Source organism: Agrobacterium sp. CMT1 (assembly GCF_037203725.1).
Lineage (GTDB): Bacteria > Pseudomonadota > Alphaproteobacteria > Rhizobiales > Rhizobiaceae > Agrobacterium > Agrobacterium pusense.
This window is the reverse complement of the sequence record NZ_JBBCAR010000001.1, coordinates 1-51,248: the sequence shown is the minus strand read 5'-3', so window position 1 is coordinate 51,248 and position 51,248 is coordinate 1. Positions and strand designations below refer to the sequence as shown.

General features: G+C 58.0%; 75 protein-coding genes. 41 read left to right on the top strand and 34 right to left on the bottom strand.

All coding sequences use genetic code 11. From position 1 onward, the window contains the following. Window positions 1-65 precede the first annotated feature (65 nt). Window positions 66-1,310 (bottom strand): MFS transporter, encoded by a 1,245-nt coding sequence (locus WA845_RS00375; RefSeq protein ID WP_112553629.1) that lies wholly within the window; start codon window positions 1,308-1,310, stop codon window positions 66-68. A gap of 239 nt (window positions 1,311-1,549) precedes the next feature. Between WA845_RS00375 and WA845_RS00370 the strand changes: the two genes are divergently transcribed. The 3 genes from WA845_RS00370 to WA845_RS00360 all read left to right on the top strand — a co-directional run bounded on the left by WA845_RS00370 (window position 1,550) and on the right by WA845_RS00360 (window position 4,550). Then, entirely contained in the window at window positions 1,550-2,458 is a 909-nt protein-coding gene (locus WA845_RS00370) for a diacylglycerol kinase family protein (protein ID WP_112553549.1), read from the top strand. A gap of 186 nt (window positions 2,459-2,644) precedes the next feature. Continuing rightward, window positions 2,645-4,018 carry an aminotransferase gene (locus WA845_RS00365; RefSeq protein ID WP_162719118.1) on the top strand — a complete coding sequence of 458 codons (1,374 nt, stop codon included), beginning with the start codon at window positions 2,645-2,647 and terminating at the stop codon, window positions 4,016-4,018. 61 nt (window positions 4,019-4,079) lie between these two features. Next, window positions 4,080-4,550, top strand: a complete 471-nt coding sequence (locus WA845_RS00360) for an OsmC family protein (RefSeq protein ID WP_004440860.1) — start codon at window positions 4,080-4,082, stop codon at window positions 4,548-4,550. Window positions 4,551-4,553: 3 nt separating this feature from the next. On the opposite strand, the gene vapC is transcribed toward WA845_RS00360, so the two are convergent. From vapC to WA845_RS00325, 7 genes are all read right to left on the bottom strand, one after another. Beyond that, the gene (gene vapC, locus WA845_RS00355) at window positions 4,554-4,943 is read right to left on the bottom strand and encodes a type II toxin-antitoxin system VapC family toxin (protein WP_112553553.1); all 390 of its coding nucleotides are present in this window, start codon (window positions 4,941-4,943) and stop codon (window positions 4,554-4,556) included. Continuing rightward, a complete protein-coding gene (locus tag WA845_RS00350; RefSeq protein ID WP_006699381.1) occupies window positions 4,940-5,170 on the bottom strand; it encodes a type II toxin-antitoxin system VapB family antitoxin in 231 nt (76 codons plus the stop codon). The genes vapC and WA845_RS00350 overlap by 4 nt, the downstream gene beginning before the upstream one ends. A gap of 65 nt (window positions 5,171-5,235) precedes the next feature. Then, window positions 5,236-6,741 carry an AMP nucleosidase gene (amn, locus tag WA845_RS00345; RefSeq protein WP_004440865.1) on the bottom strand — a complete coding sequence of 502 codons (1,506 nt, stop codon included), beginning with the start codon at window positions 6,739-6,741 and terminating at the stop codon, window positions 5,236-5,238. 103 nt (window positions 6,742-6,844) lie between these two features. After that, window positions 6,845-7,018, bottom strand: coding sequence for a hypothetical protein (locus WA845_RS00340; RefSeq protein ID WP_004440867.1), 174 nt, complete (start codon window positions 7,016-7,018; stop codon window positions 6,845-6,847). Window positions 7,019-7,028: 10 nt separating this feature from the next. Further along, entirely contained in the window at window positions 7,029-7,211 is a 183-nt protein-coding gene (locus WA845_RS00335) for a hypothetical protein (protein WP_035210174.1), read from the bottom strand. 141 nt (window positions 7,212-7,352) lie between these two features. Then, on the bottom strand, window positions 7,353-7,949 hold the full coding sequence (locus WA845_RS00330) for a hypothetical protein (RefSeq protein ID WP_077986880.1): 597 nt from the start codon (window positions 7,947-7,949) through the stop codon (window positions 7,353-7,355). 159 nt (window positions 7,950-8,108) lie between these two features. Continuing rightward, entirely contained in the window at window positions 8,109-8,447 is a 339-nt protein-coding gene (locus tag WA845_RS00325; protein ID WP_004440872.1) for a DUF2147 domain-containing protein, read from the bottom strand. Window positions 8,448-9,048: 601 nt separating this feature from the next. Here WA845_RS00325 and WA845_RS00320 point away from each other — a divergent pair. Next, window positions 9,049-9,312, top strand: a complete 264-nt coding sequence (locus tag WA845_RS00320; protein WP_004440874.1) for a sel1 repeat family protein — start codon at window positions 9,049-9,051, stop codon at window positions 9,310-9,312. A 308-nt stretch (window positions 9,313-9,620) separates the two neighbouring features. On the opposite strand, the gene WA845_RS00315 is transcribed toward WA845_RS00320, so the two are convergent. Both WA845_RS00315 and WA845_RS00310 read right to left on the bottom strand, forming a co-directional pair. Then, on the bottom strand, window positions 9,621-10,733 hold the full coding sequence (locus WA845_RS00315) for a pyridoxal phosphate-dependent aminotransferase (protein ID WP_112553555.1): 1,113 nt from the start codon (window positions 10,731-10,733) through the stop codon (window positions 9,621-9,623). A gap of 160 nt (window positions 10,734-10,893) precedes the next feature. Further along, on the bottom strand, window positions 10,894-11,241 hold the full coding sequence (locus tag WA845_RS00310) for a hypothetical protein (RefSeq protein ID WP_004440878.1): 348 nt from the start codon (window positions 11,239-11,241) through the stop codon (window positions 10,894-10,896). Window positions 11,242-11,565: 324 nt separating this feature from the next. Between WA845_RS00310 and WA845_RS00305 the strand changes: the two genes are divergently transcribed. Further along, window positions 11,566-12,783, top strand: a complete 1,218-nt coding sequence (locus WA845_RS00305; RefSeq protein WP_112553557.1) for an FAD-dependent oxidoreductase — start codon at window positions 11,566-11,568, stop codon at window positions 12,781-12,783. A gap of 7 nt (window positions 12,784-12,790) precedes the next feature. Continuing rightward, window positions 12,791-13,591: an aldolase/citrate lyase family protein gene (locus WA845_RS00300; RefSeq protein WP_112553559.1), complete on the top strand. Its 801-nt coding sequence runs from the start codon at window positions 12,791-12,793 to the stop codon at window positions 13,589-13,591. Here the strand turns inward: WA845_RS00300 and WA845_RS00295 are convergent, their stop codons facing one another. From WA845_RS00295 to WA845_RS00195, 21 genes are all read right to left on the bottom strand, one after another. Continuing rightward, entirely contained in the window at window positions 13,592-13,768 is a 177-nt protein-coding gene (locus WA845_RS00295; protein WP_004440886.1) for a hypothetical protein, read from the bottom strand. 89 nt (window positions 13,769-13,857) lie between these two features. Continuing rightward, entirely contained in the window at window positions 13,858-14,199 is a 342-nt protein-coding gene (locus WA845_RS00290) for a hypothetical protein (protein WP_112553561.1), read from the bottom strand. Between the two features lie 303 nt (window positions 14,200-14,502). Continuing rightward, a complete protein-coding gene (locus tag WA845_RS00285) occupies window positions 14,503-15,471 on the bottom strand; it encodes a tyrosine-type recombinase/integrase (protein WP_052817678.1) in 969 nt (322 codons plus the stop codon). 196 nt (window positions 15,472-15,667) lie between these two features. Further along, window positions 15,668-15,931 (bottom strand): hypothetical protein, encoded by a 264-nt coding sequence (locus WA845_RS00280; RefSeq protein WP_337322141.1) that lies wholly within the window; start codon window positions 15,929-15,931, stop codon window positions 15,668-15,670. Beyond that, on the bottom strand, window positions 15,931-16,239 hold the full coding sequence (locus WA845_RS00275; RefSeq protein WP_337322140.1) for a hypothetical protein: 309 nt from the start codon (window positions 16,237-16,239) through the stop codon (window positions 15,931-15,933). Before WA845_RS00275 ends, WA845_RS00280 begins: the two co-directional genes overlap by 1 nt. A 3-nt stretch (window positions 16,240-16,242) precedes the next feature. Continuing rightward, window positions 16,243-16,866, bottom strand: coding sequence for a DUF551 domain-containing protein (locus WA845_RS00270; protein WP_337322139.1), 624 nt, complete (start codon window positions 16,864-16,866; stop codon window positions 16,243-16,245). Further along, entirely contained in the window at window positions 16,856-17,167 is a 312-nt protein-coding gene (locus WA845_RS00265) for a hypothetical protein (RefSeq protein ID WP_337322138.1), read from the bottom strand. Before WA845_RS00265 ends, WA845_RS00270 begins: the two co-directional genes overlap by 11 nt. Then, the gene (locus WA845_RS00260; protein WP_337322137.1) at window positions 17,164-17,550 is read right to left on the bottom strand and encodes an HNH endonuclease; all 387 of its coding nucleotides are present in this window, start codon (window positions 17,548-17,550) and stop codon (window positions 17,164-17,166) included. The genes WA845_RS00265 and WA845_RS00260 overlap by 4 nt, the downstream gene beginning before the upstream one ends. Next, on the bottom strand, window positions 17,550-17,714 hold the full coding sequence (locus WA845_RS00255; protein ID WP_337322136.1) for a hypothetical protein: 165 nt from the start codon (window positions 17,712-17,714) through the stop codon (window positions 17,550-17,552). The genes WA845_RS00260 and WA845_RS00255 overlap by 1 nt, the downstream gene beginning before the upstream one ends. Then, entirely contained in the window at window positions 17,711-17,953 is a 243-nt protein-coding gene (locus WA845_RS00250; RefSeq protein ID WP_112416352.1) for a hypothetical protein, read from the bottom strand. The genes WA845_RS00255 and WA845_RS00250 overlap by 4 nt, the downstream gene beginning before the upstream one ends. Next, window positions 17,950-18,147, bottom strand: a complete 198-nt coding sequence (locus WA845_RS00245; protein ID WP_337322135.1) for a hypothetical protein — start codon at window positions 18,145-18,147, stop codon at window positions 17,950-17,952. Before WA845_RS00245 ends, WA845_RS00250 begins: the two co-directional genes overlap by 4 nt. Then, entirely contained in the window at window positions 18,140-19,003 is an 864-nt protein-coding gene (locus WA845_RS00240) for a hypothetical protein (protein ID WP_337322134.1), read from the bottom strand. Before WA845_RS00240 ends, WA845_RS00245 begins: the two co-directional genes overlap by 8 nt. After that, a complete protein-coding gene (locus tag WA845_RS00235) occupies window positions 19,000-19,848 on the bottom strand; it encodes a recombinase RecT (protein WP_337322133.1) in 849 nt (282 codons plus the stop codon). The genes WA845_RS00240 and WA845_RS00235 overlap by 4 nt, the downstream gene beginning before the upstream one ends. After that, a complete protein-coding gene (locus WA845_RS00230) occupies window positions 19,845-20,816 on the bottom strand; it encodes a hypothetical protein (protein WP_337322132.1) in 972 nt (323 codons plus the stop codon). The genes WA845_RS00235 and WA845_RS00230 overlap by 4 nt, the downstream gene beginning before the upstream one ends. Continuing rightward, entirely contained in the window at window positions 20,807-21,037 is a 231-nt protein-coding gene (locus tag WA845_RS00225) for a hypothetical protein (protein WP_337322131.1), read from the bottom strand. Before WA845_RS00225 ends, WA845_RS00230 begins: the two co-directional genes overlap by 10 nt. Further along, a complete protein-coding gene (locus tag WA845_RS00220) occupies window positions 21,037-21,465 on the bottom strand; it encodes a hypothetical protein (protein ID WP_337322130.1) in 429 nt (142 codons plus the stop codon). The genes WA845_RS00225 and WA845_RS00220 overlap by 1 nt, the downstream gene beginning before the upstream one ends. A gap of 56 nt (window positions 21,466-21,521) precedes the next feature. Continuing rightward, window positions 21,522-21,860, bottom strand: a complete 339-nt coding sequence (locus WA845_RS00215) for a hypothetical protein (RefSeq protein WP_337322129.1) — start codon at window positions 21,858-21,860, stop codon at window positions 21,522-21,524. A 23-nt stretch (window positions 21,861-21,883) separates the two neighbouring features. Then, the gene (locus WA845_RS00210; RefSeq protein ID WP_337322128.1) at window positions 21,884-22,150 is read right to left on the bottom strand and encodes a hypothetical protein; all 267 of its coding nucleotides are present in this window, start codon (window positions 22,148-22,150) and stop codon (window positions 21,884-21,886) included. A gap of 36 nt (window positions 22,151-22,186) precedes the next feature. After that, window positions 22,187-23,044, bottom strand: coding sequence for a hypothetical protein (locus tag WA845_RS00205; protein ID WP_337322127.1), 858 nt, complete (start codon window positions 23,042-23,044; stop codon window positions 22,187-22,189). A gap of 5 nt (window positions 23,045-23,049) precedes the next feature. After that, window positions 23,050-23,304: a hypothetical protein gene (locus WA845_RS00200; RefSeq protein ID WP_337322126.1), complete on the bottom strand. Its 255-nt coding sequence runs from the start codon at window positions 23,302-23,304 to the stop codon at window positions 23,050-23,052. A gap of 711 nt (window positions 23,305-24,015) precedes the next feature. After that, on the bottom strand, window positions 24,016-24,351 hold the full coding sequence (locus WA845_RS00195; protein WP_337322125.1) for a helix-turn-helix domain-containing protein: 336 nt from the start codon (window positions 24,349-24,351) through the stop codon (window positions 24,016-24,018). 96 nt (window positions 24,352-24,447) lie between these two features. Between WA845_RS00195 and WA845_RS00190 the strand changes: the two genes are divergently transcribed. The 15 genes from WA845_RS00190 (at window position 24,448) to WA845_RS00120 (ending at window position 32,237) form a co-directional block, all read left to right on the top strand. Beyond that, window positions 24,448-24,663 (top strand): helix-turn-helix domain-containing protein, encoded by a 216-nt coding sequence (locus WA845_RS00190; RefSeq protein ID WP_337322124.1) that lies wholly within the window; start codon window positions 24,448-24,450, stop codon window positions 24,661-24,663. Beyond that, the gene (locus WA845_RS00185) at window positions 24,660-25,103 is read left to right on the top strand and encodes a helix-turn-helix domain-containing protein (RefSeq protein WP_337322123.1); all 444 of its coding nucleotides are present in this window, start codon (window positions 24,660-24,662) and stop codon (window positions 25,101-25,103) included. The genes WA845_RS00190 and WA845_RS00185 overlap by 4 nt, the downstream gene beginning before the upstream one ends. Before the next feature lie 307 nt (window positions 25,104-25,410). After that, window positions 25,411-25,653, top strand: coding sequence for a hypothetical protein (locus WA845_RS00180; RefSeq protein WP_337322122.1), 243 nt, complete (start codon window positions 25,411-25,413; stop codon window positions 25,651-25,653). A 58-nt stretch (window positions 25,654-25,711) separates the two neighbouring features. Then, window positions 25,712-26,095: a hypothetical protein gene (locus WA845_RS00175; protein WP_337322121.1), complete on the top strand. Its 384-nt coding sequence runs from the start codon at window positions 25,712-25,714 to the stop codon at window positions 26,093-26,095. Between the two features lie 82 nt (window positions 26,096-26,177). Further along, complete coding sequence (locus tag WA845_RS00170) at window positions 26,178-26,699, top strand: hypothetical protein (RefSeq protein WP_337322120.1); 522 nt, start codon at window positions 26,178-26,180, stop codon at window positions 26,697-26,699. Window positions 26,700-26,704: 5 nt separating this feature from the next. Beyond that, the gene (locus tag WA845_RS00165) at window positions 26,705-27,277 is read left to right on the top strand and encodes a hypothetical protein (protein WP_337322119.1); all 573 of its coding nucleotides are present in this window, start codon (window positions 26,705-26,707) and stop codon (window positions 27,275-27,277) included. Next, window positions 27,274-28,734 (top strand): DnaB-like helicase C-terminal domain-containing protein, encoded by a 1,461-nt coding sequence (locus tag WA845_RS00160; RefSeq protein WP_337322118.1) that lies wholly within the window; start codon window positions 27,274-27,276, stop codon window positions 28,732-28,734. The genes WA845_RS00165 and WA845_RS00160 overlap by 4 nt, the downstream gene beginning before the upstream one ends. Next, window positions 28,731-28,934 carry a helix-turn-helix transcriptional regulator gene (locus tag WA845_RS00155; protein ID WP_337322117.1) on the top strand — a complete coding sequence of 68 codons (204 nt, stop codon included), beginning with the start codon at window positions 28,731-28,733 and terminating at the stop codon, window positions 28,932-28,934. Before WA845_RS00160 ends, WA845_RS00155 begins: the two co-directional genes overlap by 4 nt. Before the next feature lie 79 nt (window positions 28,935-29,013). Further along, window positions 29,014-29,364: a hypothetical protein gene (locus tag WA845_RS00150; RefSeq protein WP_337322116.1), complete on the top strand. Its 351-nt coding sequence runs from the start codon at window positions 29,014-29,016 to the stop codon at window positions 29,362-29,364. Next, window positions 29,361-29,684, top strand: a complete 324-nt coding sequence (locus tag WA845_RS00145) for a hypothetical protein (protein WP_337322115.1) — start codon at window positions 29,361-29,363, stop codon at window positions 29,682-29,684. Before WA845_RS00150 ends, WA845_RS00145 begins: the two co-directional genes overlap by 4 nt. Next, window positions 29,681-30,013: a GcrA cell cycle regulator gene (locus tag WA845_RS00140; RefSeq protein WP_337322114.1), complete on the top strand. Its 333-nt coding sequence runs from the start codon at window positions 29,681-29,683 to the stop codon at window positions 30,011-30,013. Before WA845_RS00145 ends, WA845_RS00140 begins: the two co-directional genes overlap by 4 nt. Before the next feature lie 5 nt (window positions 30,014-30,018). Then, on the top strand, window positions 30,019-30,375 hold the full coding sequence (locus WA845_RS00135) for a hypothetical protein (RefSeq protein ID WP_337322113.1): 357 nt from the start codon (window positions 30,019-30,021) through the stop codon (window positions 30,373-30,375). Between the two features lie 95 nt (window positions 30,376-30,470). Then, window positions 30,471-30,926, top strand: coding sequence for a hypothetical protein (locus WA845_RS00130; protein WP_337322112.1), 456 nt, complete (start codon window positions 30,471-30,473; stop codon window positions 30,924-30,926). After that, window positions 30,919-31,590: a hypothetical protein gene (locus tag WA845_RS00125; protein ID WP_337322111.1), complete on the top strand. Its 672-nt coding sequence runs from the start codon at window positions 30,919-30,921 to the stop codon at window positions 31,588-31,590. Before WA845_RS00130 ends, WA845_RS00125 begins: the two co-directional genes overlap by 8 nt. Then, window positions 31,587-32,237 (top strand): DUF6362 family protein, encoded by a 651-nt coding sequence (locus WA845_RS00120; protein WP_337322110.1) that lies wholly within the window; start codon window positions 31,587-31,589, stop codon window positions 32,235-32,237. Before WA845_RS00125 ends, WA845_RS00120 begins: the two co-directional genes overlap by 4 nt. 784 nt (window positions 32,238-33,021) lie before the next feature. Here the strand turns inward: WA845_RS00120 and WA845_RS00115 are convergent. Further along, window positions 33,022-33,627 (bottom strand): hypothetical protein, encoded by a 606-nt coding sequence (locus WA845_RS00115; RefSeq protein WP_337322109.1) that lies wholly within the window; start codon window positions 33,625-33,627, stop codon window positions 33,022-33,024. Window positions 33,628-34,395: 768 nt separating this feature from the next. Here WA845_RS00115 and WA845_RS00110 point away from each other — a divergent pair. The 14 genes from WA845_RS00110 to WA845_RS00045 all read left to right on the top strand — a co-directional run bounded on the left by WA845_RS00110 (window position 34,396) and on the right by WA845_RS00045 (window position 42,900). After that, entirely contained in the window at window positions 34,396-34,713 is a 318-nt protein-coding gene (locus tag WA845_RS00110; protein ID WP_337322108.1) for a hypothetical protein, read from the top strand. Beyond that, window positions 34,713-36,395 carry a terminase large subunit gene (locus tag WA845_RS00105; RefSeq protein WP_337322107.1) on the top strand — a complete coding sequence of 561 codons (1,683 nt, stop codon included), beginning with the start codon at window positions 34,713-34,715 and terminating at the stop codon, window positions 36,393-36,395. The genes WA845_RS00110 and WA845_RS00105 overlap by 1 nt, the downstream gene beginning before the upstream one ends. Beyond that, the gene (locus WA845_RS00100; protein ID WP_337322106.1) at window positions 36,392-37,621 is read left to right on the top strand and encodes a phage portal protein; all 1,230 of its coding nucleotides are present in this window, start codon (window positions 36,392-36,394) and stop codon (window positions 37,619-37,621) included. Before WA845_RS00105 ends, WA845_RS00100 begins: the two co-directional genes overlap by 4 nt. Before the next feature lie 5 nt (window positions 37,622-37,626). Continuing rightward, complete coding sequence (locus WA845_RS00095) at window positions 37,627-38,292, top strand: HK97 family phage prohead protease (RefSeq protein WP_063950524.1); 666 nt, start codon at window positions 37,627-37,629, stop codon at window positions 38,290-38,292. 28 nt (window positions 38,293-38,320) lie between these two features. Then, window positions 38,321-39,529 carry a phage major capsid protein gene (locus WA845_RS00090; protein WP_045534037.1) on the top strand — a complete coding sequence of 403 codons (1,209 nt, stop codon included), beginning with the start codon at window positions 38,321-38,323 and terminating at the stop codon, window positions 39,527-39,529. Window positions 39,530-39,594: 65 nt separating this feature from the next. Beyond that, window positions 39,595-39,786, top strand: coding sequence for a hypothetical protein (locus WA845_RS00085; protein ID WP_077987313.1), 192 nt, complete (start codon window positions 39,595-39,597; stop codon window positions 39,784-39,786). Between the two features lie 3 nt (window positions 39,787-39,789). Further along, window positions 39,790-40,371: a head-tail connector protein gene (locus WA845_RS00080; protein ID WP_337322105.1), complete on the top strand. Its 582-nt coding sequence runs from the start codon at window positions 39,790-39,792 to the stop codon at window positions 40,369-40,371. 11 nt (window positions 40,372-40,382) lie between these two features. Next, on the top strand, window positions 40,383-40,574 hold the full coding sequence (locus WA845_RS00075) for a hypothetical protein (protein ID WP_337322104.1): 192 nt from the start codon (window positions 40,383-40,385) through the stop codon (window positions 40,572-40,574). Beyond that, window positions 40,549-40,899, top strand: coding sequence for a phage head closure protein (locus WA845_RS00070; RefSeq protein ID WP_337322103.1), 351 nt, complete (start codon window positions 40,549-40,551; stop codon window positions 40,897-40,899). Before WA845_RS00075 ends, WA845_RS00070 begins: the two co-directional genes overlap by 26 nt. Beyond that, window positions 40,896-41,360: an HK97-gp10 family putative phage morphogenesis protein gene (locus WA845_RS00065; protein ID WP_125271128.1), complete on the top strand. Its 465-nt coding sequence runs from the start codon at window positions 40,896-40,898 to the stop codon at window positions 41,358-41,360. Before WA845_RS00070 ends, WA845_RS00065 begins: the two co-directional genes overlap by 4 nt. Window positions 41,361-41,386: 26 nt before the next feature. Then, entirely contained in the window at window positions 41,387-41,779 is a 393-nt protein-coding gene (locus WA845_RS00060) for a DUF3168 domain-containing protein (protein WP_337322102.1), read from the top strand. A gap of 23 nt (window positions 41,780-41,802) precedes the next feature. Beyond that, window positions 41,803-42,252 carry a phage tail tube protein gene (locus WA845_RS00055; protein WP_063950414.1) on the top strand — a complete coding sequence of 150 codons (450 nt, stop codon included), beginning with the start codon at window positions 41,803-41,805 and terminating at the stop codon, window positions 42,250-42,252. A gap of 29 nt (window positions 42,253-42,281) precedes the next feature. Next, the gene (locus WA845_RS00050) at window positions 42,282-42,527 is read left to right on the top strand and encodes a hypothetical protein (RefSeq protein ID WP_337322101.1); all 246 of its coding nucleotides are present in this window, start codon (window positions 42,282-42,284) and stop codon (window positions 42,525-42,527) included. Further along, window positions 42,520-42,900, top strand: coding sequence for a gene transfer agent family protein (locus tag WA845_RS00045; protein WP_337322100.1), 381 nt, complete (start codon window positions 42,520-42,522; stop codon window positions 42,898-42,900). The genes WA845_RS00050 and WA845_RS00045 overlap by 8 nt, the downstream gene beginning before the upstream one ends. Window positions 42,901-43,082: 182 nt before the next feature. Here WA845_RS00045 and WA845_RS00040 read toward each other — a convergent pair whose 3' ends face one another. After that, complete coding sequence (locus WA845_RS00040; RefSeq protein ID WP_337322099.1) at window positions 43,083-43,361, bottom strand: hypothetical protein; 279 nt, start codon at window positions 43,359-43,361, stop codon at window positions 43,083-43,085. 45 nt (window positions 43,362-43,406) lie between these two features. Between WA845_RS00040 and WA845_RS00035 the strand changes: the two genes are divergently transcribed. Further along, window positions 43,407-45,869 carry a tape measure protein gene (locus WA845_RS00035; RefSeq protein WP_337322098.1) on the top strand — a complete coding sequence of 821 codons (2,463 nt, stop codon included), beginning with the start codon at window positions 43,407-43,409 and terminating at the stop codon, window positions 45,867-45,869. Window positions 45,870-46,003: 134 nt separating this feature from the next. Here the strand turns inward: WA845_RS00035 and WA845_RS00030 are convergent, their stop codons facing one another. Continuing rightward, complete coding sequence (locus tag WA845_RS00030; RefSeq protein WP_337322097.1) at window positions 46,004-46,330, bottom strand: GrlR family regulatory protein; 327 nt, start codon at window positions 46,328-46,330, stop codon at window positions 46,004-46,006. Window positions 46,331-46,407: 77 nt separating this feature from the next. Here WA845_RS00030 and WA845_RS00025 point away from each other — a divergent pair, with 77 nt between their 5' ends. The 5 genes from WA845_RS00025 to WA845_RS00005 form a co-directional block, all read left to right on the top strand. Further along, window positions 46,408-46,968 carry a hypothetical protein gene (locus WA845_RS00025; protein WP_337322096.1) on the top strand — a complete coding sequence of 187 codons (561 nt, stop codon included), beginning with the start codon at window positions 46,408-46,410 and terminating at the stop codon, window positions 46,966-46,968. After that, the gene (locus WA845_RS00020) at window positions 46,965-47,609 is read left to right on the top strand and encodes a hypothetical protein (protein WP_337322095.1); all 645 of its coding nucleotides are present in this window, start codon (window positions 46,965-46,967) and stop codon (window positions 47,607-47,609) included. Before WA845_RS00025 ends, WA845_RS00020 begins: the two co-directional genes overlap by 4 nt. An 8-nt stretch (window positions 47,610-47,617) precedes the next feature. Then, the gene (locus tag WA845_RS00015; protein WP_337322094.1) at window positions 47,618-48,286 is read left to right on the top strand and encodes a hypothetical protein; all 669 of its coding nucleotides are present in this window, start codon (window positions 47,618-47,620) and stop codon (window positions 48,284-48,286) included. Further along, a complete protein-coding gene (locus tag WA845_RS00010) occupies window positions 48,286-48,714 on the top strand; it encodes a GNAT family N-acetyltransferase (protein ID WP_337322093.1) in 429 nt (142 codons plus the stop codon). Before WA845_RS00015 ends, WA845_RS00010 begins: the two co-directional genes overlap by 1 nt. Window positions 48,715-48,747: 33 nt before the next feature. After that, a partial coding sequence (locus WA845_RS00005) for a phage tail protein (protein WP_337322092.1) occupies window positions 48,748-51,248 on the top strand: 2,501 nt, incomplete at its 3' end.

The window sequence follows — 51,248 nt, the reverse complement described above, 5'->3', positions numbered from 1 at the left end:
CGCCTGAAACCGGAAAGAGTCAAGCGCCCGATTGTGAATTTTCCGTAAGCTTCGAAAGGGCCGGGTCAAGCCGCCTTTTGACGCCGCTCTACGGTGACGGAAACAAGAAAAACGCCAAGCCCGAGTAGGGAAAGAACGGCGCCCACATAACCCGTCGAGGCGTAACCGAAGCCCATGGCTATGACGAGGCCGCCGAGCCAGGCGCCAAGCGCATTGGCGATGTTGAATGCGGAATGGTTCGAGGCGGCAGCCAGCGTCTGCGCATCCTGCGCCACATCCATCAGCCGCGTCTGTACGGCCGGGCAGGCGGCAAAACCGCAGCCGATCAGGAAGACGCAAAGGCAGAGCATGAAGGGATCCTGCGCCGTCATGCCGAAAACAGCCATGACCACCACGTTGAAGGCGAGCATGCCGCCAATCGTGCCGTTGAGCGAGATATCGGCCAGCCGTGAGCCGACGACATTGCCGACATTCATGCCGATGCCGAACAGCGCCAGCACCATGGAGACCGTGGAAACCGGCATCATCGCCACGTCAGTCGTGGTCTTCGCGATATAGCTGAAGACCGAGAACATGCCGCCAAAGCCGACGGCGGCAATGGCGAGCGTCAGCCATACCTGTACGCGGCGGAAGGCGCCGAGTTCGCGCCATACGCTGGCGCCTTCTTCCACCCTGTCACGCGGCTGGAACAGCCAAAGCAGGGCCACCGTCAGAAGTGCGATGCCGCCGACAAGCATGAAAGCCGCGCGCCAGGACAGTAGCTGGCCGAAGAAGGTGGCGAGCGGAGTGCCGAGCAGGGTGGCGATGGTGAGGCCGAGCATGACACGGCCAACGGCGCGGGCGCGCTTGTGGATTGGCGCCATCGAGGCCGCCACGAGCGCCGCAACGCCAAAATAGGCCCCATGTGGCAGGCCGGTGATGAAGCGCAGAATGGTGAAGCTCACAAAATCCGGCGCGACGGCGCTCAGGATGTTTCCAGCCGCAAAAAGTCCCATCAGACTGAGAAGCAATGTCCGGCGCGTGATGCGCGCGGCGAGAACCGCGATGATCGGCGCGCCAATGACGACGCCCAGCGCATAGGCGGTGATGACATAACCCGCTTCCGGCACCGTGACGCCATAGGTCGAGGCGACGTCGGGCAAAAGTCCCATGATGGCGAATTCGCCGGTACCGATGCCAAAACCGCCGGCAGCCAGCGCCAGTTCTATAAGCGCAATGGCAAGTGGGGAGAGGACCACGACAGGCGCAGCCGTGTAAACGGTTTCATTCTCCCCGCCAGGGCGGGCTTCGGAGATGTTCGAATGGCTCATCGTGACCTGAAAAGCGGGAAGGGCCCACAGAAAAAAGGGCAAGACCGTATGGGAGCGGTCTGCCCTGACTGGAGATGCGCGGTCATGAAAATGACCTTAAGTGACCTCTAACATGAAATGATGCGTTGCGGTAGAGCGATTCTCGGCAAAAGACGATCTTCACGCGATGGTGTTCGGAACTCTATATAAGGCCAGGCATTTACGCGCGGCTGCGAATGTTACGGGACCGGGTTGGAAACATGAAGCTCATTGCAATTTTCAATCGTGACGGCGGCACATTTCGCACCACCGACATGGAAGCCTATTGTGATCATGCCCGCGAGGTCTTCACCCGCGCCGGACACGTGATCGATTGCCGTCTTGTCTCCGGAAAGGACATCGTCGAGGAAATGGCACGCGCCGCCGAGGAGCCGGGCATTGAAGGCATCATTGCCGGCGGCGGAGATGGCACCATTTCGGCGGCTGCCGGCATTGCCTGGAAACAGGGCATCGCGCTCGGCATCGTGCCGGCCGGCACCATGAACCTCTTCGCCCGCTCGCTGAAGCTGCCGCTCGACATTCGTCAGGCGCTGGAAACGCTGGCGAATGGCGAGATTGCCAGTGTCGACATCGCCAGCGCCAATGGCCGCCTCTTTGTCCACCAGTTTTCCGCGGGCCTGCATTCGCGCATGGTGCGCTATCGAAACAATCTCGCCTTTGCCTCCCGTCTCGGCAAGATCAAGGCGAGCATCCGCGCCGCCATCAGCGTCATCCTCAACCCGCCTGTCTTCGAGGTGGAATACACCGTTGATGGCCGGACGCAGCATCGAAAGGTATCCGCCATTTCCGTCTCCAACAATGAATTCGGTCAGAATTCGCTGCTGGTGGCGGATAACGTCTCCGGCGGCCATCTGGGTTTTTATCTCACCGATCCGTTACGTCCGTCCGGTGTCGCCAGACTCGCCCTGGATATTCTGCGCGGCAAGTTCAAGCAGAATGCCGCCGTGACAGCCATGACCGTGACGGATGTGGAGCTGCATTTTCCCAAGAAACGCCATGATGTCCGCTGCGTCATCGATGGCGAGCTGCTGCCGATGGAACGCGACGTGGCGCTGGAAGTGCACGCCGGCGAGTTGAAGGTGCTGGTGGGGCGGGCGTTCTTCGCTTAGCGCAAACCGACTGTGAATTAGGCCATCGCCGCCTTTTCTTCTGCCGGCGGGGAGAAAAACAAGCGGCGATGCCGTATCCTCCCTAGCCCCTGAAAACCTCCAGTCTTGCCAAATCGAAGCCGCCCGGCCATGGTCGGCGGGTGCGATGGCGTGCGCGCTGTCGCTTCTATGGGAGTGCGATCTGTCATGAATGAAATCTCCAACCCCCTCTCCAACCTTGCTGCCATCGATGCCGCCCATCATCTCCATCCCTTTTCAGACATGGGCAAGCTCAACGCCGCCGGCACCCGCATCATCGAGCGCGCGGAAGGGGTGTTCATCTACGACAGCACCGGCAGGAAATATCTCGACGCTTTCGCCGGCCTCTGGTGTGTGAATATCGGTTACGGACGCCGCGAGATCGCCGATGTGGTACGGCGTCAGATGAACGAGCTCCCCTACTACAACGCGTTTTTCGGCACCACCACGCCGCCCGCGACGCTGCTGGCGCAGAAGATCGCTTCGCACGCCGGGCCTGGCATGAACCACGTGTTCTTCACCAATTCTGGCTCGGAAGCCACCGATACCTGGTTCCGCATGGCGCGAGTCTACTGGAAGGCCCTCGGCCATCCCGCGAAGACGAAGGTTATCGCCCGCCGCAACGGCTACCACGGCTCGACGGTGGCCGGAGCCTCGCTGGGTGGCATGACGTGGATGCACGAGCAGGGCGGCCTGCCCATCGATGGCGTCGCCCATATTGGCCAGCCCTATTGGTATGCCGAGGGTGGCGATCTTTCTCCGGCCGAATTCGGCCTGAAGGTGGCTCGCGAACTCAATGAGAAAATCGACGAGTTGGGCGAGGAAAACGTTGCTGCTTTCGTGGCCGAACCGATTCAGGGAGCCGGTGGCGTCATTGTACCGCCGGAGACGTACTGGCCGGAAATCGTCCGTATCTGCAAGGCGCGCAATATTCTGCTCGTCTCCGATGAGGTGATCTGCGGTTTCGGTCGCCTGGGCTCCTGGTTCGGCTACCAGTATTTCGGCGTGGAGCCGGACTTTGCCCCCATCGCCAAGGGCTTGTCCTCGGGTTATCTGCCGATTGGCGGCGTGGTCGTGTCGGATCGGGTGGCGGAAGTGATGTTGTCCGAGGTCGGTGATTTCAACCACGGCTTCACCTATTCCGGACATCCCGTCTGCGCCGCCGCCGCGCTGGAAAACCTTCGCATCATCGAAGCGGAGGGTCTGGTGGAGCGGGTGCGCGACGATATCGGCCCTTATTTTTCCCAGGGCTGGAAAAGCCTTGAGGACCACGAACTGGTGGGCGAAGCCGTCAATGTCGGCTTGATGGGTGGACTGCAGATCACGGCGGACAAGGCGACCCGCAGACGTTTCGGCAAGCCGGACGATGTTGGTATAACGGTGCGCAATCATTGCCTTGCAAACGGCCTCGTCATGCGCGCAACGGGCGACCGAATGCTGGCTTCGCCGGCGCTGACCGTCAGCCGTTTGGAAGTGGATGAGATCATAGAGACGTTGCGCAAGGGGCTCGACCACCTGCGTGATACGCGCGAGCAATTCTAGGGAAAGTGGACACCGGTTTTCCGTTAAAGAATGCGAAAAGAGATGCCAAGGGAGGACTGAAATGGCAGGACAGGAACACCATTACGCCGTGAAGGTGACGTGGACGGGTAATCGTGGCAAGGGCACGTCGGGCTATCGCGACTACGAACGCGACTACACGATTTCCACCGAGGGAAAGGCTGATATAGCCGGCTCGTCCGATCCGGCCTTCCGTGGCGATCCCGCCCGCTGGAACCCTGAAGACCTGCTGGTCGCTTCGCTCTCGGCCTGCCACAAGCTCTGGTACCTGCATTTCTGCTCGGTCAACGGCATCATCGTCGAAGACTATGTCGACGATGCCGAAGGCACGCTCGTCATGGAAAAGGATGGCGCCGGGCAGTTCAGCGAAGTGGTGCTGAAACCGGTCATCACCATCTCGAAGGGCGATCCCGCCCGGGCGGATGCGCTGCACCATGACGCGCACGACAAGTGCTTCATCGCGCGGTCGGTGAATTTTCCGGTGCGGGTGGAGGGGACCGTGAAGGTGGTTTGAGACTCATGCCAGTTGCAGACCGAGATGATCGGCCATCGGCTGAAAGTCTCGGTCGTTTTGCAGCAGCTTATGGCCGTGCTCAATACAGTAGGTGCCGATAATGAGGTCGTTGCTTTTTCTAATCGTATAGCCGTGATTGCGTAGAAAGCGATAATTTGCGGCAGCCTTGATGGCGAGTTGGGGAGACATCATCGCGACGCAGGGAAATTCTCCCAGCATTTGTTCAAGATGCCGCGCATGATGACCGTCCCGTGCGCCTCTAAGCACCTCAAGAAGAATGATATCGCCGATCAGAATTTCGCCCTGCGCCATTAAGGCGCGAAACTTGGCGGAGAGAGCTGGCGTGTCTTTTCGAATGAATGAAATCCAGGCAGAGCTATCTGCTACGATCATTTTCCCTTCTTCACATCCCAATCCGTTTCAGCGTCCCAATCCGTCCGCATCTCGTCCAGATTGCCCTCCCAATCCGTGCCCTCCAATGCATCGAGGGCACGCATCTGGCGATGAATTCGCACCAGATCGCGCAACGCCTTCTCCACCGTCGCCTTTTTTGTCGAAAGGCCGGTAATTTCCATCGCTTCGGCGATCAAGGCGTCATCAAGATCAATATTCGTACGCATGGATAATCCTTGGTGTATCGATTTTCAAAATCATACACCAAGGCATGCTTCTGCGATATCTCTTTTTACTGGAACGCCGTCTCGTAGAAGCTTCTGAGCTTGCGCGAGTGCAGCGTTTCCGTCGGCATGGCGGCAAGCTTCTGCACGGCGCGGATGCCGATCTGCAGATGCTGGGCGACCTGGGTGCGGTAAAATTCCGTCGCCATGCCTGGCAGCTTCAATTCGCCATGCAGTGGCTTGTCGGAAACGCACAGCAGAGTGCCGTAGGGCACACGGAAGCGGAAGCCGTTGGCCGCTATGGTAGCGGATTCCATGTCAAGCGCGATGGCGCGGGACTGCGACAGGCGCTTGACGGGACCGGCCTGATCACGGAGCTCCCAGTTGCGGTTGTCGATGGTGGCGACGGTGCCGGTGCGCATGATGCGCTTCAGTTCGAAGCCCTCGTAACCCGTGACTTCGGCGACTGCACCCTCCAGCGCCAGCTGCACTTCGGCAAGCGCCGGGATAGGCACCCACACCGGCAGGTCGTCGTCAAGCACGTGGTCCTCGCGCACATAGGCGTGGGCCAGAACATAGTCGCCCAGCCGCTGGCTGTTGCGCAGCCCGGCGCAGTGGCCGACCATTAGCCAGGCATGCGGGCGCAGCACGGCGATGTGGTCGGTGATCGTCTTGGCGTTGGAGGGGCCGACGCCGATGTTGACGAGCGTAATGCCGGCATGACCTTTTTTCTTCAGGTGATAGGCCGGCATCTGCGGCAGTCGGGCCAGCACCGCGTCCGTCTCGGGCTTGTCGGAACCCGCATGGGTGATGATGTTGCCCGGCTCCACAAAGGCCGTGTAACCCTCGCCGCCATTCTTCATCATCTGCCTCGCCCAGGCAGCGAATTCGTCGATATAGAACTGGTAGTTGGTGAACAGCACGAAGTTCTGGAAATGGCTGGCGCTCGTCGCCGTATAATGGCTGAGGCGCGCCAGCGAATAATCGATGCGCTGCGCCGTAAAGGGCGCAAGCGGCGCCGGCTCGCCCGGCACCTGATCATATTCGCCATTGGCTATGAGATCGTCGGTATTGTTGAGATCGGGCGTATCGAAGAGATCACGCAGCGGCACGTCTGACAGCGACGAAGCCGCCGCCGCCTCTACATACGCGCCTTCACCGAAAGCGAAATGCAGCGGAATGGGCGTAGCCGATTCCGACACCGTGACCGGAACGCCGTGGTTCTTCATAAGAAGCCCCAGCTGTTCCTTGAGATAGTGGCGGAAAAGCTCAGGCCGTGTGATCGTTGTCGTATAGACGCCGGGCGCGGTTACGTGGCCATAGGAAAGGCGGGAATCGACATGGCCGAAAGTGGCGGTCTCGAGGCTGACCTGCGGGTAGCAGGCGCGGTAACGCCCGGCAATCGGCGCGCCCTTGGCAAGGTCTGTGAAGGAATTGATCAGGAACGCCGTGTTGCGTTCGTAGAGCGCGCTCAAAGCCGCAACAGCTTCTTTCGGGTCCGTGAATGTTTGCGGCGCGAAAGGCTCTGGACTGATGAAGGTGAGGGGCGGAATCGTTGGTTTTGCTATTGTCATGGCCCATTATAAGAGGCCAATTTCGACAGGCAAGCGACAGAAATACGAAGAAACTGAAAAGAAACGCGAAAATGCAGCCGGACAATGCTGGCGCGGCAGAAACTCAGCCGAGCGCGCCGCGCTGCAGGCTCATCAGCAGCACGAAGCCGGCGCCTTTGGAGGCGGGGCGGGGATCGGCCTTGTAAACCGCAAGTCCGGCCACCGGGCCGAGAAAGATCGAGGCCATCAGCATCAGCCGCAGTGCGGAGAACAGGCCGTTGGAAAAACTGGTGGTCATTGGCTGGTCCTCACAATACGACGGGGCAATTGGCGGCGGGCGCCGGGCCGTGCTGGCAGGCGATTGCCGCACCGGCATTCACGCGCTGGAAACTGCGGTTCGGATTAACGACGAGCGAGGCGAAGGACATGGCGAAGATCGCCATGAGAAACGCGAAGATTGCCAGTCGGCTGATCAGCTTTGTCATGTCCATTCCCCTTTATCGGAGTTGATGGACAGAGTTTTGCCATAGTCGGACTGAACGGACCCTGAGGCCCCGGTTCATATGGTGTTCAGGGATGTTAACGGGCGGCGACATGGCGGATTGATGCCGCAGTGGTGCGCATGCCCAGCTTCAGGACAGAGGAATGTCCGCGCCTGGCGCAAGATCGGTTAGCAGTTTCTCCAATTCTTCACCTTGGGTCACGTCGACAATCGGCACCCGGTGTTCCTGCGCGGATGCCAGCATCTCGGTGTTCTCACGTAGCGAGCGTTCGATGAAGGCGTCCATGATCCGCTGCCTCTTCGCCGTTGCATCTTGGTAGCGTGCTTCAGAGCGCATTCTTTCGAGAAGAAAATCATTGTCGGCATGAAGAAATACGCCCGCCACCGTGCTGTCGAGGAGAGGCGATATGAACTCCGGTCGCAGGGCGGCGCCCTCGAAGATCGTCGTAGTCCCTGTGCCGGATCTTCTGTCAATCATCGCGCGGATCAGCGGCCAGATGTTCTGGTGATGGACCTTGAGAAACCAGTGGATCGTATCCGCCGACAGCTGTGCGTAATATTCCTCAACCGGCACCGGAATACCCGCCCATGGCCTCCCCGGATGGCGGGCGAGACTGTCGGTCGATATCGCCTCGCAGCGCAGCCTTTCGCTGAGCAGGCAGGCCAGTGTGCTTTTGCCGACATGCGAGGTGCCCGCGATCAGAATTGTCGAAAGGGTGGGGCGCATATCGTTGCTCTCATTGGCATCGGATGCAGCGATAATAAACGGATATATGGTTTGCATGCGACGTCTGTTCGCAGCCTGCGCGCGATTCCTGGCAGCCACCGCGCTCTGCGTCGCGAGACGGCAGGCTGGGGGACAAAAGCCCGCCTGCCGTTCCCTGTATTACAGCCGTGTCCAGGTCTGCGATTTGCACAGAACCTTCAGCACGCAACCCTTCATGCTCAGCGAATTTCCCGAAACGGTGCCGGAGCCGCTATAGGTCTTGTCATTGGCGGGATCGGTGATCTCACCTGAGTAGCTGTTTCCCTTTCCCGAAAGCTTGCCGATCTGTTTTCCGGCATGCTTGCCGGTCTTCAGCGTTACGCAGAAAGCGCCGCCGCAGGGGCCGATCACGGCGGTTTCGCCGCTGGCCGTCTTCCAGTTGCCTTCGATCGCCTCGGCGGCAAAGGCAATATTGCCGCTCATCAACAGGGCAGCTGCAATCGTCATCATAAGCTTCATGAAATTCCTCCCGAAATTCGCGCAGGCTTTTCCCAGGCCGGAACGGCCAAAGATGCGATGCGCAGATCAAACTCCCTTCAGCATGCCTCCACCATCTCTGGCCGGCGGCCGCCGTGCGGTGCAACGATTGCTCCTCCCACCGCGCTCTTCCGTGCCCGTTTTATCCTCGTGACGGGCAGGGCGGATAGTATTTGACGTTCACGTAAAAGGAAACAGAAATTTGCGGTGCCGGTGCAGCGTTGGCGTGTGCGGGAAGGGCGAAGGAGAGCAGTTTCGAAAATCTCGGTTCTTATCGTGGTGAAGGAAGGGTTTAAATCCAATTGTAAAGCTTTCGTAAAATTCACCGGAAAGTCCTTAATTTCCGCAGGCAATGATATTTAACAAAAACCCAATTTTACCAATCGTTTGCAGTTTGTTTGCGGCACATTAATCATGCCTTTTAAGCGAGCGTTGAAAGCCTCGTGGCATAGTGAACTCATCAAAAGCGCAGGGAAAACCTGCCGGACGGAAGGACAAAAAAGCCGCAAAAGACGGCAGTCCGGAAGACGCCTCGGCAAGAAGGCGCACGATGAAAACAGGTAGAACGACAGGGATTAAAACAATGGCACGCTTTGACATCAGTGATATCGAAATGGCTGCCGGTGGCGAAACCCGCGCCGACACCCTTTGCAATCTCGGCCTGGTCTATGCGACCGGCCGGGGCTGCAAGGTGGACCTGATCGCGGCCCACAAATGGCTTAACATCGCCGCGATCCGCGGATCGGAAAGAGCGGCTTCTCTCCGTGCGGATCTCGCCCGCAACATGACGAAAGCGGAACTGGCCGAAGCCCTTCGCGCCGCCCGCGACTGGATGACGATGCACTGATCCATCTCCGCGACCCATGAGATTGCCGGTCCGGTTCCCTCCAGTCCCGACGACCGGCCCAAACGAAAGTAAAACCCGAAGGGGAACGCGGCGAGGGCTCCGAAACGAAGCTTTTGCGCTGACACATCGAACCGCGACCGGCAGGAACAAGGCCGGCGCGGTTTTCTTATGTTCTGCAATGTGTCTTCGCCGGAAAATGATTCTCGCGCAGGGGCTTGCGGGAGGATGTTGATTCGATACGTGTAACGCGCGGCACTTTCCAACCCTCATTCCTGTGACGAACACAGGAATGAGGGTGGGTTAGGAGCTTACCCGATGGCCTTGAGAACCTTCGGCAATGCCTGCTCGAACAGATCGAGCTTGTCACCCGGCCCAACGCTCACGCGGATGCAACGGTTAAGCGGGGCCACGCCCGGCATGCGGATGAAAACCCCATGGTCCATCAGCCCGTCAACGATGGCGCGCGCATAGGCGCCGTCGCGGTGGCAATCGATGGTAACGAAATTGGTAGCGGAGGGCAGCGGTGAAAGGCCGTTATTGCGGGCGACAGCGGAAATACGATCCCGTGCCTCGGAAATCTTGCCAACCACCTCATGCAGATAGGCCTGGTCCTTGAGCGCTGCCAAAGCGCCGGCGATAGAAATACGCGCCATGCCGAAATGGTTGCGGATCTTGTCGAAGGCTTCGACATTGCCAAGCGTACCGATGGCGTAACCCACGCGGGCGCCGGCGAGCCCGTAAGCTTTGGAGAAGGTGCGCATGCGCAGTATATTGGGCTGGCCGATCAGCGCGTCGATAGCGGGCACCGCGCTTGCGGGCGCGGTTTCGCAATAGGCCTCGTCCAGAACGAGCAGGCAGGTCTCCGGCAACGCACGGGCAAATGCCACCACCTCGCTCGCATCCCACCAGCTTCCCATGGGATTGTCCGGATTGGCGAAATAGACGAGCGGCGCGTTTTCCCTGTGAACGAGGTCGAGAAGCCCGTCGAGGTTTTCGTGGTCGTCTACATAGGGCGTGGTCGCCAGTTTTCCGCCAAAACCGTTCACGTGATAATTGAAGGTGGGGTAGCCTCCCAAAGAGGTGACAACAGGCGTGCCTGGTTCCACGATCAGCCTGGCGATTTCACCGAGCAATCCGTCCACTCCGCCGCCTATGGCGATGTTGCCGCGCGAAACCCCGTGGTGGATGGCAAGCGCTTCCTTCAGCTCGAAATTTTCCGGATCGCTATACATCCAGGTTTCAGCCGCCGCATCGCGCATCGCCAGAAGCACCGATGGGGCGGGGCCGAAGCCGCTTTCGTTTGCACCGATTCGCGCCTCCACCTTCAAGCCGCGGTTCCTTTCTATGGCCTCCGGGCCGACGAAGGGAACGGTGGAGGGAAGCGAAGCGGCAAGCGGCGTGAGGCGTGAAAAAGCGGACATTGACAGAAGTTCCGGGACCTGTGTTTGAAAACCCGGCTCACAATAGGTGCAAAAAAGCCGGACGCAAGCCGTGCTCGGGTGTTCCATGAGTGTTTGGCAGCAGATTTTTGGTTCGCCACGGCACAACGCAAAGATCGGCGGGCTGACGCGCGGGTGCTGCTCAGACGCTGGTCTCGAAGCTCAGCCGGCGGACATGGTGCAGAAATTCGGCATCGATCAGCATGTTGAAGCCGATCGTCACTTTTTCCTCTTCCCGGCGGATCAGCGTGCAGCCGATTTCGTCGCGGATACCGAGAATTTCCAGATAGAAGTTGACCGGCATTTCCAGATCGGCACTGACATCCAGCTCCGCGCCGTAGAGCGAAATGGTGCGCACCAGGCAGCGCATGGTATCCTTGGCGCTCAGGTGGTGCCCGATGAAGGTGATCTTGCCGGGCCGGTCGATCTGAAATTTCTCATACATCTCGTCCTGCGGGACGTTTTGACCGATATCCATATGTAGAGCCATGACAACCTCCCCGGATTGCCTCTTCCGTCTGATTTTAACGCGGCTTCCTTGCCAGGGCGTGAAGGAAATATCCGCAATTGTCTCTAGTCCGTATCGACATGGGCCAGTTTGTGTACGCAACCCGTGTTTCGCCTGTTTACAACGCACATTATCTCGACTGGTTGCAGAAGGCGGGCGCCCGTTTTTGATAATCGGGCACGCTTGCACAGGGCTGGAGCCTCGTGCGGTTGACGCCGGCCGTACTTGGCGTTACGCCTGATCGCGCAATATCGCTTCGCAGCCTCGGGCGTCATCGGCCGGCTGTGATTGTCCTGGGAGTGGAAAGTGACTGGAAGGCTGGTAATCGTCGGGGCGGGGCAGGCCGCTTTTGCGCTGGCGTCGAAGCTCCGGGCGCTGAAGGACGAGCGTGCCATCACCATCATAGGCTCGGAAGATGCCTACCCCTATCAGCGGCCGCCGCTCTCCAAAAAATACCTCCTCGGCGAGATGAGTTTTGACCGGCTGATGTTCCGCCCGGAAGAATGGTATGCCGAAAACAATGTCGATATCCGGCTTTCCACCTGGGTGGAGGAGATAGACCGCGCCGGTAAGACCGTGCGCATGCAGGATGGCAGTACGCTTTCTTATGACCGGCTGGTTCTTGCGACCGGGGCCGCGCCCCGGCTGCTGCCCGCCAGCATCGGTGGCGATCTCGACGGCGTGCTTACCGTCCGTGACAGGCGCGACGCCGACCGCTTGACGGAGGAGATGAAGCCGGGCCGCAGGCTGCTGGTCATTGGCGGCGGTTATATTGGCCTTGAAGCTGCCGCCGTTGCCCGCAAGCTTGGCCTCGAGGTGACGCTGATCGAAATGGCCGACCGTATTCTCCAGCGCGTGGCGGCGAAGGAAACTGCGGATATCATGCGCGGCATTCATCAGGCCCAGGGCGTTTCCATCCGCGAAAAAACCGGCCTCGTGCGCCTCGTCGGCATGGACGGGCGGGTTGCCGCGGCCGAACTTTCGGATGGTTCAACGATCGACGTGGATTTCGTCATCGTCGGCATCGGCGTGACACCGAACGACCGGCTTGCCCGCGAATCGGGTCTCGATGTTGGTAACGGCATCGTGGTTGACGAATATACCCGCACATCCGACCCCGCCATTCATGCGGTGGGCGATTGCGCGCTTCTGCCCTGGCGCGGCCAGCAGGTGAGGATCGAATCGGTCCAGAACGCGGTCGATCAGGCTGAGGCGGCCGCCGCCGTACTCGCCGGCACGGAAGCGCCGTACGACGCGAAACCCTGGTTCTGGTCGGATCAGTACGATGTGAAGCTGCAGATCGCCGGCTTCAATCTCGGTTACGACGAGACGATTTTGAGGCCCGGCGCAAGGGAAGGCAGCTGGTCCATCTGGTATTTCCGTGATGGCCGCTTCGTGGCTGTCGATGCCGTGAATGACGCCAAGGCCTATGTTGCGGGTAAGAAACTGCTCGATACAGCCGCCCAACCCGACCGCACAATCCTGGCGGATCCGTCCGCCGATCTGAAATTACTGCTCTCCTGAGGATATCATGCCCGCTGCCGAAAACCGTTTCAAAACCGCCATTCATGCCGGCAAGCCGCAGATTGGCCTGTGGCTCGACATGGGCGAGGCCATTACGGCGGAAATCGCCGGAACGGCTGGCTTCGACTGGCTGGTGATCGACGGTGAGCACGGGCCGAACGACCTGCGCAGCATCATCGACCAGCTGCGCGCGCTTGCCACCTCTGCCGCCGAGCCGGTGGTGCGTGTGCCGGTCGGCGAGAGCTGGATGATCAAGCAGCTTCTGGATGCTGGCGCCCGCACGCTTCTTGTGCCCATGGTCGATTCAGCGGCACAGGCGGAAGCTCTCGTCAGCGCCATGCATTACCCGCCGCGCGGCATTCGCGGCATGGGAGCGGCCGTCGCCCGCGCTTCCGCTTTTAATACGATAACGGATTATGCCGACAGCGCCTCTGCCAGCGTTTGCCTGCTGGTGCAGGCGGAAACCCGCGCGGCAATCGATGATCTTGACAATATTCTTGCGGTGGACGGCGTGGATGGCGTCTTCATCGGCCCGGCGGATCTCGCCGCGGACATGGGTTATCTGGGAAGGATTGACGAAGCGGCGGTGCAGGCGGTTATCGAAGCGGCGATCGTTAAAATCGTCGCGGCTGGCAAGGCCGCCGGCATCCTCACCTTCAATGAAACCTATAATCGCCGTTATCTTGAACTCGGCGCGTCGTTCGTCGCCGTGGGAGCCGATGTCACGGAATTCGCCAATACGCTGCGTGCGCTTTCCGCACGCTACAAGGGTGGGCCGGCAGTGACGCCGTCCGGATCAGGATATTGATCAATCGTCGTTACTGGCGTTCAGCTTCTCCGGCGGAATACCTTCCTCGCCGGATGCGAGATAACCGCCATTGATGAGGGCGGAGCGGACGATGCGCTGGATTGCCTCGTCCCTGTCGATGCCGTGATCCCTTGCAAAATCAGACAATGCTGCCTCAAGATCGTCGCTGAACCGCATATTCGCCCCCTTCATTCCTGCTTTTTTCACCAATGCATAAAGGCAAGGCGGGCAAACCCGCCTTGCCTTGATTTAATGCCCGTTCGTCATCAGCGCCAGCGATAAAGGCTGCTGTTCGACGAACTCTGCTGCGTGCTCGTGCCCACCGCATAACCGATCGCGAAACCGAGTGCGCAGACGATCGTCAGCAGGGAGGTGGCGGTGCCTGGATTTTCCTTCACGGCTTCCACGACATTCTGGCCCTGCGCCCGGACATTATGCGCCGCCTTGCGAACGCGGCCGCGCGCCTCATCCAGAAATTCCGATGCATCCTCTCCAACACCTTCCGCACGGGCAGAAACGGATTTTGACAGGGATGCGATCTGCGAACGCAGTTCTGCAATCTGGTTTTCGATCGTGTCTTCGACAACATTCAGTTTGGTCTGAGCCATTAGAACACCTCTTTTGTTACCGAGGCGAAAACGTGCGGGCCCTGAAGAAGTTCCGCAACCGGGCGTAAAGTTTGACCCGCGGTTTATTTGGCCAACAGGTTTTTTGGCTTCTTGGCGAAAAAGCCTTGCAATCATTTTTCTTACGCAATAATCAGGCCGCACCGGAGAGGTGGCCGAGTGGTCGAAGGCGCTCCCCTGCTAAGGGAGTTTTCATCCTCCACCTCCAACTTCCCAATCAATTGATTTCATTATTTATTTCAGTCAATAACTTTTTTCGTAAAATCGTCGTGTGCCAATCGTGTGTCAACGACGTTCTTTCTTGCCAAAAACCCGGTCGATAACTTCCCGGTCGGCATCCCCCTCAACATACGTTTCCATCAGCAATCTGCGCGACTTCCAGCCGCCGTGATCTGCCGTCGTTGCCACGTCAACGCCATTGCGTCGGATCATCTCCGTAGCGAACCCGTGACGGCCAATTTCGTGGCTCGTAAGCCGGTTCAATCCAGCTTTCTCAATCACCTTGTCGAAGCGTTTCTTTGCCGTCGATCGGTTGGCCGCGCCGAATACGAGGATCGGGTACAAGTTCCTTATGTTCGCCAGTTCGATAACCATCGAGCGCGTCAGGAACACCTTGCGTGGCTCAGTCTTGGTCTTGGCGAGGTAGGCCACACCAAGCTGAAGGTTCACATCATCCCATGTCAGGCGGCAAGCCTCAGAGACGCGGGTGGCGGTTTCGAACATGAACCGAGCCATTGCGGCAGTTTCCGGCATATCAAGCTTCTTGGCGGTCTTGCTGAATACGTTCAGCCAATCGGAACTTCCTGCCGGCCGCCGCTTCTTTTCTTCCTTGAACCTTTTCACCGATATCTTGGGCAGGCGCTTGGCCTCAGCCACATGATTGATAATGGCGCGCATGGGCGTAATTACCTGCCGGTTCCATGTAGCTGGCTGGGCATCGGGATATAGGAGCTTAGCGGCCTTGCGGATTTCCGGTCCAGTGATGTCCTTGACTTTCCACTTCCTGAAATGACGAATGAGCGGTGCTGTGAACCGCCCATCCTTGCCATCATTCAGATATTCGGCAACCGCCTCTGGAAAGGTTAGGATTGCCTCCTGGCCGTGGACAGCGGCACGACGGACCCGGTCTTCGTGTTTGATCGCGATGTCTTCCGCGAGCCGCTTGTCACCCGTTCCAGAAGTTTCTCGGTATCTCTTTCCGTCCACCGTGAAACTGTAGTGCCAGATGTCTCCGCGCTTTTTGAGGTTGGGCATTCGTTGGGCTCCGGTCGTGCGGAATTGATGATTGTTTCGATATCGGACGGCATAAGGAACATGGCTTTGCCAATGACGCGGCAGGCCCCAAGCTGTCTGGCTCGCTCTCTCAATGTTCGTTCGGAAAGGTGGATACCGCAAGCCGCCATTTTTTCAACGGCGGCCGATGGCGATATGGCTTGGTCAAACAGGCTCGTCATCCCTCGCTCCTTTCAAGCGCCGCTCGGCCGGCGTCGGTGAGTTCGTAACCAGAACCATAAAGCGTGCCATTTTCAGTGAAGGTGCCGCGCGCAAATTTTGCCAAACCGTCGTTAGCGAAGCCACGCACAACGGTGGCCACGGCGGATTTATCTACACCGCAGCGGTTCGAAATATCTAAAAAGCACAGGACCCCGAACTCTTCAGGCACATTCTTCCACGCGCGTAAAACCTTAATTTGCGTCTCTGTCAGTATAGCCATCACCTATCCTCCGATTGCATGTCACGGATGGCCTTGGCTATCTCTTGCCGATCAGGTATTTCTCCGTTTCGGTTTTCGACAAACACTGCGGCCTCCTCCAGCGCCTTCGCCCTTGCATCCCTCTCGCGCTTCTCTGCTTCGGATATGAGTTGGCGGAGGCGGGTGATTTCGCGGATAGCGTCAGCGGCTAGATTTTTGCTTGTCCAGCCGGTCTTGTATTGGACCAGATTGACCTTGCTCAAAAGATCAACGATGTCCGTCACGCCAGTCAGGCCCGAAAGCTTTTGTTCTTTGGTTAGATCGGCCACGTCTCAGCCCTCCTGTTTTGAGGGTGCTGCGGGTGGCGATGGCAAGGGCATCCAGTGGGTTGGGTCGGACACGAGGCATTCATAGTCAAACTCGCGCCAACTGCCGTCTTCAAACCAAACAACTCCATACCCATTGCTTTGGATTTGTGAACGCTTCCATAAGGCAAGTATTTCGCTTCCATCCTTCGGCGCTGTCTCAATCGGTTGCCACCCCGCCACGTCCTGCACCTGTGCGGAGAGGGCCGCGATGGAGAAGTCGAGCGCCCATTGCTCATGCGGTCCAAGCATCTTTTCTTCGCGCTTAAACCGTTCGAGGAAATAGATAGCCCTGCCGGGTGTCATCTCTCCCACGGTTCCTTCCGGCTGTTCGGCCTTCACGGCCACGGATGGCGCGGGAGGGGCGGCGTAGACGTTCTCCTTTTTAGGGTCATTATCAGGGTCAATAGTGCAACTCCTTTCCAAGGATTCACATTTTGATCCCGCATTGTTCATCTCCGGCTCCGCATCGGACAGGGCGGCTTCGATGTCGCTGAATTTTATATCCCAAAAAGCGTCAGAGCCTTCGGGTGCGTGCTCTATAACCGCTTTTGCCAGTTTGACCAGCGTGTTGCTTTCTTCACTCTGCATGGTGTTCGCCTCCTGTGCTGGCGAGGGCGGTGCGGGAGCCGAGATTGTACTGCGTGGTGGTGCAGTTCTTTCCGCAGGATACGGAGCGCTGCGTGGTCGCTGCGCCTTCCGGGCATCTCGACATGTAGACGTATTTTGACACGCCGCCCGGATCGATACGCCAGACGCGGCACCCATCCACCTCAGCAATGAGTTCGGCAGTCACGCCGTTTTTGGAGGTTTCCTTCTCCATGCCGGGGTTGCTGCATGCAGATACGATGACGAGAGGCACGGAAATGAATGCCAACTTAAATGTGCTCATCTGCTCACGATCTCCCCGGTTCTGGTGTCGATCACGTCACCGTTGATCTTGCGTTTGAAATTGCTTTGGAAACCGGATCGCTTTTGACCCTTGATGCCCAGATGCTTTTTGCGCACGCGATTGCACTTCGCCCGAACGGTGGCCTCGGCCTTGGTTTTCTTCTTGTGGGCTTCCGCGGTTACGGCCTGCAGATTGCTCTCGGTGTTGGCTCCGCCAAGCCAGAGCGGCACGATATGGTCGTATTGAACCTTCTCGTCGGAACCAAGCACCACGCCGGTTAAGGCACACTTGTTGCCCTGGCGCTCACGAATGCGATCCTTCACGCGAGGCGGCGGCATGGTATCATCGGTGCGGCCGCGCCATTCTTCCACTGTCCGGGCCATCACCTCTGCCCTCCCAGCGCGCGTGTCAGGCGCTTCCACCAAGGCAGACGCGCGTTAATCTCGCGCCGTAGCTTATTGGTGGTCTCGTCACGCTTCGCCAATTCGGCAAGTTTCGAAGGGCGGGATTTGGGATAGCGCTTCAGGTGGGTTTCGACGGAGTTCATGCTGCACCCCCGATCCGCTCCTGACGCACCTGCTTGATGTGGTCTACGGTGATGCCGCCATTCTCGCAGAACCAATCCCACGAACCTTCCGGTATGAGCTTAGCGGCCTCCAGCTTGAGCGTGATGCCCTTTGGCGTGTCGTTGAACCAATCGGCCATCAGGATCGCCATGCGTCTGGTGAACGTCGTCTGGCCGACTGTGTGCATCTTGAACACGGTGGTGAGTTCTTCGGTGTTCATACCGTCGCCCTCCTATCGTTGCCGTGCATGTGCTTGCGAATGTCGCCACGGCTGCAGAACATCGTTCTGGAAAGAGCCGCTACATCGGCATCCTCATATTCTTCAGCAAACTGGTCGAGCATGCCGATGACGCGGAAAATCTCCATGTCGATCCGGTTAGCCTCGATCTGCTTCTTTGTGCGCGTCTCAACCATCTACGCCTCCCAGATCAGAAGCCTTGCAGTCCAGAACCTCGGAAAGGAACTGGCGAGCCTGCAGAAGGGTGCGCTTGCCGTTTGCGACGGCCTTGGCACTGACGAAGATCGAGCCGATCTGTTCGTGCAAATCCTTCAGCTTGCCTTCCCATTCGGCCTTGCTGTGGTTCAGCGCGTCTTCACGCTTGGCCGATTCCTCGACAGCGTTGGGATCTGATGCCAGCCACAGCATTTCCTTGGCGCACTCGATCAGGTCGGCGCGATCCGTTGGGTAAATGGTCGAGGCCGGAGCATCGGAGGCGGGGACATCATCCGCTCCGGCCTCATGTACTGGCGTCATGCCAGCGTTATCCGACGACGGGGCAGGGGGTTCATCGTCGGAATTGGTGTTCTCGATTATCTCGCCAGTGGCTGGGTCATGGTCTGGGCCGGTGTCAGCCGCTTCCTTGCCAAGCTCTTCCACATCGACGCCGGTAATGCGGCACAGGATAGCCATCGAGTCTTCGAAGAACTTGCGGAAGCGGGCTTCATCCAAGGCGTTGAAAGCAATGCTGCCGGGGCGAACAAACATCTGGCCGTTGACCGTGCTCCCAACGTCTGTGATGCCCAATGCCAGCTTCAGCGCATCGGCGGCTTCTTCTTTGTCTTCCCAAGGGGTGTTGCAGGTTTCGACAACCTTAGAGAGGATTGCCCAAAACTTGCGCAAAAGGTCGGGATTTCGACCCTGCCAGAAGGAAACCTGAATGATGGCTCCATTCTGGTAAGCTGATAGCGCTTCTTGATCGAACGCTGATGCCGGCACGAGGCGCATGCCTTCGACGCGCATGCGGATAGGTACTTGTCCTGACCTGCTCATGAGGATGCTCCAAGACGCTTGAGGTTTTTGTTTTTCAGAGCGACAGCCAAGCCTTGGCGAACATCGTCGCCTTCGAGGGCCGCCATAGGATCGCGTGCGGTCCAGACCTCTTCCAAGTCCTCGACCGATTGCGCCGTTCCTAATTCGCCCTTGATGAGATCGATAAACTCATCGGCGTTGATCTCGCCGTGTTTGTCCTCTGATGGCTTTTCCGGCGTTAGGTCGAGGATATCGCTTCCGTCGCCTGAAACCTCGTCTGTGGGAGGCTCTGGGGGCTGTGGCGGCTTCGGAGGCGTAACGTCGCGCATCTCCGCAATCTTCGAGCCTTCGTCTTCGTCATAGATGCCGGAGAATCCAAAGGCATAGCGGGCAGCCTGGATCATCGCTTTATGGCGAAGCATCCGGTGCTCCATCTTCCATGGGTCGGTGTTGCGCTTGCACTCGGCAAGGTATTCCGTGACGGTAACGGGGCGACCGCGATCCTTCCGGTACATTCGGCATGTGCAAGAAACGAGCTTCTTCTGATCGTCATGCTCGAATTCAAACTCGAAGCCATCGCAGGCTGGATGGGAGTTGACGAGATTGACCCAGCCGTCAATCGACACGATCGGGACAATGCCGCCACCCTTTGCGGGGAAGGCGTAGATTTCCTTCACGACCGGGTTCAAGTCGTATTCGTTGGCGACCAGCATAAGAGCGGCGAATTGCTCATTGGTATGCTGGGCAGGCATGACGGTGGCGCGGACGGTCTTTGCGAACTGGTCTGCATCCATCTGGTATTTTGCGGCCATCGTCGCGATCAGGGACGTGCGCGGTGCGGCCTCGGTCTTAGCAACAGCATTCATCGAACGTTCGCCTTCTCTTCAACGGTGATACCTGGGATGTTCGTGCGTCCGGCGTCGATGGCCCGCTGTGCCAACTGGCGAAGCGTGTCCTGCATGACAGGGTGGTCGCACATGTAGATTGCGAGCGCCTTCCAGTCGGTGACATCCTTGAGGACGTTTTTCACCTGAACGCTTGCTGCCTTGCCGTAGGTCGGCTTTATAGACGCTGGCGCTGTTTCGACCTTCGGCGCGTCAATTACCGCCACATCAGCCTTTTGCTCGCTGGTGGCCTTCTCCGCGGCAAGGCGAGCGGTTTCAGCTTCACGTTCGCGCCTACGTTGCTCTTGAAGCTTTGCAGTCTCGAAAGCGCCGATGGCATCACGCACCTTGTTGGCGCCTTCCTTGGCCTTTTTGACCAGCGGCTGCCACTTTTCATCAACAGCCTTGCTGGCTTCGAGGTGAGGTGCCTTTTCCTTCACACGAACCTTGTCGGCCTGATTGGAAAGCTCATTGAGGCGGTTTCGGAGCGACAGCGCTTTGCCGGCCGTCGCGTCATCGCTGATAGTTTTGTAGGCGTCCATACCCTTCAGAGCATTCGCAATCTGGTCGCGAAGTTCTTCTGTCTGGTCTACACCGCCAGAGTTGTGACCGGCGGCAGCCACCTGCTCGGCAACGACGGCATCTTCGTCCGGGAACGGCTTTCCTTCCATCGCTGCATCGTAGTCAGCGCGGCTGATAGGATGCGTCCGGCAGAAATTCCAAACCTCGCCAGCATCGACTTCTCGGCCAGAACGATATGCCAACCAGTTACCGGTATCGTCATCGACCCAGATAGCGACAGGCTCCCATTTGCCGCCCTTGAACCTGGTCCGGTAAAAACCTTGCTCGGGCTGCCCTTCGTGCATGGGGCCGAAGTCGCCCTTGAGCGCCTTTTGCCACCATGCCCAGCGACCAACAATTTTATTCGAAATGCTGCCGATCACTTCCATGCTACGGACCTTTCCTGATTTACGAGCGCATCCGCCTTGAGGTAGCTTTCCGAAGCCAGCGAGATTGCGAACATGAGCGTGCAGGTCACGAGAACCAGCGTCACGAACTCGATGAATTTGATTTTGCGGAAGTTTGAATCGGCGCTTTTATTGAGCGCTTCGATGTAAGCTTCGCGTTCATCCGCTTCTTGTGTGTTGGTGGTGGAGAAAGCGGAGGGCATCACGCGGCATCCTGTTCTGTGACGTCCAGCGTTTCAAGCATCGCCTGCATGGCGGCGATTTCGCTTTCAGCCGTCTCGCGCAACGAAGCGGCTTGCTTTTCCATGATCTCGGCCATGGTCGCAAAAATCAGCTTCTGGTGCTTGTTGAGTGCCTTGATGAAGGCGTTGCATACCGTGTCGCGGTCTTGAACCGAAAGTTGGCTGTAAACAGACGAGCTACCGTACTGACCGGCATAGGCGTAAAACCACACCGTAGTTTTGAAAGCGTTGTATTCGCTGCTGTGGTTGATATTGAAGCCGAAGTTCTGTTTGTCGTGATGCTGCTTGTCAGCAAATGACTTTGCGAACCATTCGTGGAAGCCGCCGATCTTCGCGGCATCACTCTTCAAGGTTTTGATTTTCTGAATTGCTGCGGTATCGGTGGCCATTATTCCTGCCCCTTCATATCTCGGGTTACTCTGACTAAGCCGGTGGGTTGGTGGGTTCACTTCATCTCGTCGTAGTCGAGGAAGTATGATTTGCCGCAGACGTCGCAGCGGTAGCGCTCGCCATCCATTCCGCCGCCGACTTCCTTCATGTTCTGGCAGTCGCGAGTGGAAGGGTCTGCTATGCCGCAAGGCCGTGGACGTGAAGCCTGCTCCTCTGGTTCGCCCTTAAGACCGCGCATCAGGAAAGCTGTGCGCTGCGCCGTCTCGTAAAAGAATTGCCATTCCTCTTGCGTCAGAGGGCGATTGAACCCAATCACGCACTCGGAGTTTTCGGGCTTGTTCCATCCGCGTTCGGCCAAAAGGTCTGGCTTTTTAAGAGACACGACGTTGCTCATCTTCTTATCCCTCTGTGCTGTGGTTACTTGGTGGGGGATGTCGATGACGGTTCGGAAATCTTGCGCATGACAAACGAGCGGCCGCCGCCGTACCATTCGGAAACAATCTTGAGACAGCGGTCCCTTTCTGCCAAAACAGCCGCCGCAACAGGGAGTTCTTCGTCAGCGACTTCCTGCGCGATAAGCCAAGCGTCGTGACGCGCTGCCTGATATCCGGCGCTGTACTCGTCGGAAGCAACCGGCTGGATGGTCAGCGCCTTGATGTCATCGGCAATTTTCTGGATGCTCATTTCCCTATCCCTTGTCTGAAGCCCTATGCGGGGCGGCTATTCGGCGGCTGACATTGCGGCGAGTTCTGCCGCCAGCGCGGCTTTGCGCTGCTCGACAAGTGCCGCGTCGTGCGCAGCCTTCATTTCCTTGATGTCGTCGGGGATGATCAGGGCAGGGTGCGCCTGAACCCACTCAAGCAGCGTGCCGTAATGCAGGTTGGTCGTTGTGTAGATGTCGACAGTGAAGTCGGGCTTCTGGCGGAACTTGGCGCAAGTAGCCTCAAACTCCGACAGGATGACTGCGGCACGTTCTTCCTCAGTGTCGAAGAATTGAAAATCCGTGCTGTAGCTATCTGACAGCCAACTACGAGCGCGCCATTCCTTGCCCTTCTCGAAGTCGCCACCTTCAACGCGAAGGCCTTGAATATCCTTCATCTTCGGGATGCGAGGGATGCTCCTGGCGCCGTGATATCGGTTTTCCTCGACCGACAAGGGGTAGAGAACCTTGCCATCCAAAAGTTTGCCAAGGTCGATCATTCCCTTGTGGGTTTTCATCCAGTCTTCGAGCTGGCGCTTTGCCGCTGAAAGTTCCCACTCAGCCTTTTGCTTTTCGCTTCGGATGGCATCGAGAGCCTTAGAGGCTTCGGCTTTAATCTTGGAAAGCTCAGCTTGTTTCGCAACCAGTTCAGCTTCAACAGCCTGGATAGGAGGCGCATAGAAAAGCTCTGCCTCGTCTTTTGCGACGATGTATTCAGCAGGCTCAAAGTCCACTTCCTCGTTGAAATCGTCGCCGTGGTAGTTGGTCTGTTGCATCACGACCTTCACGAGAGGACGCACGTAAAGCGTCCCGTTGTGCTCGTGGTCGAGTTTGAATGCAGCGCCGGTCTTGTCGTAAAGGGTTGCTGTCTTGCTCATGGCCATCACTCAGCCGCTTCCAGACGACCGATGACGGCGCCGTGGACGATGGGGTTGGAAACCCGAATGGCGTACGAAGACGGATCAGCGTGGGTGGCATAGCGCTCGAACTTGACGACCTCGCCTCCGAACTCATCCGCATCGTCGTTCGCTTCACCTTCGCTGCGATACTCAAACACGTCGCATTCGTCGGTCGTGAACTCGGTTCCGTTGAAAACACGGGCACCGTCTTCAATCCTGTATCGAGTTACCCATGCCATCGCGCATCTCCGGTTCTTGTGGTGGCAGCGAGATCGGCGGGTGTTGGTGATGCTTTGTCGCTGCTGATGGAGATGTTTGTAACGTATGGCGTGACGAGTTGTCAACGAGAATGTTACGTGAGGCGTGACATTTTTTTCGAGCGGCCAGAATCGCTGTCACATGACAGTTGACGGAAACAGTGATTTGCGGGTACGAAAAGGAAAGCCCCGCACTCTTTCGCGAGAGCCGGGGCTGTGACTGGTAGATGTAGGTTTGGCGACCGAGACCAGTGATACGACATTTAGCGCATCACAACCGATTTGCCAACCATATCTACCCCAGATCGTGATCCGGGGCTGTTGGTAGTCGTCGCGATTCTGGAAATTAGGTAGACGAGGCACAGCAAGCGGTTCGCCGGCAATCAGGCGAAAGGGCTCGACCAAACCTAGAAGGGAACTCAGTCCCTGGTCGTGATGGCTACAGAGGCCAATAGAAGCTGGGTTATGAAGCGGTTCTGATCTGCGCCGTCATATGGCGTCACCGTGGATGCATACGGAAACCTCAAGGTTCCTCCCTATGCAATAATCCCTAGGGCTGGTTAACTCCGGTCCCTAGGGCTTTTTGCGACGTTTCCTAAGCTCCCTCCCTTCCATCTCACACCTAACGGTGTTCGCTGAAAGCGATGGTAATATATCTCAACCGTTGAGTATGACGTTGCGAGCGCGAATTGCTTATGAGGCTTGTGAATTCGGAAGAGCATTGAGAAAAGCTCTAACCGTATCTGGATCCTTCGATTTCAAAAGCCGAAGAAGGTCAACAACCTCACCCTCCTTGGTAGGATCAACCGTAAGGATATCCGAGACGGAGCATTCAAGAGCCACGGCTGCAGCTTCCAGAATGTCCTGACTGTACGGTTGTTGAAACAGCTCAATTCGCCCGAGATTGGCATGCGAGGTGATGGGAACGCCCGGCTCGGCTTCCATACGGTCCGCCAGCTTCCGAAGCGACAAGCCTCGATGCTTTCTCCATTCGCGCAGATAGTGTTTTCCGAGAGGTCTCTTTTCCATACACAGAATTCTATCTCAACGCTGTAACGTCGTGGTCACGTCAGGCGTTACATTTTTCTCTTGCAAAGTGTCACGGCTGACGTTACAACGTTGGTCATGGCAAACGAAACTCACCCACTCACCGAATATCTTGAGCGCACTGGTCGATCTCTGACCGAAGTTGCTGACGCTGCCAAGTGCAGCCGCATGACTCTGTATCGCCTGATGAAAGGCGAGCAGAACGCCACGATCGATCTGCTCAAGCGCATAAGTGCTGCAACGGGTGGTGAAGTCTCTGTTTCGTCCTTCCTTGGAGAAGGGGAAGCAGCATGACCACATTCTCGCAAAACTTCAAAAAGGCCAGAATTGCTTCCGGCCTGACGCAGAACGAAGTGGCTGACCATTTCGGGGTTACGCGCGGCGCGGTCGCGCAGTGGGAGTCGGGCGCAATTTACCCCGAAACCAATCGACTTGCAGAGATTGCTGAGCTTCTGGACGTTTCTCTTGACCAGCTTTTCAGGGCGCACAACGAAACTGACGGGGGCGTGATCCGCCCGAAACTCGGCAAGTTCTGGATGGTCTACGGCATCGACCAGCGTGCGCCGGTTTGCCGCCACTGGTCTGAAGATAGCGCAAGAACCGAAGCTTTGAGGCTGTCCAGGCTGCATCCTGACATTGTTTTTTGCGTGCTGGAGGCGACGTGGGCCATCGCGGCTAAATCCGTCGTCACTGAGTTCGAAGTCGCCTTGAGCGATGACGATATTCCATTCTGAGCGGAGAAATTTCATGAAGAAGGTCACCAAGCAGAAGCCGATCGTCATCGATATGAAGGCCTTTGAGGCCGAGTTGATGGCTGAGGTTGCCCGCATCAACGATGAACGGGTGGCGGCATGACCGACACAACCATTTTCATCGGCGGTGCGGCGTTTCTAGCGGCTGTTACTATCCTCGTCATCCTGGCGCACTTCACCGTCTCGGGTCCGCGCAAATGACCATGGACGATAACTCCGCAATGATCATCTTCGTGGCCATGGTGATGCTGTTCTTTGTCTGGCGACACTATCGTGGGGAGCGCCGCAAATGAAGGCGCGTTCGTCCATAGCCGCTTACGATCTATTCCGCGCCGGCCGAGATACGGCCGACATCGCATATCTTCTAAACATCACCGAAGCTGAGGCGCTTGAGCAAGTCTCCAAACAGCGCAGCGCCAAGCTCGGTCTCAGTGATCCATACGAAAGACAATCGGTTCCAGTCGGTGAAAGGGCCTCTGCAAAGGTTCCGTTCGCTGGCCGGGTTCCGGCTGCCTCAACCGCGGGTCTGTAGCTCCTTTCATCACCAACACCCTGTCGACACCGGATTAATCGCACAGGGAAATTCGAAAATGTCCGAAAATCGGTTGGAGAAATCCGAAATGTCTAGCGTCGATTTCGCTTCCACAGCTTTGCAACGTTACGTCGCTCCAAAGGGCAGCGGGATAAACGTCAAGGACCGCATTACCAAAGCCGCTCGCCGGCTCGGTTGGTCCGTCTCAAGAACCAAGGATGTTTGGTACGCAGACCCGCGCGTTTCCATCTCCGCTGAAGAACTGCGGGTCATAGAGGAGGCAGCCGGTGTCAAATACGGCAGAGCACAAATCCGAACAATCGATGACCTCATCTCCAGGGCCGACGCTCTGTTGGACGGCCCGAATGCGGATTACCACCGCCCGTTCGTTGATGCGTTTCGCGCGTTCATTGGTGCGCTTGGGGTTAGCGATCGCCCCTGAACTGGATGAGGACGCCTAGAGCGGGCGTCCTTTTTTGTGACCGAACCCTTCGGAAAAATCCGACAAACCAGAGGTGAAATCAATGGCAAAGACCGCAACGGCAGTCGCAGGGCATAACGTACAGACCGAGCGCGAGCAGTATGAAGAGCAGCAGTTTCTCAAGGGGCTTGTCGACATCAAGGAACTGAAATCTGACATCGCCGGCACAACTGGCGAGATCGGCCAGATTTACAAGCGCATCAAGGATGTGACGGGCTTCACAAAGGCCGATTTCAAATGGGCCATGGAGCTTGAAGACAAGGATGCGGCCGAGATCGTAGCCACGATGGAACGCCGCCTGCGCATTGCCCGCATGCTCGGCCACCGTGTTGCCCGCCAGTTCGATATGTTCGACGCCGACCGCGTGCCCGCCGAAGACGTTGCCTACGAGCAGGGTCTTGCCGCCGGTAAGCTTCGCAAGGCGAACAGCAATCCATACGACCCGGCAAGCCCACAGGGGCAGCGCTGGCAGGCTGGTTTCAACGAAGGCACGGCTTTCATCAATAAGGAACTGGACGAGGCTGTGAACGCTGCGGATCCGGCATTCCCCTCGACCGGGGAGTAAACCCTATGATGATCCTTGGCCTCGATATCGCAACTGTCACCGGCTTCGCCTGGTATGAGCCTCATGCGCCTTTGTCGACCATCAAGACAGGGGTCATCAAAGCCGCCGGCGAGAACGCGGAAGAGAAAGCCGCTTCGATAGCGATCCAGCTCGTTGAAATGTTCCGCGACCCGATCACGAAGCTGCCACGCAAGCCCGACTTCGTGGCGATCGAACAGCCAATGCGCAACGTGAAGATGTTCGCGAAGAAGCGGCAGGACATGGCTGGCGAGGTCGAGGAAACCACCGTCAATCCAAATGCCCTGCAGCTTTCCTCTCTCTCCGGCGCGGCGGTCGGTATCATTGCCGCCTACCGCATCCCTTGGGTGACAATCCCCTCCGCCTCGTGGCGCAAGCACTTTTTGGGGATGGGCCGGTCTCCGGGCTTCGACAGAGCGGCGTGGAAGCGTGCGGCAGTCGACAGGTGCCGAATGTTCAAGATTGAGGTCAGGAACTCCGATGCTGCCGAAGCGGTCGGTATCGCGATGGCCGCCGAGGCAACCCAGCAATTCAAGATGATGAAGGCGACCGCGGCATGAACGTTATGGCCAGAAGACACGGAAACGAACAAGCCCAGCCGATACCGCTGCCTGATGCTCTTGAGGCCGAGCAAGCCCTTTTAGGCGCCATGCTGATCAACCCAGAACCATACTGGAGCGTGGCAGGCTTCCTTCGGGACTATCACTTTTCAGAGGAATTTCACGGCAAGCTTTACGACACCATCGGAAAGATGATCGCTGAAGGTCGGCCTGCAAATCCTGTCACCGTCAAGCCTTATGTCTCCCATTACGGCACAATCGGTGACATGACCATTTCGCAGTATCTCGCGCGCTTGGCCGCCGACGCTGTTTCCATGATCAACTGTTACGGCTTTGGTCGCGCCATCATTGAATCGTGGTGCCGCATCCAGCTTATCCAACTGGCCGGTGACATGGACACGCTTGCGCGATGCATGCCGGTGGATATGACCCCTGAGAAGATCATCGGTGAGATCACCAATCGGCTAACACAGGTGGCCACAGAGGGCAACGAGAGGGCAGGGGCAACCAAGTACGGCGTGATCCTTCCCGACGCTATGAGCAAGGTCGCCAAGGCCAGCACGGACACCTCTGGACGTATTCCGTGGTTCATTGACGATATCACCCAGAAGCTCGGCTACATGCGCCGGGGCAACCTCGTGGGCCTCATGTCGGACTCGGGCGGCGGCAAGACTGCCATGTCACTTCAGCAGTGCCGTTACGCGGCGTCTCTGGGCTTCAAGACTGCATTCTTCTCGGTTGAGGTGAGCGAGGAGGAAGCCGCGCTCCAGGCGGCAGCGCAGCAGGTTCACATCCCTCTGTCCCGGCTCGATAGCTACACGCTCAATTCCAAGGAAGAGGGCGGCATGGAAGAGGAGATCATCAAGGCCGTTGATCTGCCGTTCTATATCGTAGGCTTCGGGGAATGCTCTCTCTCGGACATCCGTGTCAAAGCCGAATCCATGGTGAAAAGCCTCGGTATCGACCTGATCGTCATCGACCACGCCAAGATGATAAACCTTCCGAACCCGAAGGATATCTTCGCAGAGCGCGTCAATGCTCTCTACCGCGGACTGAAGGCCCTCGCGAAATCGCTTAATGTTGCAATCGTCATCCTCATCCAGCGCAATGACGACTGGAAAGCCCGTTGGCGCTCTGGCGGCTCTATCCGCCCGATGATGGGCGACGCCTACGGCGGCGGCTCAATCAAGCAGAACCTTGATGTGTGGTTCAGCCTGTACCGGCCGGAGCCGCTTTACAAAGAACTCATCCACCAGGTCCAAGGCGAGGAGAAGCGCGGCGATCTGATCCGTCGCTACGAGGATTCGCGCGGCAAGGCTTGGATCATCAACCACAAGCGCCGGCGCGGCGAACCCGGTCAATCGGCGGAAATCCGGTTTGAGGCGGAATACACGATGTTTGCTCCTCCCTACACCAATGCCGCCCCGTCGTTTGAAGGCTTTGGAGATTTCGAATGAACGAATGCCCACTCACCGAAAACGAGCTCGAATGCGTGCGCCTACTGTCTATCGGCAAGACCTACGAAGAACAGGCCATCATTCTCGACCTAACCCGGGTCGCCGTCATGTCCCGCCTCGATGACGCCCGCCGGAAGGCAAACGTCCACAAAAGCACGGCGCTCGTCGCCAAGGCGCTTCGGGAAGGATGGATCCAATGACCCACCCGATCCAATGGAACGGCTCAAGCACCAGCTTTGGACCGGAGTTCATCGAAAACCGCATTGCCAGGAGGCTCGTGTGACGAACAAATCCGCAGCAAAAGCCGTCCCGACCGGTAATGAATACGAGGCCCATTACCGGCCCGTGTGGGCGGCGTCATTCCGCATAGTGAAGAACCGCGGGCAGATCGCCAAGTTCTCGACGGAGCTTGCCGCCGAGGTCGCTGCCTGGCGCGTCCTGTACTCGGTCGAGCAGCGGGTAATGAGACGCGACGGCGCTCTGGTGTTCGCCGCCAGGTCAGCAGCAGATGCAGCGTTTCCCGGCCTGCAACCCACCGTCAAAGCCAAGGGCAGCAATAAGCGAACCATTGTCGAGAAGGCACGACGCAAGGGCAAAGAGATCAGCGTGGAAAGGAGGGAAATGGCATGAGCGGCTTTCTCATCAAGAGGTACGACGTCACCGTTTCGGGCTTCCGCGCGCATGGCTACGACGCCCCTACACCCGGCGCCGCACGGGTAAAGGCATGGTACTCGTACTGCTCTTACCGGGCGGTGACATTCAAAGAGTTCATGAAGATCAGTGTTGTTAGGAAAGGTCAGGCACCGGAAGGATATGGGCGCAAGATTTTGGTCGGCGGACGAGAGGCATTCTTTGTCGGCAACAGCGGCCATGAGGTTCGCTTTGTTTTGCCGGGTGAGACGACAGTGTTCAATTCTCATTCGCTGGATGTTGCCGAGGTGGCAGCATGACCCACCACCGCTCCCTATACACCAAGGAACAGATAGCCGCAGCTGCTGCCCTCTGGCGTGACGGCTGCACGCTGCACGAGATGGCGGAAAAGCTCGGCATAACCTGCAGCGCGGCCAAGAACATGACCAGCACCCGCCGCGGAATATTCCCGTATCGCAAAAGAAACGTTCGACGCGCAGACCAAATCGTCAAGCAGGTGGAGGAAGCACCGGCGCCAGCGCCTCTCAAGGCTGGCTGTGTGGTCAGAACCACATTCACCGGTGCCAAGGTCACTCTGCCGCGTGTCGCGTTTATCGACGGCCCTGAACCGGAAAGCGAGGCAGCATGAACCAGATGGTGACAACAGGCTATCAGGACATGAACGGCATCTGGCCAATGCCCAAGATCACCCGCACGACCAAGGCGGCGCGCACCGCGAGCAAGTACATGCTGCTGCGGGTATCGAAGCTCACCACGAGCCACACACTCATCGTCTCGTGGGAGAGCGAGTACCTGCCATATGCCGGCGGCTCGACGTCGCGGGAGAGGCGAAAGTCTATGACCGAGATCGCCAAGCGCGTGCTTGAACGATACCCAGACTTCACGCTGGCGGAGATCAAGGGGCCGAGGCGCAGCGACTATCTCATCAAAGCAAGGTTCGCCGTCATAGACGCTATCAAGCGGGAGCGGCCGGACCTGAGCTATCCGTAAATAGGCAGGTTCCTCGGTGGACGCGATCACACCACCATTATGGCGGCTGTCCGCGCCATAGCCGAGCGCAAGGCAAAGAAGGAGTGGGACGATCTATGAAGCACCACGCCCACAGATGCGACATCTACAAGATTGCCCGTCAGTGCGGCGTGAAGCTCTTTGACGGGCATCTGCATAGCCCAACCAGCCGGAAGCCTTTCGAGTGCTACTGCAAGCCTACTGTGAGGGAAATAGGCACGGTGCACGGCGAGGAACACCTGAAGCTCGTCTTCATGCTGATGACCGGCACTAGGAACAATGCGGCCGAGCTATATGCAGATATGATGCGTGCTGTTTCATCTCTGCTGGTAGCACATCCGCATTTTGAAAAACTGCCAAATTTGACCAGCATATTCGATCAGATCGACATGGGTAAAATTAGAAGAAGCGCTAGAAATATCAGTGGGATGCCTCGCTGGCAGGTGGCGTTTGTGCTAATGTTTTTGGAGGTCGAGAGAAGATCAAAACTGCAGCCTACATTCTGGGATAGCGAGGACTTGGCATATGGGTGAACAATCCAAGCGCATAGATATGACAGGCCAAAAGTATGGCCGCCTCACTGCGATGAAATGCCTAGGGGAGATCAATGGACAAACCATGTGGCAGTTCTCTTGCGAGTGCGGCAATTCGAAAACCACGAATGGATCCAGCGTCCGTCGCGGACTTACTCTCTCATGTGGATGCCTCCAAAAAGAAGCGGCCCGCTCATCTAAATCCACGCATGGGCAGAGTAAAAAAGCGGAGTACCGTATTTGGGGGCACATGATCGGTCGGTGTCATAACCCAAAGGACGCCGCGTATCCAGACTATGGCGGCAGAGGCATTACGGTCTGTGATGCGTGGCGAGCATCGTACGTGGATTTTTTTGCAGATATGGGAGCCCGTCCGTCGCCCCGACACACGATAGAGCGGCTGGACAACAACGATGGTTACAATCCGAATAATTGCGCTTGGATATTGCGCGAGGAACAAAGCCAAAATCGAAGAGGCGTCCGTCGCTATCTCTTTAGAGGTTCGTATTTGACCATCCGGCAGCTTTCGGACCAATACGGGATTCCAGTTCCTTCGCTTACCCGCAGAATTGAGGCCGGCTGGCCTGTCGCGCGGGCTGTTCTTGAACCCTTGGCGGCTAAAGGAAAGCGCGCCGACCCTAACTGGCAAGGAGAGGCGGCATGAAGTATCACGCATGGACATGGAAGGCAGTCGAGGGTCGCGTGCTGGAGATGGCCGACACGCTTCGACTGATGCCGAAGCACAAAGGACCGAAGGAGTACGGCAGCGCCATGCCAGAGGCCGTCAGGAGGCACGAAGAGGCATATGGCTCTGATACAGCGCACAGCAAGGAAACAGCATCAGCGGCCAATCTGGCGCGAATGGAGCAAGTATGGACGTGGGTTAACAGCTACCTGTCCGAGCCAGAAAGGAAGTTGATTTATGCCTGGTCGTGGGTGAAAGTCAGAAAAGGCATGAAAATCGCGGCCTTCGCGGCAGAAAATGACATGTCGGACCGAATGTTGAGGCGCGAGATTGTCAAGCTTTGTTCGATAATTGCGAACAATCTCAACCAGATTACCCTTGTTCGGTTGAACAGTGAGGATTGCTCCTTGTCCGAAAATGAGGGAGAAAGCGATCAATCCGATGTAACGTCGAACAACTGCGGCACGATCAGGCAGAACGGTATCGCATTTGGAATGACCGCGGATGCAAGGCCGATACTGGACTTGAGCAGTCCGGAGTTGGCCGCTCTCAATCAAAGGCTGATGGAGGGCAACCAACGGCGCGAGCGGGAAGCCCGAAGACGCGCCAAACTGGAGGCCGCTTGATGGCTAACAGTGCGGAATGGGAGGAAGGTAGGGAAGCCTTCCTCAAGAACCGCCAGTCGCACATCAGTGATTGCCCGTACCCGCCTGAGCGCGATTGGGACAAATGGGCAGATTGGGTGTGTGGTCACGGTGAGGCGGAAACAGAAATTTGGGAGGCGGAAAAGTCTCCTCAACCAGTTCGCATGATGACGCGGTAATTAGCCAAGGCCGTCCTCCCCGCAAGGGTGTAGAGTAATCCGAGTAGTTGGCGCTCGGCATGCGATAACAGGTTGCCGTCGATCTCTGGTCCCGCGACCGGATGACGGCCTTAGCTCTCGCGGGTGACACGATCAAATGATCGGAATCTAGGGGTGGCGCGCTGAAAAGCCTCTAGCTGGTTCACGCTCCAGTCAAAAGCGTCCAATTCGCCCAACAGGGCAACGGAATGCGAGGCGGCGTAAGCTATCTGTATCGACGGTAGCCACTGACCGCATAAACCCAAGGCTTCGAGCTTGGCGTCCGGTGGCCCTCGCAGCAAATCAGGAAGGCGAGAGCCGTTAGGGCCTATCAACGCGGTAGACACCGGTTGGTGACGGATCATGCCCCGGCCTTCCTGTCGTAATCACGAGAGGCGAAAGCGCTCGGCTCACCTCGTCAAGCGCCCATGGCGATAGAGGGAGCAACGGAGAAAGAGGGTCTGCCGGGCCACCTATCTCATCTGTTTGATTAAGAAGGCCCGGTTAGCCATTTCATCAGCCCCGCCCGTAACAAGGTGGGGCTGACTCATGAGTAGCTTGCAGTGAGATCAATCGCCATCTTTGCTTGATAGAGTGGCGCCCAACCCCAGAAGGCCTCCAAAGGCTCCTCGAGGCGGAGAAGCCATCAAGGCTTTAGCGATTTTCTGCAGTGACATTCGGCTTTTGATTGCCCTGAGATTGTTGTCCACTGTGTTGATCTCATCGATACGGGAAATAAAATCGTCAATGGTCCAGTGGGTCTCTGTCAGGTTGAGGTGTTTCTTGGCTTCTACGGTGAAAAACTCGACGCCATCTGTTTTTGAGCTGGCTCTAAATGCAGTGTGCGCAACCATATTTCGGGTTTCGGATATCTTGCGAGCTTTAAGAGCCCATTTGTCGAACTCATCCGCTTTCGTCTTATCGAACACGTAGAAGTTCACCAACGTTCTTAGCGTGTTGATCTTGTCATTAAGCGACATGTTCCGGGTGATGATTGATATCTTCAAGGGTTCAATATCTAAGACATCGCCGACAGCGCTATTGATGCCCAGCTCAAGCACCGCAAAGTAGCCCATAAATGCGCCAACGAGCGTAAATGCCCTGGCATCATGGTCCATAGCTAGAAGAGTTTCTTTATCCAGCGCTCCCAACCCGCATCCCCCAAGGTTACCCATGCCAGTACTCAAGAATGCACGGCACGAGACTTTCGCGCAATGGCAAAGCTAACCACCCTCAAGCCCCAGATCGCCACCATCAAGCCCCTGATAGGGAGAGCGACAGGGGATGAGAAGGCAAGGCTAAGGCAGCGTGACCAGGAGATAGAGTGGCGCGCCTGGTACGGTACAGAGCGATGGAAGCAGATGCGCCGACGTATCTGGGCCCGAGACGCTTACACCTGCCAAGCGACCGGCACGCTCTGCATAGGCAAATACCCCGCAGGCAACAGCCCTGTAGCTGACCACAAGATACCGCACCGTGGCGATCCTGCCTTGTTCTGGGATGAGAACAACATCCACACAGTGAGCAAGGAGTACCACGACAGCCAGAAGCAACGAGAGGAGCGCGCACAGGCGCGTTGGTAGAGATGTCTGCTCCCTTGGAGAAACGCGTTGAAGCCCTAGAGGGTGAATTGTCCAAGCTCAGGGAAGAGGTTGAAAGCTTCCGTGTCTTCTTCAAGGAGACGATAGAGCATTACGACAGACTGCTACCAGAGAGGCTGGCTATGCAACAGAAGCGGGCCAAGGCCAGAGGTTTTGCATAAGGGGGGGTAGTCAAAAGTCTGAAAAGGCTCGTCTTTCCCCACCCGCGACCCACTCACGCGCACAATTTTTTTACCGAAGCGAGAATTTGGAGCCATGGCAGGTAACAAAAACAGCGGTCGGCTGCCTTTTGCGCCTTCTGACGATGATCGCAACAAAGTCCGAGTTCTTCGGGCGAGCGGCATGTCTCAGGAGGCAATTGCAGAGGCGATCGGCATTTCGGTGAAGACGTTGGTGGTTCATTTTTCTGCTGACATGGAAATCGCAAGCGCAAAGGTGACGGCTGACATTCTGATGGCGCGCTATTCCGAAGCCATGAAGGGCAATGTGACCGCTCAGAACAAGATGCTGGAGCAGGTTGGCGCCGTTAAAGCGCACGAGAAACGCGCTCCAAAGCCGGAGAAGATTGGCAAGAAGCAAGAGCAAAAGCTGGCCGCCCATAGCGTCGGCGGCCGCTTTGCAACGCCATCTGCGCCAAAGCTGATCGTGAGCAATGATTGATGTGGGACACAAGCTGTCAGGATTGGGAACGGCGCATTGTCGGCGGTGAATCGCTCATCCCGTTCGATCCTCTGTTCCCAGAGGAAGCTGAAGCCGCGCTTGACGTCTTCAAGTCCCTCAAGATCGTGGATGCCCCTGGCAGCCCGACTTTCGGGGAGGCCTGCGAGGAGTGGGTATTCGATTTCGTCAAGGCCATCTTCGGCGCCTATGACCATGAGACGGCCAAGCGGAATATCCGCGAGTTCTTTCTGCTGATCTCGAAGAAGAACTCCAAGTCGACCATCGCCGCCGGCATTATGCTGACGGCGCTGATCCGTAACTGGCGACACTCGGCAGAACTGCTGATCCTGGCGCCGACGATCGAGATCGCGAACAACTCATATGGACCGGCCGCGGACATGGTGCGCGCTGATCCAGACCTGACGGACCTCCTGCATATTCAGGATAACTTCCGCACGATCACCCACCGGGTGACCGGAGCGAAGCTGAAGGTGGTGGCGGCCGACACCGATACGGTTGGCGGCAAGAAGGCGGCTTTCGTCCTCGTGGACGAGCTGTGGATCTTCGGCAAGCGCAACAACGCGGATGCCATGCTCAGGGAGGCCACAGGCGGCCTTGTGTCGCGTCCAGAGGGATTTGTGATCTATCTGTCGACGCAGAGCGATGCGCCGCCAGCGGGCGTCTTTAAGGCAAAGCTCGATTACTTCCGAGATGTGCGCGACGGGAAGATTGCCGATCGCAAGAGCCTCGGCGTGATCTATGAGTTTCCGAAGGCGATGATTGACGCGGAATCGTATCTCGATCCGCAGAATTTCTACATCACAAACCCGAACCTTGGCCGCTCTGTCAGCGCCGAGTGGATCGAGGAGGAACTGGTCAAGGAAGTTGCCAAGGACAGCGAGACGCGCAACACATTCCTCGCCAAACACCTGAATGTCGAGATCGGAATGAACCTCCGGTCTAACCGCTGGGCCGGTGCCGACTTCTGGGCCGACAAGGCCGATGACACAATCGATCTGGAAAGCGTTCTGGATCGTTCGGAGGTTGTCGTGGTCGGGATCGACGGCGGCGGCCTCGATGACCTTTTCGGGCTGACAGTGCTGGGACGTGAACGAGGTTCCCGCGATTGGCTGTCATGGTCGCATGCGTGGTGCCACAAGGGCGTTTTGGAGCGGCGCAAGTCGATTGCCTCGAAGCTCAATGACTTCAAGCGCGACGGCTTGCTGACAATCGTGGATGACGAGCTGAAGGATATCTCCGAAATCGTGGAGATCATCTCCGACATCAAGGCCCGCGGGCTGTTGGCATCGGTCGCTGTTGACCCGGCCGGCCTTGGCGAGATGATCGAAGCTTTGGCCGAGATCGACGTGACGCAAGAGGCTGGCAATCTCGTCGGTGCGCCTCAGGGCTACGCGATGATGAACAGCATCAAGACCGCCGAGCGCAAGCTTGCCAACGGCACTCTCCGGCATGCTCCGTCCGCTCTGATGGACTGGTGTGTTTCGAACCTGAAGATCGAGCCCACGGCTACGGCCATTCGGGCGACGAAACAGAATGCGGGCGATGCAAAGATTGACCCTGTCATGTCGCTTTTTGACGCCGTGACGGTCATGAGCAGAAATCCAGAAGCACCGGGGGCAGGAATGGAAGATTACTTCAAGAGCCTGGCAGGTGCAGCGTGAACGCAATCCAGAAGATCAAGAGCGCGATTGTTCGGCGCCTGACCGTTCGCGAGCCGGATGGCTGGTATCCCGATGCCATGCGCGGCGATGCGGGCGAACTGGTGACGGACAGCACTGCGCTGTCTCTGTCGGCGGTCTGGGCCTGCGTCAACTTGCTTGCCGGCACTATCGCCAGCCTGCCATTGATGGTCTACCGCACCGATGCGCAGGGAAAGCGCACAGTGGCGCGTGACCATCGCTTGTATCGCGTGCTTCACGACAGCCCGAACTACGACCAGACGGCGGTCGACTTCTGGGAGTTCGTCAGTGCTTCACTCGAACTGTGGGGCAACGCCTATGCCCGCATCGAGCGCAGCGGTGGCCAAGTTTCCGGCCTTCATCCCGTCGCGCCGAACCTTGTTTCGGTTCGCAGGCTGAGCAATGGATCGATCGAATACCGCTGGACGGAGGACGGCAAGTCCTACGTCGAGACAGACGGAGCCATGATGCATATCCGCGGCTTCGGCGGCAACCCGCTGGGTGGCATGTCGACGCTGCACTTCGGCCGAAACACCTTCAGCTTGGCGCGGGCGATCGATCGCTCTGCCGGCGGGATGTTCAAGAATGGCCTACGTCCCTCAGGCGTGCTGACGTTTGCGGAGTGGCTTTCTCCAGAACAGAGGCAACTGGCAGAAAGCAAGCTGACAGAGAAGTTCCTGGGGGCGGCTAATTCCGGTAGGCCGCTGGTCCTTGAAGGCGGCACCAAATGGGAGCAGCTGACAATTTCCCCCGAAGACGCGCAGATGCTGGAATCTCGCAGCTTCTCCGTTGAGGAAATCTGCCGGTTCTTCGGCGTGCCTCCTCACATGGTTGGCCGAACTGAGAAGTCCACCAGTTGGGGAACGGGCCTTGAGCAGCAAACCCTGGCGTTCCAGAAGTTCACGCTTCGCCGCCGGCTGAAACGCATCGAGCAGGCGCTGGAGAAGCAGTTGCTCAAGCCGGAAGACCGAGCCAGCGGAATAACGATCGAGTTCAACCTTGAAGGCCTCCTACGGGGCGATAGCGCGGCAAGGGCGAGCTTTTATCAGTCTGGCCTCACCAACGGCTGGATGACGATCAACGAAGTGAGAGCGCTCGAAAACATGCCTGCCGTCGAAGGCGGCGATGTCCCGCGTATGCAGATGCAGAACGTTCCGATCACTCAGGCCGGAACGCAGACCCAACTGCCCCCTCCCAACGAGGAATGAACGACATGAAAACGAAGGATTTCGCCCTGCAGGTCAAAGACCTGTCGGAAGACGGCACCTTTGAAGGCTACGGTTCCATCTTTGGGAACATCGACAGCTACGGCGAAAAGGTGATGCCCGGCGCTTTCGTGGAGAGCCTGGCCAAGCACAAGCGCGAAGGCTCAAACGTCCTGATGCTCTGGAACCATGACGCCCACCAGCCGATCGGCGTATGGGAGGATCTGGCCGAGGATGCAAAGGGTCTCTGGGGTAAAGGCCGGTTCCTGCTTGACATCCAGCGGGCGCGCGAGGTCCACACGCTTGCCAAAAACAAGGCGATTGGCGGTCTGTCCATCGGCTACCGCGAGGAAGATACCGACCAGGACGGCGCTGTCCGGCTCCTGAAGAAGCTCAACTTGTACGAAATCTCTCCGGTGACATTCCCGGCCAACCGCCGCGCCCGGATCGAGAGCGTCAAATCAGAACGCATGGATGAGTTCGCCCGCCGACTGCGCGACGGCGATCCCATGCCGATCAAGGATTTCGAGGACATCCTGCGCGAGGCAGGGGTTCCGAAAAGCATGGCTGTTGCGATCGCCTCGCACGGCTATGCCAAGGCCATTCGGAGTGATTCCGAGGGCGATAAGGCGAATGACACGGCTGCGTTCCTGAAAGCTCTGCGAGCCAGCTAATCCCCAACATCGCTCTTAGGAGAGACCCATGAGCAACGAAAACAAATCGGTGGCCGATCTCGCCGCCGAGATCAAGGCCGAGCAGCGCCAGGCGGTTGACGCTGTCAAGGCGATTGCCGAGGAAGCCCTTGGTAAGGCGAAGTCCGGCGAAGAACTGACGGCTTCCCTCAAGGAAAAGGCCGACGAAGCCCTTCTGAAAATGAACGGCCTGACCGAGCAGATGGCCGAGCTTGAGCAGAAGATGGCCCGCGGCGGCAAGGGTGGTGACGATCCCGCAAAAACTCTCGGTGAGCAGTTCGTTGAATCGGAAGGCTTCAAGTCTTTCCAGGACAGCAAGTTCTCCAAGAGCGCACGCGGCGCCGACCTGAAGGTGAAGGCAACGCTGACGTCGGCGACGACTGATGCTGCCGGCTCCGTTGGTGACGCAATCGCCAATACTCGCCTGCCTGGCATCCTTCCGCTGCCCCAGCGCCGTCTCACCGTTCGCGACCTGCTTTCGCAGGGCCGAATGGACGGCAACACGCTGGAATACGTGAAGGAAACCGGCTTCACCAACAACGCGGCTGGTGTCGCCGAAGGTGCTCTGAAGCCTTCGTCCGATCTCAAGCTCGATCTGGTGACGACGTCGGCCAAGGTAATCGCCCACTGGATGAAGGCATCCAAGCAGGTCCTGGACGATATTTCGCAGCTTCGCTCAATGATCGACCAGCGACTCCTCTACGGCCTCGCCTATGTGGAAGAAAACCAGCTGCTGAACGGCGATGGCACCGGCCAGAACCTGAACGGTATCATCCCGCAGGCAACCGCCTACTCGGCGCCGATCACTCTGGCTTCTCCGACCAGCATCGACATGATCCGTCTGATGATGCTCCAGGCGGCGCTGGCCGAGTATCCGTCCACCGGCATCGTGATGCACCCGAGCGATTGGGCGTGGATCGAGACGCTGAAGGACACCACCGGCCGCTACATCATCGGTAATCCGCAGGGCACGATCAGCCCGACGCTGTGGGGCCTGCCGGTCGTGGCAACCCAGGCGATGACGGTCGACAAGGTTCTCGTCGGCGCGTTCAAGCTCGGTGCCCAGGTGTTCGACCGCTGGGATGCCCGGATCGAGGCGGCCTACGTCGATGACGACTTCATTCGCAACCTGATCACGATCCTTGCGGAAGAGCGTCTTGCTCTGGCGGTCTATCGCCCTGAAGCCTTCATCTATGGCGACTTCGGTCGCGTGACCTGATCGGCTTCGGCTCATCAAGGAGGGCAGCTTCGGTTGCCCTCTCTATGAACCGAAGGAGAAACATCATGAAAACCTATGAAGTCCTTCGCCAGCACTTCGGCGACAAGATGTACATGCCGGGAGACACCCGCGAAGCCGCGCAGGGCGAAGTTCAGCACCTGATCAACAACGGCGTGCTGCGCGAGACGAAAGCCAAGGCTGAGCCCGCACCGTCGAACAAGGCCGAGAAGGCCGCCCCGAAAAACAAGAGCGCTTGATCCATGCACCGTCCCGTCCGCGTTACCGCGCCAGAAGCGCTGCCAGTCTCTCTCGAAGAGGTGAAGAAGGCCCTGCGCGTCGACAGCGCGGATGATGACGATATGCTGACAAGCCTCATCCAGTCTGCCGTCGATCACTACGAGGGCTGGACTGGTGTGCTGGGCATCTGCCTTGTCGAGCAAACCTGGCGGCAGAGCTATGATCGCTATGACCAGTGCCTTCGACTTCCGCTCGGCCCGGTGATCGCAGTGGACGCCGTCAAGACACGCAACGCCGCCGGGACCGAGACGCAGATACCAACGACCGACTATGCCGTGGAGACAGATGCCGCCGGCCGATCATATGTCCGGTTCGTGGATGGCTTCACTATGTCGGCCGATGCTGCGCTTCGTTCCGCAATCTCGGTCGATTATCGCGCTGGCTGGCCAATCGTAGACGACAAGCCAACCGTGCCGGCCGACATCCTCACCGCCATCATCGCCCGCGTCCAGATCGGATATGAGCAGACCGCGACCGATGCCGGCCAGACAATCGCCAACATGGAACGCGCCCTGATTGCCAAGTGGCGCCGACCGTTGCTGTAGGAGGCCCAGAGATGGCCCGTGTACGCTTCAAACACGATTTCGACTACAAACCCACGTCCCAGACCACAATCGCCTACAAGGCGGGCTGGGAGGGCACTGTAAGGCGCGAGTGCGCGGAAGAAGCCGTCGCCGCCGGTAAGGCAGAATGGGCCGGTAAAGACGCGGAGGCAAAGCAGGATGGCGAAGCCGAGATCAGCCGGTGATCTGTTCCACCGTGTCGCATTCGACAAGCGCGAAGAAATAGACCGGGGAGATGGCGTCTTTGTTGGTCAATGGGTCGAGCAGTTTCAGGTCCGGGCAGGCTTTGCGCATTTGCGCGGCGGCGAAAGCGTCATGGCTGATCGCCTACAAGGGCAGCACACACAGGTCATATTCGTTCGCTCGTCTTCGCAGACACGGACAGTGGATACGGACTGGCGGGTGAGGGATGCTCGAACCGGAACCGAGTTCAATATCCGCGACGTGACGCCCACCAATGATCGGCTGTGGCTCGATTTCCTCTGTCAGAGTGGCGTGGCAAGCGGATGACGAAAATCAAAGGCCTTGATCGCCTCAACAGGAAGCTGGCGAAGTTGCCCGCGGTTGCCAAGCAGATGATCCGGCAGGCGATGGAAGCCAAGGCGAATGAAATCGTCGCCATGATGAAAAATCTCGTCCCGGTCGATGACGGCACGCTGCGCGACAGCATCGGCTGGACTTGGGGCAAGGCCCCGAAGGGTTCGCTTACTCTCGCCTCAGTTCAGGCGACTGGCGACAGCGACATGACGCTGACGATCTACGCCGGCAATAAGGAAGCGTTCTATGCCCGATGGGTCGAGTTCGGCACGGCGCGGCACGAGAATGGTGGCCTGTTCGCAGGCTCAATTCATCCGGGAACGACAGCGCAGCCGTTCTTCTTCGTCTCCTGGCGGGCAAACAAGCGGCGCACCGTCCGGGCGATACGCAAGGCCTCGCGAGACTCAGCAAAGAAGGTGGCGGCAGGATCATGACAAACGACGCTGCGCACGAGCTGCAGGTGGCCATCATCAACGCCCTGAAGGCTGACCCTGATGTGGCCGCGCTGGTCAGCAATCGTATCTATGACCGGGTGCCAACAACTGACGGAAAGATCACGGCGACCTTTCCCTATATCTCGTTCGGGCCGGTGCAGGACCTGCCAGAGGACGCCGACTGCATCGAAGCATCTGAGCTGGTCATCCAGTTGGATGCCTGGTCGCGCGATCCCGGCTTCATGGAAGGCCGCAAGATCGCCAAGGCCATCAAGAAGGCTCTGGCTGAGCAAAGCCTGCCCTTGGCCGACAACGCCCTTGTTTATTTCGAGTTTGAAGGTCGCCGCGATCTGCGCGCGCCGGATGGCTTGACAACCCAGATCGCCAGCACGTTCCGCGCTGGCGTCGAGCATCACTGAAAACGCCAACACAGGAGGCCGCAATGGCTCAGGCAACCACCATCAAGGGGGGCAAGATTCGCGTGCTCCTCGGCAACGACGCTGATCCGATCGTGTACGCTGCACCTTGCGGTTTCACGCAGCGGTCCATCACGCTGAACAAGGGCCTCGAAGAGGTGAACATTCCCGACTGCGACGATCCCGATAAGGTCGATTGGGTGGGCCGTGACGCGACGTCGCTTTCCATGGGCATCTCCGGCGAAGGCGTGCTTGCATCCGAGAGCGTGGATACCTGGCTCGAAGGCTTCGAAAGCATCGAGAGCATCCCGGTCAAGGTCGAATGGGAGTTCCCCGCCAAGACAATCACCTGGACCGGCCGCATGCATATCGAAAGCATGGAAGTCGGCGCCAACAACGGCCAGCGCGCGACCAACAACGTCTCTCTCCAGAGCGACGGCGAAATGGTTCGCGTCACTACGCCGGTCACACCGTAATGTCAGCGGCACCATACGTAAGGTTCGGCTTGCCTGAAAGCGATCAGGCAAGCTTCAAAGCCGAAGCAATGGCCATCGGCAGGCTTCCAGAAGAAGAACGCGCGGCGTACTCGATCACAAAAGAGATGTTCGATACAGGCGAAGGCTGGGCATATCACGAGGGAGGGGCCATGCGCATCGACAAGGGCGGCGTAGTGCTTTGTTGGCGGCGCATTGATACCGGATCGGCTCCGTATCTGGGAGACGACTGGAGAGATGGAGTGCACAATGCGTGACGCAACTGTCACATTCGACTGGGCAGACGGGACTTACTCGTTCCGTCTTGCCTGGGGTCAACTGGCCGAGCTTCAGGAGAAGTGCGATGCTGGTCCGTATGTGGTGCTCCAGCGCCTTCACAGCGGCGAGTGGCGCATTGAAGACGTCAGCAACATCATCAGGCTCGGCCTGATCGGTGGCGGCATGGAGCCAGCGCCGGCGCTCAAGCTAACGCGCGCATACGTCGAGGCTCGTCCACCGATGGAAAGCCTCATCCCGGCACAGGTGATTCTGTCAGCCGCTCTCATGGGCGCGCCGGAGGAAGCTGTGGGGGAGGCAGACGCAGCAAATCAAACCGAAGCCAGCTTGACGAACTCCCAAACGGAAAGCTGAGATTTGCTGCGATCTACGGGACCGGCGCCGTTATTGGATTCACCCCGCAGCAGGTCAACGAGATGTCGGTTTGGCAGTTCATGGCGGCGGTTGACGGTTACGTCGAGGCTAACAGCCCCGATGATGGAGCCCTTACCGCGAAAGAAGTCGATGAACTATGGGATTGGCTTTGATGCCGATCCTCATCGCCACATACCGTTATCCTTGGGCTGCTCTACACCCTCGTATTCGCGCCCCATGATCATCATCGGTATCGATGCAAGGAAGGCCAAGACGCCGATCGTTATTAGTATGTGAAAGATCGTGACGTCTGGAATCTCTGAGGCGTTGCGGATGTTACCGCGCAACGACGTGAGCATATGTTTGAGCCACTCTCTCGTGCCAATCGCAACGCATGGGCCAAGGATGAAAAGCGCCAGCCCCCATTTTCCTAGACGCGTGAACCTCTGCTTTAACTTCACTATGGCCTCCCTAAGGTTGCCTCAAACATATCAGGACAACACTTAATGGCAACAGACCTCGAGCGACTTGTCGTTCAGCTTTCGGCTGACGTGAAGGGTTACCAGAACGCTCTTAACCGTGCGCAGGGTATCACCAACCGGCAGGCGCGAGCGATCGAGAACCGTTTCGCCAAGATGAACAGCAACATCAATTCTTCCTTCAAGGGCCTGCTGTCGAGTTCTGTGGCCGGACTAGGCGGCATACTGGGCACCCGTGAGATTATCCAGTATGCGGACGCTTGGACTGAAGCTGGAAACAAAATCGCTGCGGCTGCATCGATTGCTGGGGTACAGACGCGTTCTCTCACGCAACTGAAAGACGGCGCCAACGAGGCGCGCACCGCCTTTGGTGATTATGTCGATCTTTATGCCAAACTGATCCGATCTGCATCTAATGTCGCCCAATCTGAACAAGAGATCGCAACTGCTACGACGATTGTTTCGAAGGCGTTTAAGGCTGGTGGCGCGTCTGCCCAAGAGCAAGCCGCCGGTATTTTGCAGCTGGGGCAGGCACTGGGTTCCGGTGTGTTGCAGGGCGACGAACTCCGTTCGCTGAGAGAAAACGCGCCTCTCATTGCCGACGCGATCGCCAAAGAGTTTGGTGTCACAATTGCAGGTCTGAAAGACCTAGGGGCCGAAGGCAAGCTCACATCGGACAGAGTTTTCAAAGCAATATTGTCTTCGCAAAAGCCAATCGAAGCAGCCTTTGCAGCCACTAATTCGACTATTGCTGACAGCTTCACTCGCCTTAACAACGAATTCACCGCATACATAGGCCTTGCCGACAATTCCAACGGCGCGAGCGCAAAGCTTGTCGAGGCGCTAAATCTCCTTGCCTCGAACTTTTCAGAGACTGCAGACGCAGTACTGGCGTTTTCTGCCGTTCTGATTGGAGCCTTCACTGGTCGAGCTATCGCTGGAGCAGTCGTTGGGCTCGGGCAGGCGGTGACGGCTCTCGGTGCATTCTTGGCTGCGCTCCGAGCAGGAACAGTCACGGCCGCAGCCTTCAGCTCTGCGCTCGGGCCAGTCGGGCTGCTTGCAGGTGCTGCGGCCACCGCCATATTCCTCATGTACGACGCCAACACTGACGCGGAGCGCGCAGCAAAAGCACATGGCGAGGCTGTCAACGAGCTGAAATTCCAGATTGAGAACCTGGACTACGCGAATAGCGCGGCAGTCGCATCCACCCGAACAAAAATTGCTTCTGATGTTGAGGCGGCAAAGGCGGCACTAGAACGAGCCAAGGCCGAACAGGCTCTGGCGGCGTCGCTAGTGCGTGAAGAAGTCAACCCATCAATGTCGTTGTATCCGTCACCTGGCGCTACTGACGTCGAGAACACAGTCAGTCAGAACCCTGTCGTCAAAGAACGTCAACAACTCATTGACCAGTTGGACAAACAGCTAAAAGACCTCGAAGGCATTAACTCTCAGTTTGAGAGCTATGCCTCTGGAAAGGCCAAGCCGACGAGAGATACGACCGGTTTCGGAAATGGAATAGGGGCAGCTACAGAAGGCAAGACAAAGAAAACCCGCGCCAACGAATACCAGCGCGAGGTCGAGCAGATCACGAAGCGCACCGCGGCGCTGAAAGCTGAGACGGAAGCGCAGGCAGGTCTCAACCCGCTGATCAACGACTATGGCTTTGCGGTTGAATTCGCCCGGGCGAAACAAGACCTGCTCACTGCTGCCCAAGAGGCAGGCGTCAAGATCACGCCCGAGCTTACAAAGTCAATCGAGGGGCTGGCTGCTGGCTATGCGAATGCTGTTGTCGCTTCGGAAAAGCTGGCTGAAAAGCAAGATGAGATCCGTCAGCGCGCCGAGGAAGCCATGGCCACAGCCAAGGATGTCACGCGAGGCATTATCGACGGCTTTGTCGAGGGTGCCAGTGCGGCGGATATCTTGGCCGACAGCCTCAAGAAGATTGGCAATGCGCTGATCGATGACGTGTTGAATAGCATCTTCAAGGTCAACAATGCTGCTGGCGGCGGCGGGGGTTTCCTGAGCGGCCTTTTCAGCCTGTTTGGCGGTGGTGGCAAGAGCAGCTTCCCTTCGGCTCCGGGCGGCCTGTATTCAGAAGGCGGCTACACCGGCGATGGCGGCAAGTACCAGCCCGCAGGCGTCGTCCACAAAGGCGAGTTCGTTTTTGACAAAGCGGCGGTGGCGGCTGCCGGTGGCCCCGCGGCCATGGAGGCCATGCGGCGAGGCCTTAAAGGTTACGCTGATGGCGGCTACGTCGGCGCAATGCCGGCGCTTTCGCCCCCCAGCATTCCGGATATGAAGTCCATCACGGGCGGGTCAGGTGGAAGCGCAGTAACTCTGGCGCCAGTCTACCACATTGACGCGCGCGGAGCGGACGCTGCTGCCGTGGCACGCCTTGAGCGGGGCCTAGCAAAGACAAACGCCGAAATGCAGGGCCGCATCGAGGCTGGCGTGAGGTCTGCGCAGAAACGAAACGTGAAGTTGGGGTAGGGCGGCAATGGTGTCGACTCTACTGTCTTAGAAAAAGGTAAACGTCATGTGTGTTCAGAAAGATGAAGCGACGACCAAAGTTGACCGTTTGATCGCCGCCATTGAGCTTTTGCAGAAGACGCTCGAAAAGGCGATCAGTCAGCGAGCCATTGGAAATGGCAATCGAACGTAAGTCCGGGAGCCTTCGGAGATGTACCCAGTGCATGGGCTGAATCTCCGGAGGTGGTCCCTTCAAGATGAACAGAGCCGCCGTCTGGTCCTAGAACGTATGTCATTTCTGGAATCATGGTGTGAGTTTTGACCTCGACATCGGCAACAAGCTTCGTTCCGTCGACGCGGTAGGTTCCTATGTAGGCTGAACCTTGCTCGCCCCCGAGCAGCTTCCCATCCTTGAGGACTACTACTCCCCCACCTGCTCCGCCTGCGACGGAAAATTTCACGCTATATAGTCCGTTTTTCATGCGTTACTCCCTTTTTAGCTTGGCACTAGAAAAGGAGCACGGCTGCAATCGGGAGTCGAGTCACAAAGGAATCCACCATGACTAAAGTCGTAGACAGCAGCGAATACAGCACCAACTCCATCTTCGTCGGATGCAGCGTAAACGAAGATGGCGAACCTCTGGTCGAGATCAACGGCAAGGCTATTGGCACGGTCGCCGGCTTGCTCGACTTCCTCGGCAAGTATGAAGGCCAGCAGAAGGCAAAGGTCAACGTCAAGTGGGCGGCCGTCACGCCGCCAGACGGTTTCCTGGGACCAAGAGACTACAAGATCGCATCGCCACATCGATCCGCTGCTTTCCTTATGGATGTTCCCGCCACCCCGAAAGCAACTCCTGTCACCTTCAAAGCTGGCGAACTCTACGTTGGGGACGTGAAGATTAAAAGCCTCGCGGACATCTCCAGTCATCTCGCCAACGTCGAAAACAAAGACGCCCACATAGGCCCGCTCTCTGTTGGGTCGACCAACATCGAAGGCGCCGAAAAAGACGTGGTGGCGAGACTCCAGCGCGAACTTGACGATCTGAAAGCCTCCCTGCCGAGACGTGTCGAGGAGGCAATAGCCTCCGCCCAGCGTAGAAACGTCAGGCCTTCTTTATGACAATCACATACCCGCTCCCAACTTCGTTTTTCGACGAGTTCCCAGGCTGGTCGACCGAGTTCAACCTGCTTTGGCGGCAAGAGCAGTCGCGCACGGCTGGCGGCCAGACGGTCGTCAAGGACATGGGGTCGCCGCTCTGGCAGATGACGGCGCAATCGCGCTCGATGAAGCCGAACGAACTGGATTACTGGCGTGCGCGGCTTACGAGCTTGGAAAACGGGCTCAAGACGTTCCGCGCATTCCCGAAGTCTCGCTGCTTCCCGGTGGCATATCCTAACGGCAGTTGGCCGACCGGCGGCGCATTCGCCGGGGTGGGGCAGGTCGCCACGATTGCGAGTAACCGCAAGGCAATCTCGCTTTCAGGATTGCCTGCTGGCTACAAGGTCTCGGTAGGCGATTACGTCCAGATTGGGGACAAAGACCTTCACATGGTCATGGAGGCCGTGACGGCCGGCGCAGGCGGTGTGACAACGCAGTTCGAGGTTCGCCCGCATCTGTGGCCGGGCGTTACGGCGCCCGTTGCCGCAACTCTCGTCAAACCGTCCTGCATCATGGCGATCGTGCCCGGCTCGATCTCGACAACAGCCGACATGGCCACCGGTCGCGGCACGGTCACGTTTCAGGCGATTGAAGCCCGGTAAGGGGTATCATGAGAAACATCTCCGCAGAAAACCTTGCTGCGCTTGAGGCGCGGCAGTTGGTGGCGCGCGACTTCCTTTGGTTTGTCGTGCGCGATCGAGCGACTGGTGCGCCTGTCACCGATGGCATGTGGTCTGACGTCGGCAATGTGTCGGCGGCCATTGTGCATCCGGATACAGGGTTGCCGGTTACGCGTGACTGGTACGGCTCCGGCACCCTGGTCCAGATCGACAACATTCCGCTCGTCGCCAACCTTTCGGTCCAGAACGTCAATATCCGCCTGTCGCAGGTCAGCGAGCACGTGCAGACGCTGGTGCGGCAATATGATTGCCGTCAAGCCCGCGTCGAGATTTACCGAGGCCTGTTCGATCCGGATAGCCGCCAGATGGTCGCGCCAGCCGAATGCCGATTTGTTGGCTTCGTCGATACCATCACGATCAACACTCCTTCCGAGAACGAGGAAGGCAGCGTGACGATTGTTTGCGCCAGCAATACGCAGGAAATGACGCGGTCCAACCCCTCGACGCGCAGTCATGCCACGCAGGTACTACGTCAGGCTGGCGATGCATTCTACACCGATGCTGACACCTCGTCCGAGTGGGAGTTCTTCTGGGGCTCCGAAAAGGGCAAGGTCGCGACGCAGCCGAAGAAGCGGAAAAAGTTTTTAGGTTTGTTCTGATGGAAGTTCGCTTCGCTATTGCTGAGGACCGCGACCGCGTTGTGGCGCTCCTGCGTGAAAGTCATGAGGCCGCAGAGTTCACCTTTCCGTTTCGAGCGGCTTATGCCGATCGGCTGTTTCAGCAGCATCTGGCGTCGGACAAGGCCTGCGTTCTCGTCGCAGGCGCTCCCGCGCAAGGCGTGCTGATGGCCTGCGCTTTCGAACATCCATTCGGCGCTGGGCGCATTGCCAAGGAAACGGTCTGGTATGTCACTCCATCGGCACGCGGTCGGGGAGCGATCGAGATGCTTGATGCTTACGAGACGTGGGCGCGGTCTGTCGGCTGTGTGTCTGCTGGCATGGCTTCACTGGCAACCAATGACGTTTCCAGCCTCTATGAGCGGCGCGGCTACAGCGCTGTCGAAACACACTTCATGAAGCCGCTCTAGCGGCCGCTCAGACGCGCATTTCGAGGAAAATTGATGGCTATTTTCACGGCGATCGCTACGGCGATCGGCAGTGCGCTGGGACTTGGCGCAACGTCATTCTTCGTGACTGCGACGGCCTTTGCGTTGAAGGCCGTGGCCGGCCTAGGCCTCAGCCTTCTTGCACAGTCGCTTGCTGGCAAGCCGAAAGACCCGACGTTTTCAATCAACGGCACACTGCAGGGCGGGGGCGATGTGCCTCGCTCCTTCATCATGGGCCGCACCGCTACCGCTGGCTCTCTCGTGTTCGTCAATACCTGGGGCCAAGATGGCGACACGCCAAACGCCTATCTGACGCAGGTCATAGCACTGTCGGATTTGCCCGTGCGTGGCCTTGCTGAGATCTGGGTCAATGGCGAGCTCGTGACGCTCGGCGGGCTGACGGATCGCGGCTATGCCGTCAACCAGTATCCGGACAGCCTCTGGGTTAAGTTTTACGACGGCACGCAGACGATGGCCGACAGCTTCCTGTTCACGTCCGTATCGAACGGCAACAGGTGGTGGAACCCGGATCGTATCGGGCGCGGCGTTGCTTATGCGATCGTAACGGCTCGCGTCTCGAAGAACATGTTTTCGGGCGTACCGTCCTTCAAGTTCGTGCTCGAAGGCCTGCGCCTCTACGACATCTCGCGTGACAGCACGCAAGGCGGTGCTGGTCCGCAGCGCTATGCAGATCCGGCGACGTGGGGCGGCGATGGGGACTTCCTGCCGGCAGTACAGATCTACAATCTACTGCGCGGCATCACCTACAACGGCCAGTGGTTCTATGGTCTGCAAAACCTGTCCTCGTCCCGCCTGCCTGCCGCAGCGTGGATAGCCCAGATCGAAAAACATCGCGCTGGCACGCTGGAATCGACGGGCTGGGTAAACACCTACCGCAGTGGCGGCGAGATCCAGGTTGATGCACCGCTCACGTCGGCTGTCGAAGCGTTGCTGACAGCGTGCCAAGGCAGGATTTCGGAAGTCGGTGGCGTCTACTATCTGCACTCCGGTGCGCCTGAGACCCCCGTCATCGCCTTCACTGACGATGATATTCTGTCGACGGAAGAGCAGGAGTTTACGCCGTTCCTCGGTCTTGCTGACACCATCAATGGGGTTTCAGCGAACTATCCTTCGCCGGCAGATGGTTGGGTCGTAAAGACAGCGCCGCCGCTATACCGCCCCGACCTTGAGGCAAGCGACGGCAATCGCCGCCTGATGGCGGACGTCGACCTGAACTTCGTTCCGTATCCGGAACAGGTGCAGCGCTTGATGAAATCGGCGCTTGAGGAGGCTCGACGCTTCCGCAGGCATACGATTGTGCTGCCGCCGAAGTTCTGGGCCTACGCGACGCCGGGAACGGTGTTTTCGTGGACGTCAGAGCGGAACGGCTACATCGCCAAGCTGATGCGGCTCGACGGGGTTGCCGACCGCGCCAATCTCGATGTGATGATCGACATCACCGAGGTTGATCCTGCCGATTATGACTGGAGCAGCGATACCGAATTCAAGCCGCCCGTTGACGGCCAGCTTGGTGTCATTCGTCCAACGCCACAGCCGATTGTTGATTGGTTTGCTGAACCGGCCACGGTGAAGGACAGCTCCGGCGAAGATCGCCGACCGGCTATCCGGTTGACGTGGGACAACAGCGATGGGCGTCTCGATGACGTGATCGGCATCGAATACGAGGTGAGGCTGCAGGCTACGCTGGAGAAAATCTCCGAAGGCCGAACCGACCAGCCGCAGGTTGGATCGATGCTCATCTCGCAAAGCCTCCTTCCGGCCGAAAGCTACGTTGTCCGCGGTCGATACATCCCTGGGGGTGACAGGCCGGTGTTGTGGTCTGGGTTCATTCCCGTCATCACGCCGAACATCCTGCTCTCTGATAAGGATGTGTTCGTTGATATCGATCTGACGGGTGTTGAGGAAGCGCTGGGCTGGCTGCGCAACAGCACCCGAACAGCACAGGATGCCATCGACGGCCTCATAGCCGCCCAGATGGAGCTGGCGACGGTCGCGTACAAAGACACGCGGAAGCTTGCCAGAGAACTGTCTGTCGAGCTCGGCGAGGCGAGGGCTGAATACAAAGAAGAGATCCAGCTTGCTGTCAACGAAACCATGGCCGTCGCGGGCAAGGTCGAAACACTGACGGCGGCGCTAGGTGGTAGCTCAGCCTTCGTCAACGTGGCCTGGGCTGCTGTTGCTGCTCCATCAGGATATGCGGCACGGTACGGCGTAACGGCTGCGGTCAATGATGGCGCGTATCGAGCCGCTTCGCTCCTGTTAGATGTTCCCGCTAACCCGGCACTGCCGACACGCGTCATTGTCCAGGCTGGCCAGTTCGTTGTCGCGAGCGACGACGGCGCTACGATCAAGCGGCCATTCACGGTCCAGGACGGCGTTCTCTACGCCAACGACATCAGGGCAAATACGCTTTCGGCATTTTCCTCGGTATTGGGCAACGTCGATATTTCGAACGCCTACATTGGCACGCTTACGGTTGGGACATCTAACATTGA

Excerpts from the sequence above, each read along its gene's own strand:
- WA845_RS00375 (WP_112553629.1), bottom strand. The coding sequence starts at position 1,310 with ATGAGCCATTCGAACATCTCCGAAGCCCGCCCTGGCGGGGAGAATGAA.
- WA845_RS00370 (WP_112553549.1), top strand. The coding sequence starts at position 1,550 with ATGAAGCTCATTGCAATTTTCAATCGTGACGGCGGCACATTTCGCACC.
- WA845_RS00365 (WP_162719118.1), top strand. The coding sequence starts at position 2,645 with ATGAATGAAATCTCCAACCCCCTCTCCAACCTTGCTGCCATCGATGCC.
- WA845_RS00360 (WP_004440860.1), top strand. The coding sequence starts at position 4,080 with ATGGCAGGACAGGAACACCATTACGCCGTGAAGGTGACGTGGACGGGT.
- vapC (WP_112553553.1), bottom strand. The coding sequence starts at position 4,943 with ATGATCGTAGCAGATAGCTCTGCCTGGATTTCATTCATTCGAAAAGAC.
- WA845_RS00350 (WP_006699381.1), bottom strand. The coding sequence starts at position 5,170 with ATGCGTACGAATATTGATCTTGATGACGCCTTGATCGCCGAAGCGATG.
- amn (WP_004440865.1), bottom strand. The coding sequence starts at position 6,741 with ATGACAATAGCAAAACCAACGATTCCGCCCCTCACCTTCATCAGTCCA.
- WA845_RS00340 (WP_004440867.1), bottom strand. The coding sequence starts at position 7,018 with ATGACCACCAGTTTTTCCAACGGCCTGTTCTCCGCACTGCGGCTGATG.
- WA845_RS00335 (WP_035210174.1), bottom strand. The coding sequence starts at position 7,211 with ATGGACATGACAAAGCTGATCAGCCGACTGGCAATCTTCGCGTTTCTC.
- WA845_RS00330 (WP_077986880.1), bottom strand. The coding sequence starts at position 7,949 with ATGCGCCCCACCCTTTCGACAATTCTGATCGCGGGCACCTCGCATGTC.
- WA845_RS00325 (WP_004440872.1), bottom strand. The coding sequence starts at position 8,447 with ATGAAGCTTATGATGACGATTGCAGCTGCCCTGTTGATGAGCGGCAAT.
- WA845_RS00320 (WP_004440874.1), top strand. The coding sequence starts at position 9,049 with ATGGCACGCTTTGACATCAGTGATATCGAAATGGCTGCCGGTGGCGAA.
- WA845_RS00315 (WP_112553555.1), bottom strand. The coding sequence starts at position 10,733 with ATGTCCGCTTTTTCACGCCTCACGCCGCTTGCCGCTTCGCTTCCCTCC.
- WA845_RS00310 (WP_004440878.1), bottom strand. The coding sequence starts at position 11,241 with ATGGCTCTACATATGGATATCGGTCAAAACGTCCCGCAGGACGAGATG.
- WA845_RS00300 (WP_112553559.1), top strand. The coding sequence starts at position 12,791 with ATGCCCGCTGCCGAAAACCGTTTCAAAACCGCCATTCATGCCGGCAAG.
- WA845_RS00295 (WP_004440886.1), bottom strand. The coding sequence starts at position 13,768 with ATGCGGTTCAGCGACGATCTTGAGGCAGCATTGTCTGATTTTGCAAGG.
- WA845_RS00290 (WP_112553561.1), bottom strand. The coding sequence starts at position 14,199 with ATGGCTCAGACCAAACTGAATGTTGTCGAAGACACGATCGAAAACCAG.
- WA845_RS00285 (WP_052817678.1), bottom strand. The coding sequence starts at position 15,471 with ATGCCCAACCTCAAAAAGCGCGGAGACATCTGGCACTACAGTTTCACG.
- WA845_RS00280 (WP_337322141.1), bottom strand. The coding sequence starts at position 15,931 with ATGGCTATACTGACAGAGACGCAAATTAAGGTTTTACGCGCGTGGAAG.
- WA845_RS00270 (WP_337322139.1), bottom strand. The coding sequence starts at position 16,866 with ATGCAGAGTGAAGAAAGCAACACGCTGGTCAAACTGGCAAAAGCGGTT.
- WA845_RS00265 (WP_337322138.1), bottom strand. The coding sequence starts at position 17,167 with ATGAGCACATTTAAGTTGGCATTCATTTCCGTGCCTCTCGTCATCGTA.
- WA845_RS00260 (WP_337322137.1), bottom strand. The coding sequence starts at position 17,550 with ATGGCCCGGACAGTGGAAGAATGGCGCGGCCGCACCGATGATACCATG.
- WA845_RS00255 (WP_337322136.1), bottom strand. The coding sequence starts at position 17,714 with ATGAACTCCGTCGAAACCCACCTGAAGCGCTATCCCAAATCCCGCCCT.
- WA845_RS00250 (WP_112416352.1), bottom strand. The coding sequence starts at position 17,953 with ATGAACACCGAAGAACTCACCACCGTGTTCAAGATGCACACAGTCGGC.
- WA845_RS00245 (WP_337322135.1), bottom strand. The coding sequence starts at position 18,147 with ATGGTTGAGACGCGCACAAAGAAGCAGATCGAGGCTAACCGGATCGAC.
- WA845_RS00240 (WP_337322134.1), bottom strand. The coding sequence starts at position 19,003 with ATGAGCAGGTCAGGACAAGTACCTATCCGCATGCGCGTCGAAGGCATG.
- WA845_RS00235 (WP_337322133.1), bottom strand. The coding sequence starts at position 19,848 with ATGAATGCTGTTGCTAAGACCGAGGCCGCACCGCGCACGTCCCTGATC.
- WA845_RS00230 (WP_337322132.1), bottom strand. The coding sequence starts at position 20,816 with ATGGAAGTGATCGGCAGCATTTCGAATAAAATTGTTGGTCGCTGGGCA.
- WA845_RS00225 (WP_337322131.1), bottom strand. The coding sequence starts at position 21,037 with ATGCCCTCCGCTTTCTCCACCACCAACACACAAGAAGCGGATGAACGC.
- WA845_RS00220 (WP_337322130.1), bottom strand. The coding sequence starts at position 21,465 with ATGGCCACCGATACCGCAGCAATTCAGAAAATCAAAACCTTGAAGAGT.
- WA845_RS00215 (WP_337322129.1), bottom strand. The coding sequence starts at position 21,860 with ATGAGCAACGTCGTGTCTCTTAAAAAGCCAGACCTTTTGGCCGAACGC.
- WA845_RS00210 (WP_337322128.1), bottom strand. The coding sequence starts at position 22,150 with ATGAGCATCCAGAAAATTGCCGATGACATCAAGGCGCTGACCATCCAG.
- WA845_RS00205 (WP_337322127.1), bottom strand. The coding sequence starts at position 23,044 with ATGAGCAAGACAGCAACCCTTTACGACAAGACCGGCGCTGCATTCAAA.
- WA845_RS00200 (WP_337322126.1), bottom strand. The coding sequence starts at position 23,304 with ATGGCATGGGTAACTCGATACAGGATTGAAGACGGTGCCCGTGTTTTC.
- WA845_RS00195 (WP_337322125.1), bottom strand. The coding sequence starts at position 24,351 with ATGGAAAAGAGACCTCTCGGAAAACACTATCTGCGCGAATGGAGAAAG.
- WA845_RS00190 (WP_337322124.1), top strand. The coding sequence starts at position 24,448 with ATGGCAAACGAAACTCACCCACTCACCGAATATCTTGAGCGCACTGGT.
- WA845_RS00185 (WP_337322123.1), top strand. The coding sequence starts at position 24,660 with ATGACCACATTCTCGCAAAACTTCAAAAAGGCCAGAATTGCTTCCGGC.
- WA845_RS00180 (WP_337322122.1), top strand. The coding sequence starts at position 25,411 with ATGAAGGCGCGTTCGTCCATAGCCGCTTACGATCTATTCCGCGCCGGC.
- WA845_RS00175 (WP_337322121.1), top strand. The coding sequence starts at position 25,712 with ATGTCCGAAAATCGGTTGGAGAAATCCGAAATGTCTAGCGTCGATTTC.
- WA845_RS00170 (WP_337322120.1), top strand. The coding sequence starts at position 26,178 with ATGGCAAAGACCGCAACGGCAGTCGCAGGGCATAACGTACAGACCGAG.
- WA845_RS00165 (WP_337322119.1), top strand. The coding sequence starts at position 26,705 with ATGATGATCCTTGGCCTCGATATCGCAACTGTCACCGGCTTCGCCTGG.
- WA845_RS00160 (WP_337322118.1), top strand. The coding sequence starts at position 27,274 with ATGAACGTTATGGCCAGAAGACACGGAAACGAACAAGCCCAGCCGATA.
- WA845_RS00155 (WP_337322117.1), top strand. The coding sequence starts at position 28,731 with ATGAACGAATGCCCACTCACCGAAAACGAGCTCGAATGCGTGCGCCTA.
- WA845_RS00145 (WP_337322115.1), top strand. The coding sequence starts at position 29,361 with ATGAGCGGCTTTCTCATCAAGAGGTACGACGTCACCGTTTCGGGCTTC.
- WA845_RS00140 (WP_337322114.1), top strand. The coding sequence starts at position 29,681 with ATGACCCACCACCGCTCCCTATACACCAAGGAACAGATAGCCGCAGCT.
- WA845_RS00135 (WP_337322113.1), top strand. The coding sequence starts at position 30,019 with ATGGTGACAACAGGCTATCAGGACATGAACGGCATCTGGCCAATGCCC.
- WA845_RS00130 (WP_337322112.1), top strand. The coding sequence starts at position 30,471 with ATGAAGCACCACGCCCACAGATGCGACATCTACAAGATTGCCCGTCAG.
- WA845_RS00125 (WP_337322111.1), top strand. The coding sequence starts at position 30,919 with ATGGGTGAACAATCCAAGCGCATAGATATGACAGGCCAAAAGTATGGC.
- WA845_RS00120 (WP_337322110.1), top strand. The coding sequence starts at position 31,587 with ATGAAGTATCACGCATGGACATGGAAGGCAGTCGAGGGTCGCGTGCTG.
- WA845_RS00115 (WP_337322109.1), bottom strand. The coding sequence starts at position 33,627 with ATGGGTAACCTTGGGGGATGCGGGTTGGGAGCGCTGGATAAAGAAACT.
- WA845_RS00110 (WP_337322108.1), top strand. The coding sequence starts at position 34,396 with ATGTCTCAGGAGGCAATTGCAGAGGCGATCGGCATTTCGGTGAAGACG.
- WA845_RS00105 (WP_337322107.1), top strand. The coding sequence starts at position 34,713 with ATGTGGGACACAAGCTGTCAGGATTGGGAACGGCGCATTGTCGGCGGT.
- WA845_RS00095 (WP_063950524.1), top strand. The coding sequence starts at position 37,627 with ATGAAAACGAAGGATTTCGCCCTGCAGGTCAAAGACCTGTCGGAAGAC.
- WA845_RS00090 (WP_045534037.1), top strand. The coding sequence starts at position 38,321 with ATGAGCAACGAAAACAAATCGGTGGCCGATCTCGCCGCCGAGATCAAG.
- WA845_RS00085 (WP_077987313.1), top strand. The coding sequence starts at position 39,595 with ATGAAAACCTATGAAGTCCTTCGCCAGCACTTCGGCGACAAGATGTAC.
- WA845_RS00080 (WP_337322105.1), top strand. The coding sequence starts at position 39,790 with ATGCACCGTCCCGTCCGCGTTACCGCGCCAGAAGCGCTGCCAGTCTCT.
- WA845_RS00075 (WP_337322104.1), top strand. The coding sequence starts at position 40,383 with ATGGCCCGTGTACGCTTCAAACACGATTTCGACTACAAACCCACGTCC.
- WA845_RS00070 (WP_337322103.1), top strand. The coding sequence starts at position 40,549 with ATGGCGAAGCCGAGATCAGCCGGTGATCTGTTCCACCGTGTCGCATTC.
- WA845_RS00065 (WP_125271128.1), top strand. The coding sequence starts at position 40,896 with ATGACGAAAATCAAAGGCCTTGATCGCCTCAACAGGAAGCTGGCGAAG.
- WA845_RS00055 (WP_063950414.1), top strand. The coding sequence starts at position 41,803 with ATGGCTCAGGCAACCACCATCAAGGGGGGCAAGATTCGCGTGCTCCTC.
- WA845_RS00045 (WP_337322100.1), top strand. The coding sequence starts at position 42,520 with ATGCGTGACGCAACTGTCACATTCGACTGGGCAGACGGGACTTACTCG.
- WA845_RS00035 (WP_337322098.1), top strand. The coding sequence starts at position 43,407 with ATGGCAACAGACCTCGAGCGACTTGTCGTTCAGCTTTCGGCTGACGTG.
- WA845_RS00030 (WP_337322097.1), bottom strand. The coding sequence starts at position 46,330 with ATGAAAAACGGACTATATAGCGTGAAATTTTCCGTCGCAGGCGGAGCA.
- WA845_RS00025 (WP_337322096.1), top strand. The coding sequence starts at position 46,408 with ATGACTAAAGTCGTAGACAGCAGCGAATACAGCACCAACTCCATCTTC.
- WA845_RS00020 (WP_337322095.1), top strand. The coding sequence starts at position 46,965 with ATGACAATCACATACCCGCTCCCAACTTCGTTTTTCGACGAGTTCCCA.
- WA845_RS00015 (WP_337322094.1), top strand. The coding sequence starts at position 47,618 with ATGAGAAACATCTCCGCAGAAAACCTTGCTGCGCTTGAGGCGCGGCAG.
- WA845_RS00010 (WP_337322093.1), top strand. The coding sequence starts at position 48,286 with ATGGAAGTTCGCTTCGCTATTGCTGAGGACCGCGACCGCGTTGTGGCG.